Genomic DNA, 54,840 nt, shown 5'->3' with positions numbered 1-54,840 from the left:
GCGGCCTGGCGGATGAACAGGTTCTTCAGCGGCGGGGCGCGATCGACCAGGCCGAGGCCGATGTCACGCACAGTGCGCAGCAGCGTCGATTGGTTGGAGAACAGGAAGTTCAGCGAGTTGGTGGCAACGCCCATCGCCATGGTGTCGAAGCGGCGCCAGCGCTGGTAGCGCTCGAGCACGTCGGCGGCGCCGAGATCCATGCCGAGCCGCGCGGCATCCACGACGACCTCGGCCAGTGCGGCGACGTCCTTCAGCCCCATATTGAGACCCTGGCCCGCAATGGGATGGATGACGTGGGCGGAATCGCCGACCAGAGCGAGGCGCTGGGCAATGAAGGAGCGTGCGACGAAATAGGACAGCGGAAACGCGCGCGGCTTGTCGAGCGCCTTCACCTCGCCGAGATGCAGGCCGAAGCGCTGCTCGAGCTCGCCGTGAAATTCCTCGTCGCTCAACGCGACGATACGCGCGGCTTCGCTGCGGCGCTCGGTCCATACCAGCGAGGAGCGCTTGCCCGAAAGCGGCAGGATCGCGAACGGCCCCGCCGGCAGAAAATGCTCTTCGGCACGTCCCTCGTGATCGCGCTCATGCCCGACGGTGACGACGATGCCGGATTGATCGTATTCCCAGCCATGGGTGGCGATGCCGGCGCGCTCGCGCAGTTTCGACTTCGCACCGTCGGCCGCGACCAGGAGGCTCGCTGCAATCACGCTGCCGTCGCCGAGCGTCACGTCGATACCTTCGGCCCGCGCGTCGTAAGACGACACGGTGGTCGCGCGGAGATCGATGCCCTCGGCCTCGGCGCGCACCACCAGCGCATCGATCAGGCGCCGGTTCTCGACCATATGCGCGAAGGGCTCGCCCGGCGCGACATCGCCGGCAAAGTTGAGGAACGCCGGGCGGGTGGCGTCTTCCAGCTTGGAATCGGTGACGACCATGTCGAGGATCGGCTGCGCCTCGCCCCTGACGTCGTCCCAGGCGCCGATTGCCTCGAACAAGCGGCGGCAGGCCGCCACGATCGCGGTCGCGCGCGGGTCCCGGCTGGGACGTGTCCCGAGCGCCGGGTCGGCGACGATGACGGGGATCTCGGGGCCGAGCCCCTGGCGCAGCGCCAGGGCTAGCGCCAGGCCCGCAAACGCGCCGCCACCAATGACAATGCTACCCTGTACCGACATACCCAATTCCCGGCTAAGTCTTCGCGTTTTCTTGGTCTTGCTACCAGACTTGAGGTGGGCGAAACAGTGCGGTGAAACAAGGGCGGAACGCCCCCATTGTGTCATTCCGGAGCAGCGAAGCCGGGGCGGCAAGGCGAAAGCTGAATTCCATGTCCAAGAGCCTGATCGACCTCATCTCGATCCTCGACCTCGAACAGCTCGAGGTGAACCTGTTCCGTGGCAACAGTCCGAAGACCAGCTGGCAACGGGTATTCGGCGGCCAGGTGATCGGGCAGGCGATGGTTGCGGCGTGCCGCACCGTCGAGGGCCGGCTGCCGCATTCGCTGCATTGCTATTTCATCCTGCCGGGCGATCCGCAGATCCCGATCATCTACCAGGTCGAGCGCCTGCGCGACGGCAAGAGTTACTCGACGCGCCGCGTCACCGCGATCCAGCACGGCAACGCGATCTTCTCGATCATGGTGTCGTTCCATGCCGAGGAAGAGAGCGCGTTCGATCACCAGGACAAGATGCCCGACGTGCCGCGGCCGGAGAAGCTCACGGCCGAGGAGGTCGCGAAGCAGCCGATGTTCAAGGAGATGCCGGAGTTCATCCGCCGCTACTATGAATCCGACCGTCCGATCGAGCTGCGCCCGGTCGAGCTCGGCCGCTATTTCGGTGAGAGGATCGAGGACGGCCGCATCCATGTCTGGATCAAGACCGCGGCGACGCTGCCGGATGATCCGGCGCTGCACATGTGCGCGCTGGCCTACGCGTCCGACTTCTCGCTGCTCGATGCGATCATGGCGCGCTACGGCCGCACGCTGTTCGACAAGCGCATGATGCCGGCGAGCCTCGACCACGCGATGTGGTTTCACCGCCCGTTCCGCGCCGACGAATGGCTGCTCTACGCACAGGATTCGCCGAGCGCGCGAAGCGGCCGCGGCTTGACCCGCGGCTCGATCTTCAAGCCCGACGGCACGCTGGTGGCTTCCGTCGCGCAGGAAGGCTCCGTGCGCGAGCGGAGAGCCTAGGAGGCATAAGCACGATCGATCGCGCTTATGCCTCTCGCGGTCAGGCCCGGAGCGATCCCCGCGGAGCCAGGACGGTCTCCGACGCGAACCAGTTCATGATCCAGCGATACACCCACGGGATCGGGATGATGAAGCCGCACAGGAATGCGGCCACTATGCCGCGCCAGAGAATCCCGAGACCGCTGCCGTTGAAAACGATTTCGCGCCGCGTGCCTTCGATGCTGCGGCAGAACCAGCGCATCTGAGCCGCGGCGACCCAGGCCCAGCCGATGATGGTGATGATGGAGATCGCGAACAGCAGGCTCCAGCCGACATAGGCCCACACCGTGCCGGTGAAGCTCAGGCCGAGCGGCTGCCCGTTGGAGGCGAGGTTCGCGACCATCCATTTGATCAGGAGCCAGTAGAGAGCGATCTGCGCGATGAACAGCAAATTGCTCAGCAAGGGGACGCCGATCAACCCGATCACGATCGCCAGAACGATGAAGCCGAAATACCAGGGCACCAGCGCCATCGCATTCCCGGTGAAGCTGAGATTGGGCCGCCCGGGGACCTTCACGCAGGACACGATCCATTTCGTGTACCAGACGAACACCCACGGCACCGGGATGATGAAGCACATGCCGATCAGCATCACGATGCTGCGCCACGTGAACTCGAGGATGCCGAAATCGACCGCCAGCGATCCTCCGCCGCCACCGCCGCCGTAGCCTCCGGAGCCCATCAGCGGCGGGCCGCCAGCCGGCATCATCGGGGGCGCACCGCCGCCGCCGATCAGGCCGGGGATTTCGGCGGCCTTCTGCCAGCCGGCCATGCCTTCCGACCACACCAGCGTATCCGAACGCACGACACCCTGGGCAACGAGATCGCGGAATTGCCCTTCCGGATAGGGGCCCTGCTGCTTACCCTCGGATGCGTAGAACCAACTCGCCATGAAACGTCCCCCTCGAACATAGTTTTGTACCGGCCGCGACGCTTGGGTTCATCGCATCCATTCCAAAAACGCATTGTGGAGGATGAACGGCTGCCCTGTACAGAGGCGGTCGTTCACATCGCCCAACGATTTTCCGCTTCAATCTGCAAGTTTTTTATGCCATTTGCCCGGAAAGATGCCAGATTGACGCTGCGCCGGGGACATACGGCGCGGCGCATCCCGGGGAATAGGCCTGACCATGAAACTCGTCGTCGCGATCATCAAACCCTTCAAGCTCGATGAAGTCCGCCAGGCGCTGACGGCGATCGGCGTCCATGGCATGACAGTGACCGAAGTGAAGGGCTATGGCCGCCAGAAGGGCCACACCGAGATTTATCGCGGCGCCGAATATGTCGTGAATTTCCTGCCGAAGCTGCGGATCGAGATCGCGGTTGCCTCCGATATCGCCGAGAAGGCCGTCGCCGTCATCACCGCGACCGCGCGCACCGGCCAGATCGGCGACGGCAAGATCTTCGTCACGCCAATCGACCACGCGACCCGCATTCGCACCGGCGAGACCGACAGCGACGCGCTCTAGATTTTTGCTTTGACGCGTTTTCTTTTCGCGAACCGGTATCCGCTTCGCTCGAAAACGCTCTTCTTCGATCGCACCGGGCAACGGCGCCACAGCGTGCGACGCAATCAATAGCTGGGGGAAACGACATGGCGGGATTGTTGCGCCGCGCGGCTGCTATCGCCGCGCCGATCGGACTTGTGTCGATCATGGCTTCGCCGGCGCGTGCCGCGGGCTCCGAGATCAACACTGCCGACACCGCCTGGATGATCGTCGCCACCGCGCTGGTGCTGATGATGACGATCCCGGGGCTCGCGCTGTTCTATTCCGGCATGGTGCGCAAGAAGAACGTGCTCGCGACCATGGCGCAGAGCCTCGCCGCGGTGACGATCATCTCCATTCTCTGGGTCGCGTTCGGCTATTCGCTGTGCTTCGTCGGCGACGGCCCGTGGATCGGCACGCTCGACCGCTGGTTTCTCGCCGGCATGACCATGGACAGCGTCAACCCGGCCGCGAAGACGATCCCGGAAGCGCTGTTCATGCTGTACCAGATGACGTTTGCGATCATCACGGTGGCGCTGGTCGCGGGCGCGGTGGCCGACCGGATGCGGTTCTCCGCTTATCTGCTGTTCTCCGTGGCATGGTTCATCTTCGTCTACATTCCACTGGCGCATTGGGTCTGGGGCGGCGGCTTCCTCGCCAGCATGGGCGTGCTGGATTTCGCCGGCGGCCTCGTGGTGCATCTGTCGGCCGGCACCGCCGGCCTCGTCGCGGCGAAGGTGATGGGACGCCGTCATGGCTACGGCACCGAAAATCTCTCGCCGTTCGATCTGTCGCTTGCGGTGATGGGCACCGGCCTGTTGTGGGTCGGCTGGTTCGGCTTCAACGGCGGCTCGGCGGGCGCAGCCAATTCGCGCGCGGTGCTGGCGATCATCGCGACCCATCTCGCAGCCTGCTCCGGCGCGCTGACTTGGGGTGCGATCGAATGGTCGACGCGGCGCAAGCCATCCGTGCTCGGCATGATCTCCGGCGCGGTCGCCGGCCTCGGCACCATCACGCCGGCCTCGGGTTTCGTGGCGCCCTGGCACGGTATCGTCATCGGCGTGATCGCAGGCCTCGTCTGCTATTGGGCCTGCACCTGGCTGAAGCACCGGTTCGACTATGACGATTCGCTCGACGTGTTCGGCGTCCACGGCATCGGCGGGATGACTGGGACCCTGCTGGCCGGCGTGTTCGCAACCAGCGCGATCGGCGGCACCGCCGGCCTGCTCGAGGGCCATCCGCAGCAGCTTCTGATCCAGCTGTACGGGGTCGCCATCACCTTCGCCTGGTCGGCCGGCGTGAGCTTCGTCCTGCTCAAGCTGGTCGGCCTGTTCGTGCCATTGCGCGTCTCCCGCGAGCACGAGCTCGAAGGACTGGATATTTCGCAGCACGGCGAGGCGCTGCAGTAATTGGGCTTGCGCAACACATAAGCACATGCTTATGTGTTGCCATGATCGAAGCCGATATCTTCAAGGCGCTGGCCGACCCGACCCGCCGCAAGGTCTTTGAGAAGCTTGCCGGCGGAAGCCTCAACGCCAGCGCCTTGCGCGACGGATTGGAGATCAGCCAACCGGCGATGTCGCAGCATCTCGCCGTGCTGCGCGGGGCAGGCCTGGTGCGCGAACAGCGGCAGGGCCGCTTTGTGAATTACGAAGTCGATCCCGAAGGAATCGTTGCCATCGGGGCCTGGCTTGCGCGCTACCGCGCCTATTGGCCGAAACGCATGGATGCCCTCGCCGATCTCTTGAAGGAGATGGATCAATGAGTGACGCCGTGAAGCCTGATCCCTCCGACGCGGCGCTCGTGCTCGAATATCAATTCGATGCGCCGCCGGCCAAGGTCTGGCGCGCGGTGACCATTCCGGCTTTGCGCGAGCGCTGGCTGCCGGATTGCGATCTTGCGGGCGCCGAGCCGGAGACATCGATCCCGGGTCAAGAGGTGCGCTATCGGCTTCGCGATTCCGAACCGCCGTTTCGCGAAAGCCATGTCATCTTCCGGATCGAACCGAACGAGGACGGTGGCACCCGCTTCCGCATCATCCAGCAAGCCTGCGATATCGGCATGAAGCTGCCGCAGCCGGCCAACAGCAATGGCTGCCTGATGCGCGCGGCCGCCTAACACCGACACCACTTCATCACCCCGCAGAAACGGAGGTCGCCGATGCGCGACATGCTTCAGCTCGTCCCTATGGTCGTCGAACAATCCGCCCGCGGCGAACGATCCTTTGACATCTATTCGCGCCTGCTGCGCGAGCGCATCATCTTCCTCAACGGCGAGGTCAATGATGCGATGTCCGGACTGGTCTGCGCGCAGCTCTTGTTTCTGGAGGCGGAGAATCCGAACAAGCCGATCAATCTCTACATCAATTCCTATGGCGGCTTGGTCACCGCTGGCCTTGCGATGTACGACACCATGCAGTTCATCAAGGCGCCGGTGCATACGCTGTGCATGGGCACCGCGCGCTCGATGGGCTCGTTCCTGCTGATGGCGGGCGAGCCCGGTCACCGCGCCGCCCTGCCCAATGCGAGCCTTCACGTTCATCAGCCGCTCGGCGGCTTTCAGGGCCAGGCGTCCGACATCCTGATCCATGCCACCGAAATGCAGGAAACCAAGCGGCGCATCATCCGGCTCTATGCCCAGCATTGCGGGCGCTCCGAGCCGGACGTGGAACGGACCCTGGACCGCGACCACTTCATGACCGCGCAGCAGGCGGTCGACTGGGGGTTGATCGACCGGGTGTTCGCGGAACGCAGCGCCGCCTGACGGTCTCTGCCGGCGACCGTCCGGCAAGCCTCGCCTCGCCCAAGCTGGTTGGCCGGTTGCGCGTATTCCGTGAGCACAAGTGCGAAGGGGCCGATATTTCGCAGCACGACAAGCCCTCCAATAGGCGCCCGCCTTACGGGAATACCTTTCTGCTGCCCGACGCATGAGCACCAATGTGTCGGCAGCTTGACGTGCCTTTATTTTAATCAGCCATGGTCAGGTATTGAGCGCGGCGTAATAGCGCACTGCACCGCAATACGCGTCGAACGCGAAAACACCCGTTTTCATAGTCCGTTAGGCAACACGCCCGATCTGGCACGGCATTTGATTCTATGGGTCCTGGCTGTGCCCGCGTAGTGAACTTTCTCCCTCGTGGCGAACCAGTCGAGAAACGCCCGGCCACGTCCGGACCGGGCCCAAGCGGGGATAGGACCCATGAAAATTGTTATGGCGATTATTAAGCCATTCAAGCTGGAAGAAGTCCGTGACGCCCTGACCGCCATCGGCGTTCACGGTCTCACGGTGACGGAAGTCAAGGGATATGGCCGCCAGAAGGGCCATACGGAAATCTATCGCGGCGCCGAATATGCCGTGAGCTTCCTGCCCAAGATCAAGATCGAGGTCGCTGTCGCCTCCGACCAGGTCGACAAGACCATCGACGCCATCACGACCGCCGCGAAAACCGGACAGATCGGCGACGGCAAGATCTTCGTCATCAATCTCGACCATGCGGTTCGTATCCGCACCGGCGAGGCCGATGCTGCGGCCCTTTGATTTCGCGCTCAATCAAAATTCAATCAGGAGTAAATGAAATGACGTTTAAGCGTCCCTATGGCGCGGGATTGGCGGCTCTCGCAGTCGGCCTGTTCGCTGCGACCGCAGCCTACGCCGAGCCAACGGTCAACAAGGGAGACAACGCCTGGATGCTGACATCGACAGTGCTCGTGCTGTTGATGACGATCCCCGGCCTCGCGCTGTTCTACGGCGGCCTCGTCCGCTCCAAGAACATGCTCTCGGTCCTGATGCAGGTGTTCTACACCGTCTGCGTCGTCACCGTGATCTGGGCCGTGTACGGCTACAGCCTCACCTTCACCGGCGGTTCCGACTTCATCGGCGGCTTCTCCAAGGCCTTCATGATGGGCGTCACCACCGACTCGAAGGCCGCGACCTTCTCGGTCGACGCCAATATCTCGGAGCTCATCTATATGTGCTTCCAGATGACCTTCGCGGCGATCACGCCCGCCCTCATCGTCGGCGCCTTCGCCGAGCGCATGAAATTCGCGGCGCTCGCGCTGTTCGTCCCGCTCTGGGTCACCCTGATCTACTTCCCGATCGCGCACATGGTCTGGTACTGGCCCGGCCCGGACATGATCCAGGACGCTGCCAAGGCTCTGGCTGCTGCGGCTGATGGCGCGGCGAAGACCGCGGCGCAGGCCAAGCTCGACGAGATCAACGCCGACGCAGGCTGGATCTTCAAGAAGGGCGCGATCGACTTCGCGGGCGGCACCGTGGTGCACATCAACGCCGGCATCGCAGGCCTCGTCGGCGCCCTGCTGATCGGCAAGCGCGTCGGCTACGGCAAGGAGCTGATGGCTCCGCACTCGCTGACGATGTCGATGATCGGCGCCTCGCTGCTCTGGGTCGGCTGGTTCGGCTTCAACGCCGGCTCCAACCTCGAAGCCAACGGCGGCGCGGCGCTTGCCATGACCAACTCCTTCGTCGCCACCGCAGCCGCAGCGCTGTCGTGGATGTTCGCGGAGTGGATCATCAAGGGTCACCCGTCGGTGCTCGGCGTCATCTCCGGCGCTGTCGCGGGCCTCGTGGCCGTCACGCCTGCCGCCGGCTTCTCCGGCGTGATGGGTGCGATCGTCCTCGGCCTCGTGGTCGGCGTGGTCTGCCTGTTCTTCTGCACCGTCGTGAAGAACGCGCTCGGCTACGACGACTCCCTCGATGTGTTCGGCGTGCACTGCGTCGGCGGCATTGTCGGCGCCCTCGGCACCGGCATCCTCGTCAACCCGGCGCTCGGTGGTGCTGGCATCATCGACTACACCGCGATCCCGCCGAAGGTTGCCGATTACGACTTCGCGGCGCAGATGGTCTCCCAGATCTGGGGCGTCGGCACCACGCTGGTGTGGTCGGGTATCGGTTCGGCGATCCTCTACAAGGTCGTCGATGTGATCGTTGGCCTCCGCGCCAATGTCGAGAGCGAGCGTGAAGGCCTCGACATCACCGAGCACACCGAGCGCGCCTACAACATGTAACTCTCCTCCCGGGCGCGGCCTCTTCGGGGGCCGCGCCACAACTACGGTTTGGGGCACATACCCGGCAATGTCCCGACCGTTGAGGGGCTCCAGCGCAAGTTGGAGCCCCTTTCTTTTTGATTGGCGGAGCCGAAGAAAAAGATTGCCATTCCGCAGCGCCGGCGCAGAAATATCGACCACAAGAAACAACAACCGGGAGGTCGTCATGCGTTTGGAAGGCGGATGCTATTGCGGCGAAGTGCGCTATGTCGCCGAGGGCGACCCGATGATGCAGGCGCAGTGCCATTGCCGCGAGTGCCAGTACATCTCGGGCGGCGCGCCCAACACCTTCATCGCAATGCCGGCGGCCGGCTTCAGCTACATCACCGGGCAGCCCAAGCAATTCGCGCGCAAGGACCTTGAACGCGCCGTCACGCGCGAATTCTGCGCCGAATGCGGCACCCATCTGGTGACCAAGGTTCCCGGATTGCCGGCCGCGATCCTGAAGGTCGGCACGCTGGACGATCCCAAACAGTTCCATCCGCAGATGGCGATCTACACCTGCGACAAGCAGGACTTCCACGCGATCCCCGCGGGCATGGCGACATTCGAGAAGCTGCCGGCGCACTAGGTCTCGATGATGGCGCGCTCCCTCCCCCCAGTGCGGGGGAAGGGTGGGGGAGAGGGTGTCTCAACATCGGGACAGTTCCTGGATGGAGAGAACCCTCACCCGGCGCTGCGCGCCGACCTCTCCAGCAAGCGGGAGAGGTGCAAGAACCAGCCCCGCCCCGTGGCCATGCATCCCGTTGTTATCCGGCCTCATTATTCCTGCTCTGGACGGAGCCGGCGAACCGATGGTTAATCGCGTCTTAACCTCGCCCTATCTATGGTGAACTGAACCGCTTCCCGCCGGCGCCTTGGTCGCGACCGGCTGTTCCAAGAGTGCTGGCGTCCAGAATGGCTATGACCGCTTCATCCCGTACGCCGCAGGACAGCGGAAGCTCCGATAGCGAACGCTCTCCCTTCGTCCGGCTGAACGAACTGCTGGCGCCGCATCAGCCCGGCAAGCCTTTGATTTCGCTTGCCGTCGGCGAGCCCCAGCATCCCGTGCCCGATTTCGTCGGCCCGGTGCTGGCCAAGCACATCGCCGATTTCGGCCGTTACCCCGCGAACAAGGGCACCGACCCGTTCCGCAAGGCCGCAGGCGCCTGGCTGTCGTCGCGCTTCGAGCTGCCACGCATCCTCGATCCCGAAAGCGAGATTCTCGTCCTCAATGGCAGCCGCGAAGGCCTGTTCCTCGCCGCGATCGCGGCCGCGCGCTATGTCGGCCCGCGTCCCGGTAAGCCCGCGATCCTGATGCCGAACCCGTTCTATCCGGTCTATGGCGCCGGCGCCCGCGCCGCCGCTTGCGAGCCGGTCTACCTGCCGACCACGGCCGAGAACGGCTTCCTGCCCGATCTCGACGCCATCGACGAGGCGACGCTCGCGCGCACGGTGGCGTTCTATCTGGCTTCGCCCGCCAACCCGCAGGGCTCGGTCGCCTCGCGCGATTATTTCACGCGCCTGAAGCAGCTCGCCGACCGCTACGGCTTCGTGATCCTCAGCGACGAGTGCTATTCGGAGATCTACACCCGCGAAGCTCCCGGCAGCGCGCTTGAATGCGCCGGCCCTGATTTCACCCGCGTGGTTGCGTTCCAGTCGCTGTCGAAGCGCTCCAACCTGCCGGGCTTGCGTGTCGGCTTCGCCGCCGGCGACAAAAAACTCATCGGCATGTTCCTCGAGCTGCGCAACATCGCGGCGCCGCAGGTGCCGGTGCCGCTCCAGCATGTCGCGACCGTCGCTTACGGCGACGAGGCGCATGTCGAGGAGAACCGCAGGCTCTACCGGATCAAGTTCGATCTCGCCGACCAGATCATCGGCGGTCGTTACGGCTATCGCCGGCCCGACGCCGGCTTCTGCGTCTGGCTCAACACGTCCGAAATCGGCGACGATGTGTCCGTGTGCCTGAAACTCTACAAGGAAGCAGGCGTGCGCGTGGTGCCCGGCAGCTATCTGGCGCGGCTCCAGCCCGACGGCTTCAATCCCGGCGCAGGCTACATTCGCCTTGCGCTGGTGCAGGATGGCGAGACCACGGCGCAGGCGCTGCACCGCCTGGTCGAGACTCTGGGTTAGGCGGGGCCCGTGAGCATGTCGACAATCGAACGTGTCATTCCCTTGGTCGGCCATCTGCCGCCCTCGATCCGCGAAGGGCTGGCGCGGCGCGTGCGCGAGCTCAGCGGTCTCGGCCTGATCGCATTGTCGGGCGTCGCCTCGGCGGCGCTGATGACCTGGTCGGTGCAGGATCCCAGCCTCAGCCACGCAACGTCGCGGCCGATCCGCAACATTCTCGGCTATGCCGGCGCGATCGGCGCCGACCTTGCGATGCAGATTCTCGGGCTCGGCGCGATCATGCTGGTCCTGACGGTCGCGGTCTGGGGCTGGCGCATGCTGACCCATCGCCCGTTCGACCGCGAGGCACTGCGGCTCGGCTCCTGGATTCTCTGCACGGTGATCGCGGCGGGCTTCGTCAGCTGCTGGCCACATGGCGGCGCCTGGCCGCTGCCGACCGGCCTCGGCGGCGTTGTCGGCGATGCGCTGGTTCGCGCGCCTGCGGTGATCTTCGGACCGCCAGGCATGATCTATCGCATGGTGCTCGGCACGATCCTGTTCGCCGCGATGGCGGCGACCTTCCTGATCGCCTGCGGCCTTGGCGCACGCGAGCATGACGACGAACTCGCGGAGATCGAGGACGAGGACAAGCCGCTCGACCAGGACGATGAGAGCGATCGCGGTTCGGTATCGCTGGGCTGGCTGTTCCACGCATTGATGAGCACGAAGGCGCGGCTGATCTGGTTGCTTGGCGCTGCCTACCGCTCGCTGGTCTCGAGCGGACCGAAGACCAAGGCCGTTGCATTCAGCCGCCAGGAGCCGAAGCTCGGTGGCGGCCGCGCCGCGCCGTCGATCTCGCCGCAGGCCCAGGACGAGGACTACGACGACGAGCACGAAGAGGTCGAGGAAGACGAGGAAGAGGAGGAGGAGCCCGCCGCCCGCGCGCCGCGCAAGAAGGCTGCGCCCAAGGCCGCTTCCAAGAAATCCTCCGACAAGTTCGAGCTTCCGTCCGTGTCGGTGCTGGCCGCGCCGAAGGCCGGCGATCGCCAGCCGCTCAGCAAGGCCGAGCTGGAAACCAATTCGCGCGCGCTCGAAGGCGTGCTGCAGGATTTCGGCGTCCGCGGCGAGATCGTGAAGGCCCATCCGGGTCCCGTGGTCACGCTGTACGAGCTGGAGCCGGCGCCGGGTATCAAGTCGTCGCGCGTGATCGGCCTTTCCGACGACATTGCACGTTCAATGAGCGCGCTGTCGGCGCGCGTCGCCGTCGTGCCCGGACGCAATGCCATCGGCATCGAGCTGCCGAACGCGCATCGCGAAAAGGTCTATCTGCGCGAGCTGCTGGTCGCCAAGGAGACCGTCGATTCGGTTGCGAAACTGCCGCTCTGCCTCGGCAAGACCATCGGCGGTGATCCCGTCATCATCGACCTCGCACGCACACCGCACATGCTGATCGCCGGTACCACCGGCTCCGGCAAGTCGGTCGCCATCAACACCATGATTCTCAGCCTGGTCTACCGGCTGCGTCCGGACCAGTGCCGCTTGATCATGGTCGATCCGAAGATGCTCGAACTCTCCGTCTATGACGGCATTCCCCATCTGCTGACGCCGGTCGTGACCGACCCGAAGAAGGCGGTGGTCGCGCTGAAATGGGCCGTGCGCGAGATGGAAGAGCGCTACAAGAACATGGCCAAGCTCGGTGTGCGCAACATCGACGGTTACAACACGCGCCTGCTCGAATTGAAGGCCAAGGGCGAAGAGCCGACGCGGACGGTGCACACCGGCTTCGACAAGGAAACCGGCAAGGCGATCTACGAGGAAGAGAAGCTCTCGCTCGACCCGCTGCCCTACATCGTCATCATCGTCGACGAAATGGCCGACCTGATGATGGTCGCCGGCAAGGACATCGAAGGCGCGGTGCAGCGCCTCGCGCAGATGGCGCGCGCCGCCGGCCTGCACGTGATCCTCGCGACACAGCGTCCGTCGGTCGACGTCATCACCGGCACCATCAAGGCGAACTTCCCGACCCGCATCGCCTTCCAGGTGACGTCCAAGATCGACAGCCGTACGATTCTCGGCGAGATGGGCGCCGAGCAACTCCTCGGCCAGGGCGACATGCTCTACATGGCCGGCGGCGGTCGCATCAGCCGCGTGCACGGACCTTTCGCGTCGGACGAGGAAGTCGAGAAGGTGGTGCGCCACCTCAAGACGCAGGGACAGCCGGAATATCTCGAAGCCGTCACAGCCGAAGAACCCAGCGAGGACGAGGACGGCGCGGTGTTCGACGCGTCCGCCATGGGCGCGGATGGCGGCGGCGATTTGTTCTCGCAAGCTGTTGCGATCGTCAAACGCGACCGCAAGGCCTCGACCAGCTACATCCAGCGTCGCCTGCAGATCGGCTATAACCGCGCCGCATCGCTGATGGAGCGCATGGAACTGGAGGGTATCGTCGGACCCGCCAACCACGCCGGCAAGCGCGAGATTCTGGTCGAGGAAGAAGACAGCCATATGTGAGGCGAACCGCCTCAAACCATCATTTCACGCAAAAACGTTATCTGCTTTCGGCCGAAATCACGCTAAAAGGGCGCCCAGCCACACAGGACGACGCGTTGATCAGACATCCGGACATTCGATTCGCTGCCATTGTCGCCGCGCGGAGCGCGCGCATGGCCGGCGTGATTCTCGTCACCGCCGCGATGGTGATCACGGCGTCGTTCGCGCAGACCGTTCCCGTGCCGAAGCCTGCGCCGAAGGGCCGCGATGGCGGTCCGGCCGGTGGAGGGCCCGCGGTCACCGGCGCGACCCAGACGCCGCCGAATCCGGTGATTCCGGATCCGCGCCGCAACGTGCCGAGCAGCATCTTCCAGACCTTTGATGCCAACCAGAAGGCCCAGGCCGCCAAGGTCAGCGCCTATTTGTCCTCATTGTCGACGCTGGTCGGGAATTTCGTCCAGGTCGGCCCCGACGGCAGCAAGACGCAAGGCGACTTCTACATCCAGAAGCCGGGCAAGGTGCGCTTCGAATATGACGCGCCGAGCCCGATCGACATCGTCGCCGACGGTTCGTCGCTGGTGGTGCGCGACCGCAAGCTCGCGACGCAGGACGTCTATCCGCTGTCGCAGACACCGCTGCGTTTCCTGCTGTCCGACCGCATCGACCTGATGAAGGACACCAACGTCGTCAACGTCTCGGCCGACGACGTCTTCGTCAGCGTCACCATCGAGGAGAAGCAGGCCCTGGTCGGCACCAGTCGCCTCCTGCTGATGTTCGGCGCCAAGGACGGTCAGTTGAAGCAGTGGACCGTCACCGACCCGCAGGGCTACGACACCACGATCGCGGTCTACAATCTCGACACGAGCAAGAAGCTCGATCCCGGCATGTTCAAGATCGATTTTACCAATTACGGCCCGTCGCCGGGCTGAGTGCCGTAGGGTGGGCAAAGGCGCACTTGCGCCGTGCCCACCATCTCTCATCCTCACGCCAGCTATGATGGGCACGCTTCCGCCTTCGCTCTTCGGGCTACGGCGGACAAGTCGCTTTGCCCACCTTACGAGACCTGTGGACACGCATTTGCGTGCGCCCAATCCGTGCTAAGACGCATCCCTCATGCGTTTTTCCCTGACAACCTGGAACATCAATTCGGTGCGGCTGCGCATCGATCTGGTCGCAAAATTTCTCAAGAGCGCGCGGCCGGACGTGCTGTGTCTCCAGGAGACCAAGTGCATCGACGACGCCTTTCCGCTGAAGCGCTTCAAGCGGCTCGGTTACGAGCATGTCGCGCTGAACGGGCAGAAGGGTTATCACGGCGTCGCCATCGTCTCGAAGATTCCGTTCGAGTCGAAGGATATCCGCACCTTCTGCGACAAGGTGGATTCACGCCACATCTCGGTATCGTTCGGCGAGAAGGCTGGGATCGCAAAACCGCTGGTGGTGCATAATTTCTACGTGCCGGCCGGCGGCGACATTCCCGATTCCGCGCTGAACGAGAAATTCGACCACAAGCTCCGCTTCCTCGACGAGATGAAGGCGTGCGAGCCGCTGCATCCGCGCGGCGAGGACCGCCACATCCTGGTCGGCGATCTCAACGTCGCCCCGCATGAGAACGACGTCTGGTCGCACAAGCAGCTTCTGAAGGTGGTATCGCACACGCCCATCGAAACCGAGAAGCTGCAAGCCGCGCTCGCCGCGGGCGATTGGGTCGACGTCGCGCGCGAGCGCATTCCGATGTCGGAGAAGGTCTACACGTGGTGGAGCTACCGCTCCGCCGATTGGACCGTCGGCGACCGCGGCCGCAGGCTCGACCACATCTGGGTCTCGCGCGCGCTGAAAGATGCGGTCAGTGATTTCAAGATTCTGCGCGAGGCGCGCAGCTGGGAGCGGCCGTCGGACCATGTGCCGGTTACGGTGACGCTGGATCTATGATCGTCGCCCTGGCGAAGGCCAGGGCCCATTACCACCAGTCTTCGTTGTTGCGCGAGGACGCCGGCAATCGCACCAGGCCGGAAACATTTGGATATGGGTCCTGGCTTTCGCCAGGACGACGTCAACTCGTCAGCTTCGCACCGGCCATCAATATATCGCTGGCGATCTGGCTGGAGCGCACCGCGAATTCATCGCGCAGACGAACGGCGGCGGCGGGGTCGCTTTCGAGCACGCGCTGAAACAGGCTGCGCGCGACGCGGATGACGGAGGCGTGCTCGATCGCGATCGCGCTCGACGGCCGCTTCATCGGCACGATCAGCGCGAGCTCGCCGATCAGCGCACCGGGACTCGCGATCATCTCCGCGCCGGCGCCGTCGTCGACCCGGAAGGCGCCGCGCTGGACCACGAAGCCGGCATCGGCATCGTCGCCGAGATTGAACAAGACGTCGCCGCGGACAAAGTCACGCTGCTCGGAGCCGATCGCCAGCATGCGCAAGGAAGCGTCTCCCAACAGGCGCAGTGTCGGGACACGCTCGAGAAGCGCTACATCGTCGTCGATTGACATTCAGGTCCGGGGCTCAAGGGCATGCAATCTAAAACGATTCGCACGCCCCAGAAGCGTATCACGGCACCAGCTTGTAGCCACCGGCTTCCGTGACCAGGATTTCCGGGTTGGCGGCGTCCTTCTCGATCTTCTGACGAAGCCGGTAGATGTGGGTTTCCAGCGTGTGGGTGGTGACGCCGGAATTGTAGCCCCAAACCTCCTGGAGGAGGGTCTCGCGCGAGACCGGCATCTGGCCGGCCCGGTAGAGGAAGCGGAGGATCGCGGTTTCCTTCTCCGTCAGCCGGACCTTGCGCGCGTTGGCGGCGGTCAGCATCTTGGAGCCGGGCCGGAAAGAGTAGGGGCCGACCGAGAACACCGCGTCCTCGCTGGCTTCGTGCTGCCGGAGCTGGGCGCGGATGCGCGCCAGCAGCACGGCGAAGCGGAAGGGTTTTGCGACATAATCGTTGGCGCCGGATTCCAGCCCCAAAATCGTGTCGGAATCGGTGTCATGTCCGGTGAGCATGATGATCGGAGCCTTGAACCCGCCCTTGCGCAATGAACGGACCACTTCGCGGCCATCCGTGTCGGGCAGGCCAACATCCATCAGGACGAGATCGGGGGCATTGGCCTTCGCGGCGCTCGCGCCCTTGGCGCCGGTATCGACCGCGGAGGCTTCAAATTCTTCGTGCAGCGACAATTGCTCCACCAACGTATCGCGCAGATCGGTATCGTCATCCACGATCAGGATCTTGCGGGCATTGGCCATAGGGGGTCATCCTTTTGGGGTCCGGCGCGGCGCGCATCCATGCTGCACCCAGCCGAGAGGGAAGTTTAGGGGTCGCAATTATTATTATTGTTCGTCTTGAACTAGTGGGCTGTTACCGATTCACAAGCCAGAACCACTCTAACCCAGAATAGCAGGCCGTTTTGATGAATGTCCTGTAATGAATTCGACATCGCACGTTCACATGAAAACTAAAGCTGCGTCAGCTAGTTACACCATGAACCGGAGCGCCGGGCCGCTCTCGGCGATCCGCGTTAAGGCTGCCGCCGGGAATCCGCGCCGAGGCTGGCTGACCGCGGGAGCGCTGACGATTCCGGTGGCGCTCGGACGCGGCGGCATTCTGGCGAACAAGCGCGAGGGCGATGGCGGCACCCCGAGGGGCAGCTTCCGTCCCAGGCGATTGTGGTGGCGGGGCGACCGGCACAGCCGCCCGCAGACCTTTCTGCCGGCCCGGATCATCACCGGCGAGGACGCCTGGTGCGAGGATCCCAAAGACCGTCATTACAATCAGGGGATCCGGCTCGGCGAGGGGCAGGGCGGTGACCGGCTCAAGCGGGCCGACCATCTCTATGACTTCATCATCGAAATCGACCACAACACGAGGCCGCGCGTCGCCGGCCGGGGCAGCGCGGTGTTCTTGCATCTCGCGCGCGACAATTTCGGCCCGACCGCAGGCTGCGTCTCGATGACCAAAGCGGCGATGCGACAATTGCTGCGGCGGCTGGGACCAAAAACAAAAATCATCCTCGGGTGAGGACACATGCTCGACAGGGATCAGATCGCCGCCGCATCGCGCGTCCTCATCAAACATTGGCGCGACGGCACCAAGCTTGACGCGCTGGAGCCACGGTTGCGGCCACAGAGCCGCGCCGAGGGTTATGCCGTGCAGGCAGCGCTCGGCGGGACCTTGTTCGGCTGGAAGATCGCGGCGACGAGCGAGTCCGGACAGAAGCACATCAATGTCGCGGGACCGCTGGCCGGCCGGATCATGAGCGACACCGTGATCGCCGATGGCGGCACCGCCTCGATGAAGGGCAACGCGATGCGCGTCGGCGAACCCGAGTTCGCTTTCCGCATGGGACGCGATCTGCCGCCGCGCGCGGCGCCGTATACTGTCGACGAGGTGCTCGCGGCCGTGGACAGCTTGCATCCTGCGATCGAGATTCCCGATTCGCGCTTTGCCGATTTCGCCGGCGCCGGCGAGGCGCAGCTGATCGCCGACAACGCCTGTGCGCATCTGTTCGTGCTGGGCGCAGCAACGCATGCGAACTGGCGCGCCATGGATCTCGCCGAGGAGCGGCCGCAGATCACGTTGCGTGGCCAGCGCTATCTCGGCCACGGCAAGAACGTGCTCGGCGATCCCCGCATTGCCCTGGTCTGGCTGGCCAACGAGCTGCGTGGCCTCGGCATCACCTTGCGGGCAGGGGAGGTGGTGACCACGGGCACGTGCCATCCGCCGCTACCGATCCAGGCGGGTGATCAGTTCACGGCGGATTTCGGCGTGCTGGGAACAGTGTCGGTGGGTTTCTCTTGAGCCGCCCCATACACCGCCGTCATTGCGAGCGCAGCGAAGCAATCCAGAGTCCCTCTGCGGAAAGATTCTGGATTGCTTCGCTGCGCTCGCAATGACGAATTCGAGAGTTCGTAGGGGGCCCTGCCAACAATGATGCTCTCACCGGTGCCCGAAGATCGCACTTCCCACGCGCACATGGGTGGCGCCGAGCATGATCGCGGTCGCATAATCCGCGCTCATGCCCATCGAGAGCTTCTTCAATCCATTGCGCGCGGCGATCTTGGCGGTCAGCGCGAAATGCGCCGCCGGCGGCTCGTCCACCGGGGGGATGCACATCAACCCCGAGATCGTCAGCCCGTAGGTGTCGCGGCAGCTCGCGATGAAAGCATCGGCCTCGCCGGGGGCGATGCCGGCCTTCTGCGGCTCCTCACCGATATTGATCTGGACGAACAATTCCGGGTGCTTGTTCTGGGATTCGATTTCCTTGGCTAACGCCTGGCAAATGCTCGGACGGTCGACCGAATGGATGGCATCGAACAGCGCGACCGCCTCTTTCGCCTTGTTGGATTGCAGCGGCCCGATCAGATGCAGCGCGATATCGGGGTAAACAGAAGTTAACGCCGGCCACTTGCCTTTGGCCTCCTGCACGCGGTTCTCGCCGAATACGCGCTGTCCGGCGTCGATCACCGGGGTAATTGCATCCGCGGCGAAAGTTTTCGACACCGCGATCAGCGTCACGGAGCCACGTTCGCGCCGCGCATCCTTGCAGGCGCGCGCGATTTCGGCTTCGACCGCGGCGAGCGCGTTTGGTGAATGGCCGGTTAGCGGCGCGGCGTTGGCTTCGGTCATGATGTCGCATCGGAGCTGATTGTTGCGGAGCTAGTTCTAATTTTACCGAGTTCAAGAAAGAGTTTTTGAACCCTTTGCTTTACCTTAGCCGCGGGGTGGGCAGCGAAGATGGCAAACGTCAGTTTCAACCGCAAACGAGCGAAACTCAAGCAGGTTCTCGGAATCCGGGCGCGGCTTGCGTTGCTCGCGGTAATTCTGGTGACGCCTTTGATGTTCGAGCGCATCCGCTCGCTCGAAGACACGCGCACGCGGCAGATCGCGCAGGCCACGACCGAATTCACCACCGTTGCAAGGCACAGCGCCGATGCGCAGCGCGAGGTGATCTCGTCGGTCGAGACCATCCTGAAATCGGAAGCTTTCATCCGCGCCTCCGCCGGCGGCATCAGCAAGAGCTGCGACGTCCTGCGCGCGAGCCTGCCGTCGAACCTCCCCTGGATCCGTACGCTTCTGATCGCCGGCCAGGACGGACGCATCCAGTGCGCCACCAACAACATGTATGTCGGCCTCGACCTCAGTGACCGGCCGTACTTCCAGCAGGCGCAGGAAACCGGCCGCTTCGTGCTGAGTGACTTCATCCTGTCGCGCCCCGTGCCGACACCGACCGTCATGGCGGTTTACCCGGTATCCGCCTTCAGCGGCGTAGCAGATGCCGTCGTGCTCGCCACCGTCAACCTCGACTGGATGTCGAAGGTCATGAGCAATCTGGGTGGTCGCGCCGGCATCACGGCCGTGCTGGTCGACAGCGCGGGTACCGTGCTGGCCGCACCGGCCGACCAGCACAGCGCGATCGGACGTCCGCTCGACAACATGCCGCTGATGTCCGCGATCGCCGACAAGGCGCTGAGGTCTGACCAGGACGAAGGCTCACTCACTTTCCTCGCAGCCGACGGCTCCCGCCGCGCGGTCAGCTTTATCCGCATCGCCGGGACCAATGCCCGCCTGATCGCCAGCATCGACGAGGACAAGGTGTCCGCCGCCGTGAGCCGCGACATCCGCACCGCCTATCTTCAGCTCGCTTTCGTCGTGCTGTTCGTGCTGCTCGGGGCACTGATCGCAGCCGAGAAACTGGTGATCAAGCCGATCAGGATGCTCGCCGACATGGCCAAGCGTCTGGGCGAGGGCGATCTGTCGGCGCGTGCCGCGCGCAATCGCCTGCCGTCCGAATTCGTGCCGCTGGCCCGCGCGTTCAACGCGATGGCCGCGCAGCTCAGCCAGCGCGAACGCGAGCTGATGGCGAGCAATGACCGACTCACGGTGATGGCCTCGATCGACATGTTGTCGGGGCTTGCCAACCGCCGCGGCTTCCAGAGCCGCCTCGATTTCGAATGGATGCGCGCGCAGCAATATGGCAGTGACCTCGCGCTTCTGATGATCGACGTCGACCATTTCAAGCTGTTCAACGACACCTATGGCCATCTCGAAGGCGATTCCTGCCTGACCAGGCTGGGCGAATCGCTGTCAGGCATCGCCGCCGACACGATGGGCTTCGCGGCCCGCTACGGCGGCGAGGAATTCTGCCTGTTGCTGCCGAACACCGACGTGGCGCGCGCCGTCGAAATCGGCGAACAGGCGCGCGCGGCCGTGCTGAAGCTGTGCCTGCCGCACATCACCTCCGACCACATGATCGTCACCGTCTCGATCGGCGTTGCCGCGACCAAGCCCAACGAGAGCTTGCGTCCGGGCGATTTGATCGAAGCCGCCGACGCCGCGCTCTACGCCGCCAAGCACCGCGGTCGCAACAACGTCGTCGAACACGGCATCACGGTGATCGACAACGGCGCGGCGGAAATGATGATGGCGGGTTGAGGGCTAACCCGGAGCCCCCGGTGCGATCGAGTTCGCTCTCGGTGACCACGCGATTGCGGCCGCTGTTCTTGGCGAGATAGAGCGCGCGATCGCAGCGCTCGATGAAATCGGTGATCGCTTCGCCGGGCCGGTACTGCGCAACACCGATCGATACGCTGATATGGGGCAGGACCTCGCCGGTCGACCGGCGCGTGATCCTGCATTCCGCAATCGCGTGCCTGATGCGCTCGGCGATCTCGGCGCAGGCGGCGAGATCGGCATCCGGCAACACCGCGATCAGCTCCTCGCCGCCATAGCGGGCCGATAGGTCCTGCTCGCGGACCTTTTCGCGCAGCACCTTGGCCATCAGGCGCAGCACTTGGTCGCCGACGCCGTGGCCGAAACTATCGTTGAAGGTCTTGAAGTGGTCGATGTCGAGCATCAGCATGCCGAGCGGCTCGCCCCAGTCCGCAGTCGCCTGCGCCTTGTGCAGGAATTCATCGAGCGCCCGGCGGTTGGCGAGGCCTGTGAGCGTATCGGTCCGGGCACGCTCCTCGGATTTGGAAAGAGAGGCGCGGATCACGTCGAGCTCGCGGGTCTTTTCCGTAAAGCCTGCCTCGAGCCGCGTCGCGCGGGTGGCGGCGCGTCCCAGCTCGTTCATGAGCTGGGCGACCAGCGTTTTGGGATCGACACCGGCCTTGCCCTGGTCCGCGACCTCGTTGATCGCCTGCATCTGGGAGTGATTGTCGGCAATCGCAGTTGCAAGAAAATCCTTCGCCGCGCCCATAAGGGTGTGGAGCCGCTCGGACGTGTCGACGACGATAGCACTCACCTGGGGCGCGACGTAGGTCTCGAACAGATCCTGATTGGTCCTGACGTCGAAGGGTCGATTGTGATCGATCAGGAGATCGATCGCGTTGCGCAGATCGTCATGGCTTCCCGCGAAATACTGGAACCAGACAGCGAAATTGGCCGGCGTGGCAGGGATCCGCTGTTCGGCCATGCTCCGCATCGCCCGTTCGGCAACGGACGCGGCATAGTCGTAATCGGGATCGTCGAAGCTGGCGTCCATCACAAGTCTTGAGAATTCTGGTTGGCCGCAAACTCGCATCGACCCCTTAATCACGCCCCAACGCAGCCTCAGTAGTTATGCGGTGCAGCGCCGAAGCTTCCCAAATTGCGGCAACCCATTGACCCCTTGAGGACTTCTATGGCCTAGTCCGCCGTCTTTAGACGGCCAAATCCACGAAAACCCAACGATTCCATGACCTCCGAACGCTACAACGCCCGCGACGCCGAACCGCGCTGGCAAGCCGCCTGGGACCAACAGGCGATCTTCGTCTCCAGGAACGACGATCCGCGGCCGAAATATTATGTGCTTGAGATGTTCCCCTACCCGTCGGGGCGCATCCATATCGGCCATGTCCGCAATTACACGCTTGGCGACGTACTGGCCCGCTTCATGCGCGCCAAGGGTTTCAACGTGCTGCACCCGATGGGCTGGGACGCTTTCGGCCTGCCGGCCGAGAACGCCGCGATCGAGCGCAAGGTGGCGCCGAAGGCCTGGACCTACGACAACATCGCCGCGATGAAGAAGCAGCTCCGCTCGATCGGGCTGTCGCTGGACTGGAGCCGCGAGATCGCGACCTGCGATCCCAGCTACTACAAGCACCAGCAGAAGCTGTTTCTGGACTTCCTGCGCGAAGGCCTCGCCGAGCGCGAAAAGCGCAAGGTGAACTGGGACCCCGTCGACATGACCGTGCTCGCCAACGAGCAGGTGATCGACGGCAAAGGCTGGCGTTCGGGTGCCGTTGTCGAGCAACGGGAAATGAACCAGTGGGTCTTCAAGATCACGAAGTACTCGCAGGAGCTGCTGTCGGCCCTGGATACGCTGGATCGCTGGCCCGACAAGGTGCGGCTGATGCAGCGCAACTGGATCGGCCGGTCCGAGGGGCTGTTGATCCGCTTCGCGCTCGACGCGGCGACGACGCCGTCCGGCGAGAGCGAGCTGAAGATTTTCACGACGCGCCCCGACACGCTGTTCGGCGCGAAGTTCATGGCGATCTCGGCCGATCATCCGCTGGCGCAGGCGGCCGCTGCAAAGAATCCGAAGCTTGCCGAGTTCATCGGCGAGATCAAGCGGATGGGCACGGCGCAGGAGATCATCGACACCGCCGAGAAGCAGGGATTCGATACCGGCATCCGCGCAGTCCACCCGTTCGATCCGAGCTGGAAGCTGCCGGTCTATGTCGCCAACTTCGTGCTGATGGAATACGGCACCGGTGCCATCTTCGGCTGCCCCGCTCACGACCAGCGCGACCTCGACTTCGTCAACAAGTACGCTCTCGGCAACACGCCGGTGGTGTGCCCCGAAGGCCAGGATCCCAAGAGCTTTGTCATCACCGATACCGCCTATGACGGTGACGGCCGCATGATCAATTCGCGCTTCCTCGACGGCATGACCATCGATCAGGCCAAGGACGAGGTGGCGAAGCGTCTCGAGACCGAGCTGCGCGGCAACGCGCCGGTCGGCGAGCGTCAGGTCAATTTCCGCCTGCGCGACTGGGGCATTTCACGCCAGCGTTATTGGGGCTGTCCGATCCCCGTCATCCACTGTCCGAAGTGCGACGTGGTGCCGGTGCCGGATGCCGACCTCCCCGTGGTGCTGCCGGAGGATGTGAGCTTCGACAAGCCAGGCAACGCGCTCGATCATCACCCGACCTGGAAGCACGTCACCTGTCCGCAATGCGGTGGCAAGGCGCAGCGTGAAACCGACACCATGGACACTTTCGTGGATTCGTCCTGGTACTTTGCGCGCTTCACCGATCCCTGGAACGAGAACGCGCCGACGACGCCAGAGGTCGCCAACCGGATGCTGCCGGTCGACCAGTATATCGGCGGCGTCGAGCACGCGATCCTGCATCTGCTCTACAGCCGCTTCTTCACGCGCGCGATGAAGGCGACCGGGCACATCGCACTGGACGAGCCGTTCGCTGGCATGTTCACGCAGGGCATGGTGGTGCACGAGACCTACCAGAAGGCCGACGGCACTTTCGTCCAGCCGGTCGAGGTGAAGGTCGAGACCGGCGCCAATGGCCGCCGCGCGACGCTGCTGACGTCAGGCGAAGACATCCAGATCGGCCCGATCGAGAAGATGTCGAAGTCGAAGAAGAACACGGTCGACCCCGACGACATCATCGAAACCTACGGCGCCGACGTCGCGCGCTGGTTCATGCTGTCGGATTCCCCGCCCGAGCGGGACGTGATCTGGAGCGATGAGCGCGTCCAGGGCGCCTCGCGCTTCGTGCAGCGGCTGTGGCGGCTGGTGAACGATTCCGTGGAACCCGGCAAGAGTGCGCCGGCGGCCCGGCCCGCCAGCTTCGGCCCGGACGCCATCGCCTTGCGCAAGGCCGCCCATGGCGCGCTGGACAAGGTCACCACCGGAATCGAGCGGCTGCACTTCAACGTCTGCCTCGCCCATATCCGCGAATTCAGCAATGCGTTCGCGGAGGTCTTGCAGCGTCCCGGCCAGCCGGCTCCAGATTTGGCCTGGACGATCCGGGAGGCCAGCCAGATCCTGGTCCAGCTGTTCTCCCCGATGATGCCGCATCTGGCCGAGGAGTGTTGGCAGGTTCTCGGCCACAGCGGGCTGGTTTCCGAGGCCGATTGGCCCCAAATCGAACGCGATTTGCTGGTTGAAGACAGTGTGACCCTGGTGGTTCAGGTCAACGGCAAGAAGCGGGGCGAGGTCACAGTTGCAACAGCGGCCGAGAATCCGGAAATCGAGGCTGCCGTTTTGGCCCTCGATGCGGTAAAACTGGCCTTGGACGGCAAGCCCGTCCGCAAGGTGATTATCGTCCCCAAGAGGATCGTGAATGTTGTCGGCTAGGATCCGCATCGCAGCCCGCTTGCTGGCGGTCGCCGCACTGGCGGCCATGACGGCCGGCTGCTTCCACCCGATGTATGCCGAGCACACCGACGGCACGCCCGGCCTGCGCGAGAAGCTGATGGGGGTCGATCTGCCCCCGATCGCCAAGTCCAATGCCTCGCGCGAAGCCCGCGTCGGCGTCGAGGTCCGCAACGCGCTGGCCTTCAGGCTCTATGGCACCGCCACCGGCATGCCGCCGACCCACCGCCTGGAGATCCGCTTCTCGAGCGGCAAGTCGTCGTTGATCGTCGACCCCAACACCGGCCTGCCGAGCAGTGAAAACTACGGCCTCGACGCCCAGTACAATCTGATCGAGGTCGTCAGCGGCAAATCGGTGATGACCGGCACCACCTTCTCCCGCGTGACCTACGACATGCCCGGCTCCTATCAGCGTTTCAGCCGCAACCGCGCGGTACGTGATGCCGAGGATCGTGCCGCCAACGAGATCGCCGAGAACATCACGACTCGCCTCGCCTCGTTCTTCACCGCGGGCACTTAATTCATCCCGTCATCCCGGTTCGCCCGGACTGACGAATCCCCAGGCACCATGGTCGCGCTGCGCGGAAAAGAGATCGACGCCTATCTCGCCCGCCCCGATGCGGGCCGTCCGATCATCCTGCTCTACGGTCCTGACGCCGGACTGGTCCGCGAACGCGCGGATGCGCTGATCGCCTCGGCTGTCGACGATCCCAACGATCCGTTCTCGCTGGTCAAGGTCGATGGCGACGAGCTCTCCGCCGAGCCGTCGCGCCTCGTCGACGAGGCCATGACGGTGCCGCTGTTCGGCGGCCGCCGCGCCATCCGCGTGCGCGCCGGCTCGCGCAGCTTTGCCAGCGCTATCGACACCCTGGCGGAGATGGGCGTCAGGGATTGCCGCATCGTGATCGAGGCCGGTGAGCTGCGCCCGGAATCGCCGCTGCGCAAGGCCTGCGAACGCGCCAAGACGGCCGTCGCGATCGCTTGCTATCCCGATACCGAGCGCGACCTCGCCAAGCTGATGGAAGACGAGCTCCGCATCGCCAATTTGCGCATCGCGCAGGACGCCCGCGCGGCGCTGATGTCGTTCCTCGGCGGCGACCGGCAGGCCTCGCGCAACGAGCTGCGCAAGCTCACGCTCTATGCCCACGGCAAGGGCGAGATCACGCTGGATGACGTGATGGCCGTGGTCGCCGATGCGTCGGAGCTGAAACTCGATCCGATCGTCGATGGCGCCTTCGCCGGGCGGCCCGAGATCGTCGAGAACGAGTTTGCCAAAGCCATGATCGCCGGCACCTACCCCGGCGTGATCATCTCCGCGGCGCAGCGCCAGGCGGCGTGGCTGCACAAATCGGCGCTCGCGATCGCCGACGGCACCCCCGCTTCCGCCGTGCTCGACAGCGGTTATCCGCGCCTGCATTTTTCGCGAAAGCCCGCGGTCGAAACCGCACTGCGTAATTTCAGCGTGGCGCGGCTCGCCGTCATCATCGAGCAGCTCGCGACCGCCGCGCTCGACACCCGCAAGCAATCCACCCTCGCCGCCGCCATCGCCCAGCGCACGCTGATGGCGATCGCCGCAAACGCGAAGCGGCGGGGCTGAGCTTCCCGCTCTGTCCGCTCGTCATTGCGAGGAGCCCTTGCGACGAAGCAATCCAGAATCTCTCCGCGGAAAGATACTGGATTGCTTCGCTGCGCTCGCAATGACGTGTGGATCGGCATGAGGTCCTGGCTTTCGCCAGGACGACACCAAGCGGCTACAGCGCGCCCTTCGCCAGCCGCCGCATCACCTCGTCGAGCTGATCGAGGTTGCGGTAGTTGATCTGCACGGAGCCACCGGGGTCGCGGTGGCTCACCGTGACCTTGAGCCCGAGCGCGTCGCTGACGCGCTTCTCGAGGTCGACCGTGTCGGGGTCCTTTTCCTTCGCCCCCGTGCGCGCCTTCTGCGGCTTGCGCTCCGGCACACCCTCTTCATGCGCCAGCGCCTCGGTCTGGCGGACGTTGAGGCCTTCGTCGACGATGCGCTTGGCAGCCGCGAGCGGATCAGGCACGCCGATCAGCGCGCGGGCATGACCTGCGGTCAGCTCGCCGCTCGTGATCAAGCCCTGCACCTCGGCTGGAAGCTTCGTCAGCCGCATCATGTTGGCGATGTGGCTGCGGCTCTTGCCGACGACTTTGGCAATGTCGTCCTGGCTGCGTTTGAACTCATTGGCGAGCGCGTGATAGCCGAGCGCCTCTTCCATCGGGTTGAGGTCTTCGCGCTGCACGTTCTCGACGATCGCGAACTCCAGCGCATCGCTGTCGCTGATGTCGACGGGAACGATCGGCACTTCGTGCAGGCCGGCCATTTGCGACGCGCGCCAGCGCCGCTCGCCGGCGATGATCTCGAAGCGGTCCTGCGCCCCCTTCACCGGGCGGACCACGATCGGCTGGATCACGCCGTGCTGCTTGATCGAATCGCTGAGCTCCCTGAGCTCGCCTTCCGAAAAGGTGCGGCGCGGGTTGCGCGGATTGGGCTTGATGAACTCGATCGGCACCTTGCGTTGCGCGCGCGGGCGATCGACATGCTGAGCCTCGCCGCCGACGTCACCGATCAGACTCGCAAGACCCCGGCCCAGTCGCGAACGCGCTTCGTCGGCCATCGCCAGCTCCCTTGGATTCACGGTGCAGCACTCCAGAACTGAATTGTCGTAGGGTGGGCAAAGCGAAGCGTGCCCACCAGTTAGTCATGTGCGGAAGATGGTGAGCACAGCGAAGACGCCTTTGCCCACCCTACAGCACCTCTAATGCGTCGTCCGCAGCTCGCGCTCGCGCTGGATCACTTCGGTGGCGAGCCGCAAGTAAGCTTCGCTGCCGACGCATTTGAGATCGTAGACCAGCACCGGCTTGCCGTAGGACGGCGCCTCCGAGATGCGCACGTTGCGCGGGATCATGGTCTTGTAGACCTTCTCGCCCATGAACTGCCGGACGTCGGCCACGACCTGGTTCGAGAGATTGTTGCGCGAGTCGAACATGGTCAGCACGATGCCGTGGATCGACAGGTTCGGATTGAGCGTCGAGCGCACCTGCTCCACCGTCTGGAGCAATTGCGACAGACCTTCGAGCGCGAAGAACTCGCACTGCAGCGGCACCAGGATCGCGTCGGAAGCCGCCATCGCGTTCACGGTGATCAGATTGAGCGAGGGCGGACAGTCGATCAGCACGTAGGTGTAATCGGCGTCGGGCGAGACGTTGTTGTTGAGCGCGCTGATCGCGTCACGCAGCTTGTACGCACGACCTGGCGTGGTGCCGAGCTCGAGCTCGAGGCCGGAGAGATCCATGGTCGAGGGCGCGATATGCAGCCGCGGCACTGCCGTCGACACCACCGCTTCCCGCAGGCTCGCCTCGCCTACCAGAACGTCATAGGTCGAGCAGGAGCGGTTGCGGCGATCAATGCCGAGGCCGGTCGAGGCGTTGCCCTGCGGATCGAGATCGACGATCAGGACACGTTCGCCGATCGCAGCGAGCGCCGTGCCGAGATTGATCGCGGTGGTTGTCTTTCCCACACCGCCCTTCTGATTCGCCAGCGCCAGGATGCGCGGATGGCCCTGCGGGACGGCGGCGGTCTGTTCTTGCTGCGGTTCGTCAATCACGCTCATCGCAAATTCCCCACTCGGCCCCTGACGCCTCACCCGCGCCGTTCGACGGAAGCCAGCTCGACGATCCAACCGTCGCCTGTACGGCTCTGGTGGAGCTGCAGCTGAATATTCCAATATTTAGTAGCTTCGGTCAATTCGGACTCTACATCTTGCCCTTTGAGAAACAACGCTTTTGCGCCCTGGCGCATCAGCGGCTCCGCAAAGCCGATGAGTTGATGTAGCGGAGCCAGTGCACGCGCGGTGACGCAATCGACCGGGCCGGTGATTCTATCCACATTATCCCCGATCTCAGCGAGATGTACGACTCCCGGAGATGTAGTGACGCGGATGGCTTCGCGCAGGAAGGCTGCCTTCTTGGCGATTCGCTCGACCAGATGGACGCTCGTCCCGGCCGTCCCCGCCATGGCGCAGGCCAGGACGACGCCCGGAAAGCCGCCGCCGCTGCCGAGGTCGGCCCAGCGTTTGGCCGAGGGGGCGAGAGCGACGAGCTGAAGCGAATCGGCGATGTGCCGGGTCCAGAGATGCGGCAATGTCGAGGGCGCGACGAGGTTGGTCTTGGCCTGCCACTCCCGCAGCAGCGCGATGTAGCGATCGAGCCGGAGCTCCGTTTCATGTGAAACGGGTGCGAGCTTGAGTGCCGCAACCCTGTCGGCCGCGATGACGGCGTCCAACGATCGATCGTTGGCGCTGGCCTTGTCGATCTTCGGTCTGGTCGGCGCCGGTTCGGAGCGACGACCCGCGCCCTCGCCCGCCGGAGGTTTTCCTGATGACGATCTGCCGCCGCCCGGCTCGCGCTGTTTCACGTGAAACCTATGCGATTGCTTTGGAAGTCTTCCGCGCTTCGCGGCGGAGATAGGCCGCAAGGATGCCGAGCGCGGCCGGCGTCATGCCGTCGATTCGGCCGGCCTGGCCAACGGTGAACGGCCGCGCCTTCTCCAGCTTGGCCCGCACCTCGTTGGAGAGACCGGGGATCTGCTGGTAATCGACGTCCGACAGCACCATCCCCTCGTCCCGCCTGAAGGCTTCCACATCGGCGCTCTGTCGCTCCAGATAGACATCGTACTTCGCGTCGATCTCGAGATGGGTGGCAATGACGGGATCAATGGCAGCGAGCTCCGGCCAGATCGCACGGACCTGACTCCAGCCGATGTCGGGATAGGCCATCAGCTCGAAGGCCGACCGCCGCTGACCGTCCCGGTTCAGGGTGAGACCCTGCTTGATGGCCTCGTTCGGGGTGATGGTCAGCGACTTCGAGAGCGCTCGAGCCGCATTCAGGGCGTCCATCTTGGCGCTATGATGCGCGATTCGGGCGTTGCCAACGCATCCCAGAGCGACGCCCTTCTCCGTCAAACGCTGATCGGCATTGTCCGCCCGCAATGTCAGACGATACTCAGCCCGCGAGGTGAACATCCGATAGGGTTCGCTGATGCCGCGGGTGACAAGGTCGTCGATCATGACGCCAAGATAGCCATCGGCCCGGTCGAACACCGTCAGCGCGGCGCCGCTCGCAGCCAATGCTGCGTTCAGCCCGGCAACGATGCCTTGGCCCGCAGCTTCCTCGTATCCGGTCGTGCCGTTGATCTGCCCGGCCAGGAACAAGCCGCGCAGACGCTTGGTCTGGAGGGTCGGATCGAGCTCACGGGGATCGATGTGGTCGTATTCGATGGCATAGCCCGGCCGGACCATCTGCACCCGCTCCAGGCCGGGAATGGTTGCGAGGATGGCGAGCTGGACTTCCTCCGGCAGCGAGGTCGAGATGCCGTTGGGATAGACGGTGCTGTCGTCGAGCCCTTCCGGCTCCAGGAAGATCTGGTGACCGTCGCGATCGCCGAAGCGAACGATCTTGTCCTCGATTGAGGGGCAATAGCGCGGTCCGGAGCTCTTGATCTGACCCGAGTACATCGGAGAGCGATGGACATTGGCCCGGATCACGTCGTGGGTGGCGGAATTGGTCCGGGTGATCCCGCACTGGATCTGTGGCGTCGTGATCCGCTCGGTCATCACCGAAAACGGCTCCGGAGGCTCGTCCCCCGGCTGCATCTCGACCGCCGTCCAGTCGATCGTCGTGCCATCCAGCCGCGGCGGGGTCCCTGTCTTGAGCCGCCCAAGGGTAAACCCCGCGCGCTCGAACGAGCTCGAAAGGCCCATCGCAGGCGCCTCGCCGACCCTGCCGGCCGGCCAGTTCTTCTCTCCGAGATGGATCAGACCGCGGAGGAAGGTGCCAGTGGTGACGACGACAGCCCCTGCCCGAAGTTCGCGGCCATCGGCCAGGCGCAGGCCGATCACCCGTCCCTCGACCACGATCAGCTCGTCCGCCTCGCCTTCGACCACGGAAAGACCCTCGGTCTCCCGGATCGCAGCCTGCATAGCTGCGGCATAGAGCTTCCGGTCCGCCTGCGCGCGCGGACCACGCACCGCCGGGCCCTTGCGGCGATTGAGGACGCGAAACTGGATGCCGCCCGCGTCGCCGACCCGGCCCATCAGACCATCGAGAGCGTCGACCTCGCGAACCAGATGGCCCTTGCCGAGACCGCCAATAGCGGGATTGCAGGACATCGCACCGATGGTGGAGAAACGGTGCGTCACCAGAGCGGTCTCCGCACCCATCCGGGCGGAGGCAGAAGCGGCCTCACAGCCGGCGTGGCCGCCGCCAATCACGATGACGTCGAAGCTCTCTCGCTCTGTTCGCATGGGCGGACTTCTAACTCACAGGCAGGGAAGCCGGAAGCGGAAACTGGAGAGGTAGTTGTTTCACGTGAAACGGTGCAAAGCGGACCCAAGGTCTTTTCGCGAAAACAACCCCATGCACAGTAGAGTGGCCCTTGGAAATGTCGTCGTTTTTGTGAGAGGAAAAGGGGTCACGAGGGGAAAAGGGTGGTCCGAAGGCAAAGACGGGTCGGCGATCGGACCGCGACGGCAGGACCGTACCCCAAGGCTTTCCGAGCGGACAGACGCAATCCAAGACCTTTCCGCGCACCCGCTCCCAAGGTGTTACCGCTTGCAGCGGGCCCCTGCGCGCAAACCAGCGACTTAGTCGATGAGTGTTTCACGTGAAACATCTTGAACCGAGCCGGTTCTGTTTCACATGAAACACCAAGAAGTGGAACAAAGGCTAGTTCTACAATGAAGAACTAGGGCTACTTTCCAACACAGAATTTCTGGAAAATCGCCCCCAGGACGTCCTCGACATCCACCCGACCCAGCAGCCGGCCCAAGGCATAGGCCGCAGCGCGCAGCTCTTCGGCGGCAAGCTCCTCGCCATCTTCTACTAGCTCAAGACTCCGGCGCAAGCTGTCCGCTGCCCGGCGCAGCAGATCCCGCTGCCGGGCTCGGGTCACCAACGCGCCCTCGGTCGTCCCGAAGAAGTCGGCAGCGAATTTCACCAGGGCATCGACCAGCTCGGGAATGCCGTCCCCCCGGCTCGCCGCAATTCCGAACGCACCGCCCGGGCCGACGTCCTCGACCCCGCCGAGATCGATCTTGTTGCGCACGATCCAGACCGAGCCGGAGCGGCTGCCTGCGTTGCCGGACGTCCCCAGCAAAGGGATCGCGGCCGGATCGACAGCGCGCCCCGCCTCCACCAGCCACAACACGAGGTCGGCGTCTTCGGCTCGGGCTCGCGCCCGGCGAACACCCTCCTGCTCCACCGGATCGTCGGTCTCACGAATGCCGGCGGTGTCGATCACCGTGACCGGATAGCCATCGAGATCGAGCTGCACCTCGATCACATCGCGTGTCGTGCCGGCATGCGGCGAGACGATCGCGACGTCGCGGCGCGCGAGCTGGTTGATCAGCGTCGACTTGCCGACGTTCGGCTCGCCTGCGATCGCAACCACCAGGCCGTCGCGCAAACGTTCAGCTTGTCCCTGTGCCGCAAGGACTTCTGCGATTTCGTCGTGCAGCGCACCGATCGCCTTGACCGCAGGCGCGATCAACTCGGCGGGTACATCGCCCTCGTCGGAGAAATCGATGCCGGCCTCGATCAAGGCCGAAGCCTCGATGATGCGCTCGCGCCAGTCGCGCGCGCGATTGCCGAGGAGACCCTGCAACTGCCGTAACGCCTGGCGGCGCTGGCGGTCGGTGTCGGCATGAATGAGATCGTCGAGGCCCTCCGCCTCAGTCAGGTCGAGCTTGCCGTTCTCGAAGGCGCGCCGCGTGAATTCGCCGGGCTCGGCAGCTCGCATATTCGGAATTACGGAAATTGTGGTAAACAGTGCGGCCAGCACCGCGCGGCCGCCATGGACGTGAAATTCGGCGACATCCTCGCCGGTCGCGCTGGCGGGCCCGGGAAACCACAGCACCACGGAATCGTCGATCGGCTGGCCGACACCGTCATGAATGAGTCGGCGGCTGGCCTGCCTCGGCGCCGGCAGCTTGCCCGCCAGCGTCGTCAGCACCAGGCTGGCGCCTGGCCCGGAGACGCGCACCACCGCGAGCGCGCTCGGCGGACGGCCGGACGACAGCGCAAAGATGGTCTGGTCTCGCGGATGCATGGCCTATTTGTCCGGCTGAAAGCGAAAAGGCAAACATCCGTTTCGGCAGACAAATCGCGCGATTTGCTGCACCAATTCCCGCAGCAAAGCCGATGTTGCGATGCAATAAATTCGTGAACATCTGCTGCAAGAACCGCTTCCAACGGAATAAGCAACGTCCATCGATCACTGTATTAGTGAATTATATCAATATTTTATGCGACGTCCGCTCCAAGCGACAGACGCCCCACAATGCTGCAGCTTCGTTGCAGCAAAGCCGCACAATGAAAAAGGGCGCCCGAAGGCGCCCTTTGATCATGCTGCACTGCAATCAGGTGTTCATCGAGTCGAAGAACTCGGAATTGCTCTTGGTCGAACGCAGCTTGTCGAGCAGGAAGTCGATACCATCCATCGTCCCCATCGGATTCAGGATGCGGCGGAGCACGTACATCTTCTTCAGGACCACCGGATCGGTGATCAGCTCTTCCTTGCGGGTGCCGGAGCGCGAAATGTCGATCGCCGGGAAGGTCCGTTTGTCCGAAACCTTGCGGTCGAGGATCAGCTCGGAGTTACCGGTGCCCTTGAACTCTTCGAAGATGACTTCGTCCATGCGGCTGCCGGTATCGACCAGCGCGGTCGCGATGATCGTCAGCGAGCCGCCTTCTTCGATGTTGCGGGCAGCGCCGAAGAAGCGCTTCGGCCGCTGCAGCGCGTTGGCATCGACACCGCCGGTCAGCACCTTGCCCGATGACGGCACCACGGTGTTGTAGGCACGGCCGAGACGCGTGATGGAGTCCAGCAGGATCACGACGTCGCGGCCATGCTCGACCAGACGCTTGGCCTTCTCGATCACCATCTCGGCGACCTGAACGTGGCGCACCGCCGGTTCGTCGAAGGTCGAGGAGACGACCTCGCCCTTCACCGAGCGCTGCATGTCCGTAACTTCTTCCGGACGTTCGTCGATCAGAAGCACGATCAGATAGCACTCGGGATGATTATGCGCGATCGAGTGTGCGATGTTCTGCATCAGCACGGTCTTGCCCGTGCGCGGTGGCGCGACGATCAGCGCGCGCTGGCCTTTGCCGATCGGCGCGACGATGTCGATCACCCTTGCAGACAGGTCTTTCCGCGTCGGATCGTCGATCTCCATGCGGAAGCGCTGATTCGGAAACAGCGGCGTGAGGTTGTCGAAATTGACCTTGTGCTTGGCCTTTTCCGGATCCTCGAAATTGAGCGTGTTGACCTTCAGCAGCGCGAAATAGCGCTCGCCCTCCTTCGGGCTGCGGATGTGGCCTTCGATGGTGTCGCCGGTGCGCAAGCCAAAACGACGGATCTGCGAGGGCGAAACGTAGATGTCATCCGGGCCCGGCAGATAATTCGCATCGGGCGAGCGGAGGAAGCCGAAGCCGTCGGAGAGAACCTCGACGACGCCTTCGCCGACGATGTCGGTCTCGGCGAGCGCAAGCTGCTTGAGGATGGCGAACAGCAGCTCCTGCTTGCGCATGGTGCTGGCATTCTCGACCCCATTCTCTTCCGCGAACGAGACGAGCTCGGCCGGCGTCTTCGACTTGAGGTCCTGGAGTTTGATTTCCCGCATTGGGGTGGTCCTGTGGGGTAACCTGGGAGGGGGGTGCGAGGAGGCTCTGAAATGCGGACGCGAAAAGGTAAGGTCCGCAGGTCTGGCAAGGAGAGCGCCGGTGAGGCTTCAAACCTGATGGGGTGTCCGGCCTCTGGAAAGCTCAGACACGACCACATCCGCCTGCGTTGGGTGGGATATCGCTAATATAGAAAATCGCCTCACACTCCGCAAGCAGAAGCACTGAGCGATTGTTCGCGGCCGCTGCCTAGAACGGCTTCACGATCACCATGATGACGATCAGAATCATCAAGGCAGTCGGTACCTCGTTGATAATCCGATAGAATTTCTGGCTCCGGGGGCGCCGGTCCGCCGCGAAATCCTTCAACCAGCGCGAAAAAAAGCCGTGGACCGCGGACATCGCCAGGACCAGTGCCAGTTTTACGTGCAGCCAGCCGAAAGTGAACCAGTGCCCGGCCCAGGCGAGATAAAGCCCGGCGAGCCAGGTCACGATCATGGCGGGGTTGATGATCGCCTTGAACAGCCGCCGTTCCATGATCTTGAACGTTTCCGACTGCTTCGAGCCGATTTCGGCCTCGCAATGATAAACGAACAGCCGCGGCAAATAGAGCATGCCCGCCATCCAGGAGATGACGGCGATCACATGCAGCGCCTTCATCCAGAGGTAGACGTCTTCAAACATGTCTGGGGTCCGGATTCCTGCCCAGCCGAGGGGAACGCTGGGGATAGTAAGGAGTCGTTAAGGTCTTGCCTGCACACATATCCGTCCGTAGCGCTCTTCTCCAATAAGAATCTTAGATTCTTAAGGTTTGAGTCTATGTGACGGTGAATTGGACTCACACATTTCCGTCCGCCCGTTCACACGCGCTTGTTCACATCCATCAACATATCCCTGATCGCTGTGGCGGCTTTCGATAAGTCGGTCAGCTTCAAAGGCTTGCGCGTTTCTGTCGGCAGCTTATCAAGAGGGTTATCGGCGCAATCCCGTTTCCCTTTCGGCAGGGCGTCGAAGTTGTTCTCAGGGGCAGTGGTGTGAAGAAAATTGGCACTTGTCCCGCCCCCGGTGTCGCACATCCCTTTCCAAGGGGTTAAGCTCCACAGAAATCCACAAACCACACCGGTTTCATACAAAGGGCTTTTGTGCCGACCTCGAGCAATTATTTCCATCTCCACCTCGTCTCCGACTCCACCGGTGAGACGCTGATCACGGTGGCGCGCGCCGTTGCCGCCCAGTACGCCAACGTGACCCCGGTCGAGCACGTCTATCCGTTGGTGCGCAGCCAGAAACAGCTTGATCGCGTGCTCGACGAGATCGAGGAAGCACCGGGAATCGTGCTGTTCACGCTGCTCGAGAAGGATCTGGTCGCCAGGCTCGAGGACAAGTGCAAGGGGATCAATGTTCCGAGCCTGTCGATCATCGGCCCGGTGATGCAGTTGTTCGAGGCGTATCTCGGAGCTGCCACGACCGGCCGGGTCGGCGCCCAGCACGTGCTCAATGCCGAATACTTCAAGCGCATCGACGCGTTGAACTACACGATGATCCACGATGACGGCCAGCATGTCGAAGGGCTCGATGATGCGGACGTGGTGCTCGTCGGCGTTTCCCGCACCTCCAAGACCCCGACCTCGATCTACCTCGCCAACCGCGGCATCCGCACGGCCAACGTGCCGCTGGTTCCAGGCATTCCGGTGCCCTCGCAACTGGAAACGTTGACGCGACCGCTGGTGGTAAGCTTGCATGCGACGCCCGAACGCTTGATTCAGGTGCGCACGAACCGTCTGCTCTCCATGGGCGCCGATTCCAGCAGCGACACCTATACCGACAAGCAGTCGGTCGCCGAAGAGGTCGCATTTGCCCGCAAGCTGAGCGCCAAGCACGATTGGCCGCTGCTCGACGTCACGCGGCGCTCGATCGAGGAAACCGCCGCGGCGATCATGAAACTCTATAGTGATCGCCAGCGTAACCGGCCTTCTGAATAGTCTCGTATGGTCTTGGGAGTAATTTTGGGATGGGTCTGTGGCTCGGCAAATCTTCGTTGATCCTGGCCTCGCAGAGCGGCGCACGAAAGATGCTGCTGGCCAATGCCGGGCTCGAGTTCAAGGCGATTACGGCCGATATCGACGAGCGCGGCATCCAGGCCGCCTCCGGGCTTGCTGGTCCGCGCGAGATTGCGTTGCTGCTGGCGCGCGAAAAAGCCAAGGCAGTCTCGGCCCATCACGCTGGAAGCACCGTCATCGGTGCGGATCAAACGCTGGCGCTTGGTGATCGCCTCTTCAACAAGCCTGCGGGCCGGGCCCAGGCGCTGGCGCAACTGCGCGATCTCTCCGGCCATAGCCATGAGCTGAATTCCGCGGTGGCGATAGCACGTAATGGTGAGATCATCTTCGAGGACGTCTCGGTCGCCCGCCTCACCATGCGGCAGATGACCGAGGCCGAGCTTTCGGCCTATCTCGACATCGCCGGCGATGCCGTCACCACCAGCGTCGGCGGCTATCAGCTCGAAAGCCTGGGCATCCATTTGTTCGAACGGATCGAGGGCGACCACTTCACCATTCTCGGTCTGCCGCTGCTGCCGCTGCTTGCGTTCCTGCGGCGCGAGCGGCTAGTTGCGGTGTGAATGTCAGAGATGGCTGGGCGCTGATGCGGATCCTGGGACTAACCGGCTCGATCGGGATGGGCAAATCCACCACCGCGAAGTTATTCGCGGAGGCCGGCGTCCCTGTCTACGATGCCGATGCGGCCGTCCATCAGCTCTATGAGGGCGAGGCTGCGCCCGCGATCGAGGCCGCCTTCCCCGGCACCACCGCGAACGGCAAGGTCGATCGGACAAAACTATCGGCGCGTGTGGTGCACGATGCTGCCGCCATCAAGCAGCTCGAGCAGATCGTTCATCCGATGCTCGGCGCTTCCCGGAAAAAATTCTTCGCCGACGCCGAAGCCGCCAACGCGCCGGTCGTGGTGCTGGACATTCCGCTGCTGTTCGAGACGGGTGGCGAGACGCGGGTCGATGCCGTGGTCGTGGTGACGACGTCTCCGGAACTGCAGCGCGAGCGGGTGCTGGCGCGCGGCACGATGGACGAGGCCAAGCTCGACGCCATCATCGCCAAGCAGACACCCGATGCGGAAAAGCGCAGGCGTGCCGATTTCGTGGTGGATACGTCGCATGGACTCGATCCAGTGCGCGCCCAAATCGCGCACATCCTCGCCGAGGTCGTTAAGATGCCGCAGCGGCGCGCCTGATTCGCCGCCTGACACGGCTTACTTGATCATGCGCGAAATCGTTCTCGACACCGAAACCACCGGCCTCGACCCGCTGCGGGGAGATCGCCTGGTCGAAATCGGCTGCGTCGAGATGCTCAATCGCATGCCGACGGGGCAGAGCTTCCACGTCTACATCAATCCCGAGAGGGACATGCCGGCAGAAGCCTTTGCGGTGCACGGGCTGTCGGCCGAGTTTCTGGCGACCAAGCAGCTGTTCCACGAGGTCGTCGACGATTTTCTGGAGTTCATCGGCGACGCGCCGCTGGTGATCCACAATGCCTCGTTCGACATCAGCTTCATCAATGCCGAGCTCGACCGGATCAAGCGCCCGGCCATCCCGCGCGAGCGGCTGGTCGATACGCTGCTGCTGGCACGGCGCAAGCATCCCGGCGTGTCGAACCGGCTCGACGATCTCTGCTCGCGCTATGCGATCGACAATTCACGCCGCACCAAGCACGGCGCGTTGCTCGACGCCGAGTTGCTTGCGGAAGTCTATGTGGATCTGGTCGGGGCGCGGCAATCGCAGCTGCTGCTGGCTTCAGAATCCGAGGAGACTCGCGCCAATGGGGCTGCCGATGCGCCTCGGCGGCAACGGCCGGCGCCGCTCACCCCGCGGATTTCAGATGCCGAGCGCGAGGCCCACCGGGCCTTCATCGCAACGCTCGGCGACAAGGCGATCTGGAACGAGTTTCTGCCCGCTCCAGCTGCCCCTTTGGCTGGTTAAGCCTGGCCGCTCGGCTGAGCGGCCATTTGCCGCTCCATGTTCTGGCGATAGAGGCCGACGAAATCGACCGGATCCAGCATCAAAGGCGGGAACCCGCCGTCGCGCACGGCAGTGGCGATGATCTCACGGGCGAACGGGAACAGCAGGCGCGGGCATTCGATCATGACCAGCGGATGCAAATTGTCCTTCGGCACGTTGGAGATGCGGAACACGCCGGCATAAGCGAGCTCGAACGAGAACATGATCTTGCCGGCGGTCTCGGCCTTGCCCTCGACCGACAACGTCACCTCGAACTCCTGTTCGCTGAGGTTGTTGGCGCTGACATTGATCTGGATGTTGATCTGGGGCGGCTGGCTCTGCTGCTGGAGCGAGCTGGGCGCGTTCGGATTTTCGAACGAGAGGTCCTTGGTATATTGCGCCAGGACGTTGAGCTGGGGAGCCTGGGCCGCCTCGGGAGGGGTGCCGTTACCGTTGGTCATAAGAGTGTCTCCTTACCCGATTGGGCTGAATTTCGCGGCGGTTGGCTAACATAGGGCTACCTCGTTCCACAAGGACGAACGGTCCCGGATGGGGAGTTCCGGCCACGCCCACAACTATGGCGTTCACCCCGTCGATCCTGCGTAACCGCGGCTTAAACGATTGAAGATGCGCGATTTCCGGGCAGGATCGGGTTTCCCCTTAAGCATAAAACGCGCTACACTCGGTGCTGTGCCAAAAGGCGCCATTGGCCGGGCAAGATTTCGTGCCTACATCCCACGGACCTGACGCGCGGACCCGAAATGGTGATGTAGACTTGCCGTTCCGGTATGGAACGGTCTACTGGCCGGATCGATTTTCCCGGCACGACCCTTTCGAACGGCCCCTTCTACAGACGACCAGAAAGCGAATACGACGTGGACATCTACACCATCATCTTCCTGGCGCTGGCGGTCTTCATCTTTCTGAGGCTGCGCAGCGTGCTGGGGCAGCGCACGGGCAACGAGCGGCCGCCGTTCGACCGCAACGCGCTCCAGGGTGCCCAGGACAAGAACGTCGTCACCATGCCGGGCAAGGTCATCGACCAGGCCCCCTTGGCGCCGACGGCCGAGCCGACCCCGCCCTCCGACCGCTGGAAGGGCCTGACCGAGCCGGGCACCGTGCTCGCCCAGGGTCTCGACTCCATTGTCGAAAAGGATTCCACCTTCGATCCGCGCCATTTCATCTCCGGCGCCCGCGGCGCCTATGAGATGATCGTGCTGGCCTTTGCCAATGGCGACCGCCGCGCGCTGCGCGACCTGTTGTCGTCGGAGGTCTATGAAAGCTTCGATGCCGCGATCAAGGAGCGCGAGAAGAACGAGCAGAAGACCGAAACGCGCTTTGTCTCGATCGACAAGGCCGAGCTCGTAGGCGCCGAGCTGCGCGACCGCACCGCCCAGCTCACGATCCGCTTCGTCTCGCAGATGATCTCGGCCACCCGGGACAAGGCCGGCAACATCGTCGACGGCAGCGCCGACACCGTCGCCGACATCACCGACATCTGGACTTTCGCCCGCGACATCACCTCTCGCGATCCGAACTGGAAGCTGGTTGGCACCGGAAGCGCGAATTAAGGCTTTCCTGAAGACCAGCGCGACGGCGCTTTGCGCAGGTGCCGTCGCGCTGTCGTCGTTTTCACTCGGCGCCGAGGCGGCGCGGCGCCACTATCGCAGCCATCACCATCATCTCCCGGAATTGCCTGCCGCGCCGCCGCGCGCCTTGCCGTATCCGCAGCTCCCGCTGCCGTTCGAGATTCCCGGCGCGCAATATCTGCCGCTGGCCTGGGCCGACGTGAAGGGCTGGGGCGATGACAATCATCTCGCCGCCTACAAGACCTTTCGCGCCAGCTGCCGTCCGATCAGCGCACAGACCGGCGCTCCCGAACCCAAGGCTTTGGGCGCCTCGCTGGCCGAACCCTGCCGGGTCGCCAAATCGCTCGAGGCTACCGACGACGCCAGCGCCAAAACCTTCTTCGAGGAGAATTTCGCGCCGCTGCGGATCTCGCGCCTCGGCGAGCCCGACGGTTTCGTCACCGGCTATTACGAGCCGGTGCTGGAGGGATCGCGCACGCAGACCGACGTCTACAACGTCCCGGTCTATCGCCGCCCGTCGAACCTTTTCGTGCGCGGCTACAAGCAGGATTCGGTCAGCCTGCCCAACAAGGGCCCGGTCTATCGCAAGATCGGCCGCCGCAAGCTCGTGCCCTATTACGATCGCGCCGAGATCGAGGACGGCAAGATCGCCGGCCGCGGACTCGAGATTGCCTGGCTGAAGGACCCGACCGATCTGCTGTTCGCCCAGATCCAGGGCTCGGCGCGGATCAAGTTCGACGACGGCGGCACGGTCCGGCTCAACTACGATGCCTATAACGGCTATCCCTATACGGCGGTCGGTCGCATCCTGATCGAGCGCGGCATCATTCCGAAGGAAGAGATGTCGATGCAGAAGATCAGGGAGTGGATGGCGCAGACCCCTGACGGCGCCAGGGAGCTGCGGCGCCAGAACCGCTCCTACATCTTTTTCCGCGAGGTCAATCTGTCCGACAAGGAGGAGGCGGTCGGTGCGCAAGGTATCCCTCTGACGGCCGGCCGCTCGATCGCGGTGGACAAATCGCTCCACGTCTACGGCACGCCGTTCTTCATCGAAGGCGAGCTGCCGATCGATTCCGAACGCGCGAAGACGCCGTTCCATCGGTTGATGATCGCGCAGGACACCGGCTCGGCCATCATCGGGCCCGCGCGCGCGGATCTCTATTTCGGCGCGGGTCAGGAGGCCGGCCGCGTCTCCGGGCGGCTGCGCCATGCCATGCATTTCGTGATGCTGGTGCCGAAGGCTGTAGATCCTACGGCGCGCGCCGCGCGGCTCCCCGTGCCGGACCCGCGGCCTTCGGAGAAGATCGCAAAACTGTTTCCGCAAACGGAGACCGCGAAGGACAAGCCGGCGGCAGCCGTGGCGCAAAGCACGAGCGAGACCGTCGCTGTCGCCGGTCCAGTCCCGCTACCGGTGCCGCGTCCCGTGATCGAGCCAGTTCAGGAGCCGCGGCGGCCGGTGAAAAATCGTTCCCATCGTCAGCAATGAAGCGATCGTCCCGTCCGCCCGTGCTGGAGCCTCGTCCCTCGACGCGCCGTCGCGCGCTGAGCGAGGAAGAGCGCGCGCTGTGGGACAACGTCGCCAAGCAGGTCAAGCCGCTGAGGAAGCATCGTGTCGCCAAGGTGCAGGCCGCACCGCGCACCGAGCCTTCCCCCGCAGCGCCCGCCACGCGGCCTGCGTCATCGCCACGTCCGATTGCCGCTGCTCCGGCACCGCGTGCAGCGAAGCCCGCGGTGCCGCCGCTGGCGCCGCTCGGCAAGCGCGAGCGCACAAAGCTGTCGCGCGGGCGCAGCGAGATCGAGGCGCGGCTCGATCTGCACGGCATGACCCAGATGCGCGCCCATCGCGCGCTGACCGGCTTCTTGCACCGCGCCCATCATGACGGCCTGACCTTCGTGCTCGTCATCACCGGCAAGGGCCGAAGCGGCGGCGAAAGCGGCGTGCTGCGCCGTCAGGTGCCGGAATGGCTGAGCCTGCCGGAATTCCGCGCCTTCGTCGTGGGGTTCGAGGAAGCAGGCATCGGCCACGGCGGCGAGGGCGCGCTTTACGTGCGGATCAGGCGGGCGAGATATTAGGGAGCATGATCCGGAAAAGTGGGCCCCGGTTTTCCGACCGGATCATGCTTGGCTAGAAAGGCCGCACGATTCCGACGCGCGGGATCAGTGTGACGATCAGGCCGAAGATATTTGTCTTCCGATCTTCCGCCGGAATCAGCGGCGTCTCGCGAGCGGCGGGCAGCATCTTCACCGCGTGCAGGATCAGGAACATGCAGACCGCCCAATTCGAGATCCAGCGCGAATAGTCGAACACCATCGCGAACATCACGAGACAGGCGAGGCTGACGCCGGCGAGCGCCGCGACCACGAGACGGCGATGCGTGTCGTTTGCGAGTGCGCCGATCAAATTCGCAAAATAGCGCCACAGCGGTGTGTGCAGCCAGATCAGCAACACGAACACGGGCACGCCGAGGATGTTGTGCGGCAAGCGGCCCCAGGTGTCGGAAATCTCCCTCGCCAGCGGCTGATACCAGATGTAGGCGAACTGCAGCAGGTCGGCCTGCGACGGATCGGCCATCCGGCTCTTCAGGTAGGCAACGAAATCCGCCTCCGGTATCGGCATCGTTCCCCAAAATTGCGCGGCGAAGAACAGCGCGGAGACGGCAAGCAAGGCGATGATGCCGAACGCGACATTGGTGCGACCGCAGCCGTGCGTCAGATAGTGCCTGATCACGACGATGGTGATGATGGTCGGCACATACATCAGGAGATGGATGTGGTGGATCAGGACGAGAATGATCGAGAACAGCGCAGCGAGCGCCACGAACAGCAGCGAGCCGGCCGGCACCAGCAGCAGGATGATCGCCAGCGCGCAGCCATAGATGTCGAAATGGCCGAGCGTGTGCATGAAATTCTTGAGGAAGAACGGCGAGCCCGTGATGAAGACGAACAGCGGCAACGTCTTCGCGGTGAAGCCGAACGTTGTCTGGAATAGTCTTGCATACAGGGCGAGCGTCGCCAGCCATGTCGCGCCGCCGAGCGCGAACACCAGCCATAGCGGCACCTTGTCGGTGAACAGGGCGACGATGGCCCCGATCAGCGCGCGCTTGATGAAGCCGAAATGATAGTCGACGAGGAGGTGGATGTAGGGGACGTAAGGCGGCAGCTGGATCTTGTGAACGAAGACGCCGACGATGGCCGCCGCGTTGATCGCGAGCAGGAGACGCCAGGGGTTTTGCAGGATGCGTGCGGTCACGCCGCATCCATAGCGCGGCCGCCCGGATTTACAAAATGAACCGGCTCAAATCCGCGTTCTTGGCGAGGTCGCCGACGTGCTTCTGCACGAAATCGGCGTCGACCCTGACGGTCTCGCCGCTGCGGTCGGGGGCGGTGAAGGAGATCTCGTCCAGCACCCGCTCCATCACGGTCTGCAGCCGCCGCGCGCCGATGTTCTCGACGGTGGAATTGACCGCCACCGCGACGTCCGCAAGCGCGTCGATGGCGTTGTCGGTGATGTCGAGCGTGACGCCCTCGGTCTGCATCAGCGCGACATATTGCTTGATCAGCGAGGCCTCGGGCTCGGTCAGGATGCGGCGCATGTCGTCGCGGGTCAGCGCCTGCAGCTCGACGCGGATCGGCAGGCGGCCCTGCAGTTCCGGCAACAAATCGGACGGCTTGGCGACGTGGAAGGCGCCCGAGGCAATGAACAGGATGTGGTCGGTCTTCACCGCGCCGTGCTTGGTCGAGACCGTGGTGCCCTCGATCAGCGGCAGCAGATCGCGCTGCACGCCCTCGCGCGAGACGTCGCCGCCGGCGCGGCCTTCACGGGCGCAGATCTTGTCGATCTCGTCCAGGAACACGATGCCGTTGTTCTCGACCGCGCTGATCGCCTCCAGCGTCAACTGATCGCTGTCGAGCAGCTTGTCGGATTCCTCGTTGATGAGGATCTCGTGCGAGCTCTCCACCGTCAGCCGCCGCGTCTTGCTGCGTCCGCCGAGCTTGCCGAAGATGTCGCCGATCGAAACCGCGCCCATCTGCGCGCCGGGCATGCCGGGGATCTCGAACATCGGAAAGCCGCTGCCGCCGCCTTGGGTTTCGATCTCGATTTCCTTGTCGTTGAGCTCGCCCGCGCGCAGCTTCTTGCGGAAGGAGTCCCTCGTTGCGGCGCTGGAATTGGCACCGACCAGCGCGTCGAGCACGCGCTCCTCGGCGGCGAGCTGCGCGCGTGCCTGCACGTCCTTGCGCTTGCGCTCGCGGACCTGGGCAATCGCGACCTCGACGAGATCGCGCACGATCTGCTCGACGTCGCGGCCGACATAGCCGACCTCGGTGAATTTCGTCGCCTCGACCTTCAGGAACGGCGCGTTGGCAAGCTTGGCGAGCCGCCGCGCGATCTCGGTCTTGCCGACGCCGGTGGGGCCGATCATCAGGATGTTCTTCGGCAGCACCTCTTCGCGCAAGGAGCCTTCGAGCTGCTGCCGCCGCCAGCGGTTGCGCAGCGCGATCGAGACGGCGCGCTTGGCATCGGCCTGGCCGACGATGAAACGGTCGAGTTCGGAAACGATTTCGCGGGGAGAAAAGTCTGTCATGGGACCTTAGCTAGGGACAGATGCGGGGCGGGACAAGCCGCTTTTTTTTGCCGTCAGATGATCGGCGGACCCGATTGCCATTGTTTCACGGCCTCGATCGGATGGATCAGCATCAGGATATTGAGCGTCAGATTGTCGCGAATATGGAGCGCCAGCATGATTTCGAAGGCGAGCCCGAGCAGGACGGTCACCGACACGGGCAGCAGGCGCGCGGCGAGGAAGCCCAGCATCATGGACAAATTGTCAGAAACCGAATTGACGATGCTGTCGCCGAAATAATCCAGCGAGATCGTTCCGGCGCGGTAGCGTTCGATGATGAAAGGCGAGTTCTCGACGATCTCCCAGGCACCCTCGATCAGCATCGCGACGATCAGGCGCGCGGGCCAGGACAGAGACACGAATGGCAGCCGCGCGAACAGCAGCCAGGTCAGTCCATAGAACAGGAAGCCGTGCAGGATGTGCGAGAAGGTGTACCAGTCGGCGATGTGCTGCGAATTTTCGGAGCTGTTCACCACGCCATGCCACAGCTTGACATAGCCGCAGGTGCAGATCGGCACCCGGCCCATCGCAAGCAGGATCGAGGCCTGCATCGCCAGCAGCAGCAGCGCGATGCCGACCCAGGCGAGCGGTGGAAACGCGGCCTTGCTTTCGTATGTGCTTGTCAGCGTCATGCCTCGCGCACCATCAGCAGCGCTGCTCCGTCGGGCGTCTCGACCATGCGGTCGCGGATAAAGCCGGCCTTCTCATAGGCACGCACGGCGCGCGCGTTGAGCGGATCAGGATCAGTGACGATGCGCGGCAGACCGTCTCGTAACTGCGCGTCGGCGAATTGGCGGATGAATGCCGAACCGTGCCCGCGCGCGATCATGTCGCTTTCGCCGATGAACTGATCGATGCCACGGGTGGCCTCCGGTTGCGGCCCAAGACCCGTATTCCAGGCGGTCAGGCGGTAGCATTGAAGATAGCCGAACGGCTTGCCGTCGGCCAACACGATGAACTGGTCCATGTCCGGCTCATCCAGATCGCCGCTCACGAGCGCGAACTGCTCGTCCGGATCGCCCCACCAGTCCCGCACATGCGCTTCGCCGAGCCATCGCCGGATTAGCGGCAGATCGGCCGCGGTCATCGGGCGGAAGGTGTAGGCGGGGGCCATGGCCTACCCGGCCGACAGCGCTTCGACAGTGACATTACGGTTGGTGTAGACGCAGATGTCGGCAGCGATGTCGAGGGAGCGGCGGACGATGGTCTCGGCGTCCTTGTCGGTGTCGAGCAAGGCGCGTGCGGCCGCCAGCGCGTAATTCCCGCCCGAACCGATCGCCATGACGCCGGCTTCGGGCTCCAGCACGTCGCCGGTACCTGTCAGCACCAGGGAAACGTCCTTGTCGGCGACGATCATCATGGCCTCCAGCCGTCGCAAATAACGGTCGGTGCGCCAATCCTTGGCGAGCTCGACGGCGGCCCGGGTCAATTGCCCCGGATATTGCTCGAGTTTGGCTTCCAAACGCTCGAACAGCGTGAAGGCGTCGGCCGTGGCGCCGGCAAAGCCGCCGATGACGTCGCCCTTGCCGAGTTTCCGGACCTTCCTGGCGTTGTGCTTGATCACGGTCTGGCCGATCGAGACCTGGCCGTCGCCGCCGACCACCACCGTGCCGCCCTTGCGGACCGTCAAAATCGTGGTGCCGTGCCAGACCGGCGAGCTGTTTGGGGAGTCCTGCATGAATGATCCTCGTTGTCCGGCCTGATTTAGGCGGTCGGGGCCAAGGGGACAACTGGCCCACAACGGGCCGCTCCGGGCCCAATTTCGCTCACCATAGGCAGAAGTAGAGGCCCGGCCAGCCGTTCCCGCAGTAGCGAAGGCGTCATTTGGCTGTTAAAAGACCGGCGTTTTCGGCCCCGAACGAGGATGAAAGCTAGTTTTGATGCGCACCGCGACGATCAAGCGCAAGACCAAGGAAACCGACATCGAGGTCACCGTGAACCTCGATGGCACCGGCGTGTCCACTATCGCGACCGGCATCGGCTTTTTCGACCATATGCTCGATCTCCTCGCCCGCCATTCCCGCATCGACCTCACGGTCAAGGCGGTCGGCGATCTGCACATTGATCATCACCATACCACCGAAGACACCGGCATCGCGCTCGGCCAGGCCGTCAAGCAGGCGCTCGGCAACATGGCGGGCATCACCCGCTATGCCGGCGTGCACATGCCCATGGACGAGACGCTGTCGCGCGTGGTCATCGACATCTCGGGCCGCCCGGTCCTGGTGTTCAAGGTCGACTTCCCACGCGACAAGATCGGCGAGTTCGACACCGAGCTGGTGCGCGAGTGGTTCCAGGCCTTCGCCATGAACGCGGGCGTGACTCTTCACGTCGAGACCCTATATGGCGATAACAGCCACCATATCGCCGAGTCCTGCTTCAAGGGTCTGGCACGGGCGCTGCGCGCCGCCGTCGCGATCGATCCGAAGGCTGTGGGCGAAATCCCGTCCACCAAGGGCTCGCTCGGCGGCTGACATCTTTCGGCCCGCGGCCCGCGCCGTTTGCGGTATCACTGAATTCCTAGGGAACGGGGCATCGCCATGTCCGTCTACACAGTTCATGCTCCCTCACCTGCCGGAGCCGATCTGCGCGCGACCGACAAGTTCGTCTTCGTGCGCGACGGCTTCCATTTCTGGGCGATGATCTTCGGACCGTTCTGGCTGCTGTGGAATCGGCTGTGGCTGGCGCTGATCGGCTGGGTGATCTTCGTTGCCGCCTTCAATGTCGGGCTGTCCAGCCTCGGCGTCGGCCGGTCGTCGATCTTCTTCGCCGACATCATCGTCGCGCTCCTGATGGGATTCGAGGCCTCCAGCCTGCGCCGCTGGACGCTGTCGCGCGGAAAATGGCGGCAGCTCGACGTGGTGATTTCCGACGACGAGGACACCGCCGAGCGCCGCTTCTTCGAGCGCTGGAGCCAGAAGCAGCGCGGCATCGTCAACGATCAATGGGCCGTCGATCGCGGCGGCCCGCCGCCGACCCGCAACGTGCCGGGTCAGCAATTCTCCAACCCGCCGCCAATGCCGGCGGGTGGCATCATTGGTTTGTTTCCGGAACCGGGAGGGTCAAGGTGAGCGTCGCCATCATCGATTACGGTTCCGGCAATCTGCATTCGGCCGCCAAGGCGTTCGAGCGCGCCGCGCGCAGCATGGAGAACCCGCAAAAGGTCTTCGTCACCAGCGATCCGGACCAGGCCTACAGCGCCGATCGTCTGGTGCTGCCGGGCGTCGGCGCCTTCGCCGATTGCCGGCGTGGGCTCGATGCGGTCAACGGCATGGTCGAGGCGATCACCGAAGCGGTGCGGGTCAAGGCGCGGCCGATGTTCGGCATCTGCGTCGGCATGCAGCTGTTCGCCACCCGCGGCAAGGAGCATGTCATTACGCAAGGCCTGAACTGGATCGGCGGCGACGTCGAGAAGATCACGCCGCGCGACGAGAGCCTGAAGATCCCGCACATGGGTTGGAATACGCTCGATGTGCTGCGCGAGCACCCGGTGCTGGACAAGCTGCCGCTCGGCCCCAAGGGCCAGCACGCTTACTTCGTGCACTCCTACCACCTCAACGCCGCCAACGAGGCGGACGTGCTCGCGCGCGCCGATTACGGCGGGCCCGTTACCGCGATCGTCGGCAAGGACACGGCGATCGGGACGCAGTTTCACCCCGAGAAGAGCCAGCGCTTTGGTTTGGCCCTGATCTCGAACTTTTTGCGATGGAAACCGTGATTCTCTTTCCCGCGATCGACCTCAAGAACGGCCAATGCGTGCGCCTCGAACAGGGCGACATGGCGCGCGCGACCGTGTTCAATCTCAATCCGGCCGCGCAGGCCGAGAGCTTCGTCGCGCAGGGCTTTGAGTATCTCCACGTCGTCGATCTCGACGGCGCGTTTGCCGGCAAGCCTGTGAATGCGCAGGCCGTCGACGCGATGTTGAAGACGATCACGATTCCGGTGCAGCTCGGCGGCGGCATTCGCGATCTCGCGACTGTCGAAGCCTGGCTCGACAAGGGCATCACCCGTGTCATCATCGGCACCGCCGCGGTGCGCGACCCTGAATTGGTGAAGGCGGCTGCCAGGAAATTCCCCGGCCGCGTCGCGGTCGGGCTCGATGCACGTGACGGCAAGGTCGCGGTCGAAGGCTGGGCCGAGACCTCGCAGGTGACGGCGCTGGAGATCGCACGGCGTTTCGAGGATGCCGGCGTCGCCGCCATCATCTTCACCGACATCGCGCGCGACGGCCTGCTCAAGGGCCTGAATCTCGATGCGACCATCGCGCTGGCGGATGCGATCTCGATTCCCGTGATCGCCTCCGGTGGCCTCGCCTCGATCGAGGACGTCAAGGCGATGCTGACGCCGCGCGCGAAAAAGCTCGCCGGCGCGATCGCAGGCCGCGCGCTCTATGACGGTCGGCTCGAGCCGGCCGTCGCCCTCACCTTGATCCGCAACGCGCGCGCCGCCTAGGAGCTGACACATGTTCAAGGTGCGCGTGATCCCCTGCCTCGACGTCAAGGACGGCCGCGTCGTCAAGGGTGTCAACTTCGTTGACCTGCGCGATGCCGGCGATCCCGTCGAAGCGGCGATCGCCTATGACGCAGCCGGCGCCGACGAGCTCACTTTCCTCGACATCACCGCGACCCATGAGAATCGCGGCATCATGCTGGACGTGGTCCGGCGCACCGCTGAAGCCTGCTTCATGCCTGTGACCGTCGGCGGCGGCGTGCGTGAGGTCAACGACATCAAGACCCTCCTGCGCGCCGGCGCCGACAAGGTCTCGATCAACAGCGCCGCGGTGTCGCGGCGCGAGTTCGTCAAGGAAGCCGCCGAGAAATTCGGCGGGCAGTGCGTGGTGGTCGCGATCGATGCCAAGCGGGTCAAACGCGCCGGTGGCGGAGAGCGCTGGGAGATCTTCACCCATGGCGGCCGCAACTCGACCGGCATCGACGCCATCGAATATGCCCAGGAGGTGGTCTCGCTCGGCGCCGGTGAAATCCTGCTCACCTCGATGGACCGCGACGGTACGCGGCAGGGTTTCGACATCCCGCTGACCCGGGCGATCGCCGACAGCATTCCCGTTCCCGTGATCGCTTCGGGCGGCGTCGGCAATCTCGACCACCTCGTCGACGGTATTCGCGACGGCCACGCCACCGCCGTGCTGGCCGCCTCGATCTTCCATTTCGGGGAATTCACCATCCGCGAAGCCAAGGAGCACATGTCCCGGCGCGGGCTGCCCATGCGCCTCGATGCCTGACGACTCCCGTCCCTAAAAATGCTACATCATCGGCGGGATCCGGCTTATCCCGCCAGGTAACCGGCCAATCATCGGCCAAGGCGCGTTTTCCGAGTATTTGTATGCCGCGTTTCACGATCCACGACCTGGCCGAGACCATCGACGCCCGCGCGGCAGCGGGTGGCGAGGCGTCCTATACCCGCAAGCTCCTCGACAAGGGCGCCGAACATTGCGCCAAGAAGTTCGGAGAGGAAGCAGTCGAAACCGTAATCGCCGCAGTCGAAAACGATCGCGCGCATCTGATCGCGGAAGGCGCCGACCTGCTCTATCATTTCCTTGTGCTGCTCAAGGCCCGCGGCGTAAAGCTGGAAGAGGTCGAGGCCGCATTGGACAAGCGGACCAATATGTCAGGGTTGGAAGAAAAGGCGTCGCGCAAGGGCGGCAGCTAGCCGAGGTGGAGAGTCGCGTCATGGATATCCGCGCACCCGAGCAGCAGTATAACCCGTACCGCGTCTATACGCGCGAGGAGTGGTCGCGACTGCGCGACGACACGCCGATGACGCTGGAGCCGGGTGAGTTCGACCGGCTGCGCTCGCTGCACGACCGCCTCGACTTGCAGGAGGTCGAGGACATCTACCTGCCACTGTCGCGCCTGCTGTCGATCTATGTCGATGCGATGCAGCGGCTCTATTACGCGGAGCGCCAGTTTCTCAATATCCGCGACCGCAAGATGCCCTACATCATCGGCGTCGCCGGTTCGGTCGCGGTTGGAAAATCCACCACGGCCCGCGTGCTTCAGGCGCTGCTGGCGCGCTGGTCGCCGCGTCCCAAGGTCGAGTTGATCACCACCGACGGATTTCTGTATCCCAACGCCGTGCTGGAGCGGCAGGGCATCATGCAGAAGAAGGGTTTTCCGGAGAGCTACGACCTGCCGCTGCTGCTCAGCTTCCTCTCCGACATTAAGGCCGGCCGCCGCCATGTGCGCGCGCCGGTCTATTCGCATTTGACCTACGACATCGTGCCGAACCAGTGGGCCGAGATCGACCAGCCCGACATCCTGATCGTCGAGGGCGTCAACGTACTGCAGACCGGCAAGCTGCCGCGTGACGGCAAGGCCGTGCCCGTCGTGTCCGACTTCTTCGATTTCTCGGTCTATATCGACGCCGATGAGGCCGCGCTGCGGCAGTGGTACATCAGGCGCTTCCTGTCGCTGCGCGACACTGCGTTCACCAATCCGAAATCCTACTTCAACCGCTACGCGCTGTTGTCGGACGAGGAAGCCACCGCCACCGCGATCGCGATCTGGGAACGCACCAACCTCGCCAATCTCGAAGACAACATCCTGCCGACCCGCCCCCGCGCGACCCTGATCCTGAAGAAGGGCGCCGACCACACGGTGGCAAGCGTGGCGCTCAGGCGGCTGTAACCGCTGCGGTCGACGGCTCTAGCCCGCGCGCGCAAAGTGTCTTTTGTTGCAGACCGACAAAGGGTATTCGGCTATGAGCTCCGTAAACGCGAGGGACCCATGGTTGATCGTCTCAGAAACGCCGCCGAGCATCTCGAAGCACCGACCTGCCCGGACTGCCATATCGAGATGAAGTGGTTCCGTTCCGAGCTGCTGGCGGACGAGCCAACCCCGGTCATCGCGCATCTCTTCGTGTGTCCGCATTGCAAGCGCGCGGCCCAGGCAGATACTAAATTCAAGGGCACCGCGACGCCGCCGGCCAAGCTGTCCGCGCCGCGGTTTGCTGCTCACGCCTCATAGCATTCGGGGGGAACGGATTCGGCGCTCGGCTGACCGCCGGATAGTAACTCGACATGACGATCATTTCCGGACCTCCTGTCGCGCTTTCGAAGCGATGAAGATGTGCCACGCCGTGAGAAACATCGCGGCGACGAGTGGGCCGATGACGAACCCGTTCGCTCCGAACGCCGCAAGGCCGCCTACGGTAGCGAGCAGCACGACATAGCTCGGCATTTGGATCGACTGGCCGACCAGGATCGGACGGAGAAAATTGTCCGCAAGACCGATCACGAAGATCCCGAAGGCGAGCAGGATGATCCCTTTCGTGACTGAGCCTGCCACAAGCAGGTAGAGCGCGACCGGAACCCAAACTAGCGCAGAGCCGAGCACGGGCAGAAGCGAGAGCAGCGCCATCAGGGCGCCCGCCAGCAGTGGGACAGTCAAGCCGAGCACCCAGAAAATCAGCCCGCCAAGCGCTCCCTGAATTAGCGCAACGAGAACGATCCCCTTGATCGTCCCGCGAACCGCCAGGGTGAACGCATTCAGAATCTCGCTGGTGTGGCTCGGCCGCAGCGGGAGCGCGTCGCGGATCCGTACGTTGAGCTCGTCACCATCACGGAGCAGGAAGAACAGCAGGTACAACATCACGAGCAAGCTTGCGACGAACTCCAGCGTCAACTGACCGATGTTAATGGCGTGTCCCGCCAGCTGTTGGCCGGCAGGGACGACCAGACTCGACAGACGTTCCTTCAGGGCCGAAAAATCGATGCCAGCCAGGCGATCCGACAGGGAAGTAGCCCAGGCGGGCAACGCGGATTTCAGCTGCTGCAGGGGATGAGCGAAACTGATCTCCCCACTCTGAGCGCGCTGATACAGCTCCCCACCCTGGTCGATGAGCGAGGCGATGACGACCGCCACGGGGATGAGGACCATGACGATCACGACGACGACAGTGAACGATGCGGCGAGGTTGCGCCGTCCCGGAAGCGTTTCGAGAGCGCGGCGATAGAGTGGCGCGAAGATGATCGCCAGAAGCGTGGCCCACAACAACGCGCCGGAGAACGGCCAAAGTACCCACCCGAATGCCAGCGAGATCGCGGCAAGCAAGACGAGGAATGAGCGGTCTTCCGACGTTCTCACGTGTTCCCTAGCCCTTCTGTTGCCAGAGCATGATCCGGACCCGATGTCCGGCCGTCACTTGTCTGCTTTCGCGGTCCAGTCGGCGAGCTTGATGCGTCCTGCAAGGGTTGCGGGACCCGAGCTGCCGGCCTTGTAGATGAAAGCTTCGCCCTCCTGCACGTCCCCGGCATCCTTGCCGAAGGCATCGGCGATGTTGGTCTTGTGGGTGACCAGGACGGTGTTGGTGCCGGCCTTGGGCGGCGCGTCGACGAGCTGCCGCACGGCCTGGCCCGCCTTTGCATTTGCGCCGGTCGGATTTGCCATGCCCGACGCACTCGCGTTGCTGCTGTCCGTCAAGGCGTCGACCGGCTTGACCTCGCGGCCGGAGATCAGTCTGCCCGCCTCGATCGCGCGGTTCAGCCGGCTGGTGTAGACGTCGCCGATCGGGATCGCGAGTTCCTTGATGGCCGTTCCGATCTGGCGCGCCATGTCCCGGCCCTTTTCACTGAGCTGACGCTGGGCGCTCATGTCGTCGAATTTGAAAGGGTAGACATCTTTTTGACTGTCGTCGGTGGCGGTGTGGCGAAACACCAGCACGTAGCCGCCTTGCTTGAGCGAGGCGATCAGTTGCGAGCTATCGGCCGCGGCGGCTTGAGTGGAACCCCAGAGAAGGATCACGAAGGCGAGGCGGCACAGCAAGTTCATGCGAAATCCTCTGTTAAAATGCCCCAGAGGATGGTGACGCGCGACGCGGTCGATTTCAATTGTCGATTGCCGTCCGAGATCGGGTTCCTATGGAATCCGGATCAAACCGCCAGCTGCCGCGCCGCCGCCAGTCCGGCCAGCGCCTCTTCCAGCTTTTCGCGATCGAGCGGCTTGATCAGGAACCCGTTCATCCCTGCTTCAAAGCAGGCGTAGCGATCCTCCACCAGCGTATTGGCGGTGAGCGCGAGAATCGGCGTGTGGTGGCCGCCTTTGGCTCCTTCATGCGCGCGGATTCGTTTTGTCGTTTCGATGCCGTCGAGCTGCGGCATCTGGATGTCCATCAGCACGAGATCATAGGGCGTGCCGGCCGATGACGCGCCGAGCCAGGATTCCAGCGCGGCCTCGCCATGGACAGCAATGACCACGCGGTGGCCGAGTTTCGTCAGCAGCGAGCGCATCAACAGCGCGTTGATCTCGTTGTCCTCGGCGACGAGAATCGACAGGCCTTTCGCCGGTACCGCGCCGGCGGGTTGAGCCGATGGCTCCGGCGCGAGATCGGGCGAGGCGACCTCCGGGGGCAACGAGAGGCGTGCGGCGAGTGAGGCCGCGCGCAGCGGCTTCACCAGGAAGCCGGTGAAGGCCGGCGAGAGTTTCTCGTGGCGCGAGCCGGACGTCAGCAGCACCAGGCGTTGCGTCGCATGGCTGCGTGCGGCTTCGCCGAGGCGGTCGGCGATGGCAGCGCCGAGCGCGCGATCGATCAGCACCGAATGCCATGAGCGTTCCGGAAGCAGCGCTTCCGCCACCGCGGCGTCAGTCACCATGCAGGTCTGGCCGCCCCAGCGCTCCAGCCGCCGCGCGATCAGGGAGGCCTCGATGCCGTCGGCGATCAGCAGGATCGACTTGCCGGTGAGATCGGGGCTCGGGAATGCCGTCTGTTCCGCGCCGGCGAGGGATGACGCCAGCGGTACTGCGACCTCGAAGGTCGCGCCCTTGCCCGGCTCGCTCGTAAGTGTGATGCGGCCGCCCATGCGTTTGACGATGCGCTCGCTGATGGCGAGACCGAGGCCGGTGCCGCCATGGGTGCGGGCGACGCGTTCGTCGGCCTGCTCGAATTCGCGGAAGATGCGCTGTTGCGCGTCGGCTGCGATGCCGATGCCGGTGTCGCGCACCAGAAAACTGATCTCGTTCGGCCAGATGCCGGGCTCGACGATCAGCGCGACGCCGCCGCTCGCGGTGAACTTGATGGCGTTGCCGGCGAGGTTGAGCAGCACCTGGCGCAGCCGCGCGGCGTCGCCGACCACTTCAAGCGGCAGCCGCTCGTCGACATAGGCGGCGATCTCGAGCTGCTTTGCCTGCGCGCGCGGCGCGAGCAGCTCGGTGATGTCCTCGATCAGGGCCGAGAGCGCAAACGGACGCTGCTCGAGATCGAGCTTGCCGGCTTCGATCTTGGAATAGTCGAGCAACTCCTCGATCAG

General features: G+C 64.0%; 57 protein-coding genes (2 of these 57 only partly in view). 34 read left to right on the top strand and 23 right to left on the bottom strand.

Translation table 11 applies throughout. From position 1 onward, the window contains the following. A protein-coding gene (locus IVB41_RS08875) for a ubiquinone biosynthesis hydroxylase (protein WP_027566274.1) crosses the window boundary here: on the bottom strand, positions 1-1,172 show its 5' portion. Its footprint begins 49 nt before the window's first position; only the first 1,172 of its 1,221 coding nucleotides appear in the window; the start codon lies at positions 1,170-1,172; the stop codon falls past the left edge of the window. 149 nt (positions 1,173-1,321) lie between these two features. On the opposite strand from IVB41_RS08875, the gene tesB reads away from it, so the two are divergent. After that, on the top strand, positions 1,322-2,185 hold the full coding sequence (tesB, locus tag IVB41_RS08870; RefSeq protein WP_247429697.1) for an acyl-CoA thioesterase II: 864 nt from the start codon (positions 1,322-1,324) through the stop codon (positions 2,183-2,185). 40 nt (positions 2,186-2,225) lie between these two features. Here the strand turns inward: tesB and IVB41_RS08865 are convergent, their stop codons facing one another. Next, on the bottom strand, positions 2,226-3,116 hold the full coding sequence (locus IVB41_RS08865; RefSeq protein ID WP_247429694.1) for a DUF4339 domain-containing protein: 891 nt from the start codon (positions 3,114-3,116) through the stop codon (positions 2,226-2,228). Positions 3,117-3,354: 238 nt separating this feature from the next. Here IVB41_RS08865 and IVB41_RS08860 point away from each other — a divergent pair, with 238 nt between their 5' ends. The 12 genes from IVB41_RS08860 to xth all read left to right on the top strand — a co-directional run bounded on the left by IVB41_RS08860 (position 3,355) and on the right by xth (position 15,281). Further along, on the top strand, positions 3,355-3,693 hold the full coding sequence (locus IVB41_RS08860; RefSeq protein ID WP_007598647.1) for a P-II family nitrogen regulator: 339 nt from the start codon (positions 3,355-3,357) through the stop codon (positions 3,691-3,693). A gap of 125 nt (positions 3,694-3,818) precedes the next feature. After that, positions 3,819-5,120: an ammonium transporter gene (locus IVB41_RS08855; protein WP_247429690.1), complete on the top strand. Its 1,302-nt coding sequence runs from the start codon at positions 3,819-3,821 to the stop codon at positions 5,118-5,120. A 41-nt stretch (positions 5,121-5,161) separates the two neighbouring features. Next, positions 5,162-5,476: a helix-turn-helix transcriptional regulator gene (locus tag IVB41_RS08850; RefSeq protein WP_027566270.1), complete on the top strand. Its 315-nt coding sequence runs from the start codon at positions 5,162-5,164 to the stop codon at positions 5,474-5,476. Then, a complete protein-coding gene (locus IVB41_RS08845) occupies positions 5,473-5,829 on the top strand; it encodes an SRPBCC domain-containing protein (RefSeq protein WP_247357345.1) in 357 nt (118 codons plus the stop codon). The genes IVB41_RS08850 and IVB41_RS08845 overlap by 4 nt, the downstream gene beginning before the upstream one ends. A gap of 42 nt (positions 5,830-5,871) precedes the next feature. Further along, complete coding sequence (locus IVB41_RS08840; RefSeq protein ID WP_247429670.1) at positions 5,872-6,474, top strand: ATP-dependent Clp protease proteolytic subunit; 603 nt, start codon at positions 5,872-5,874, stop codon at positions 6,472-6,474. 435 nt (positions 6,475-6,909) lie between these two features. Then, positions 6,910-7,248 (top strand): P-II family nitrogen regulator, encoded by a 339-nt coding sequence (locus tag IVB41_RS08835; protein WP_007598642.1) that lies wholly within the window; start codon positions 6,910-6,912, stop codon positions 7,246-7,248. Between the two features lie 38 nt (positions 7,249-7,286). Then, on the top strand, positions 7,287-8,735 hold the full coding sequence (locus IVB41_RS08830; RefSeq protein WP_247357347.1) for an ammonium transporter: 1,449 nt from the start codon (positions 7,287-7,289) through the stop codon (positions 8,733-8,735). Positions 8,736-8,940: 205 nt separating this feature from the next. Then, a complete protein-coding gene (locus IVB41_RS08825) occupies positions 8,941-9,345 on the top strand; it encodes a GFA family protein (RefSeq protein ID WP_247429650.1) in 405 nt (134 codons plus the stop codon). 326 nt (positions 9,346-9,671) lie between these two features. After that, positions 9,672-10,886: an aminotransferase class I/II-fold pyridoxal phosphate-dependent enzyme gene (locus tag IVB41_RS08820; RefSeq protein WP_247429647.1), complete on the top strand. Its 1,215-nt coding sequence runs from the start codon at positions 9,672-9,674 to the stop codon at positions 10,884-10,886. A 9-nt stretch (positions 10,887-10,895) separates the two neighbouring features. Continuing rightward, positions 10,896-13,373, top strand: coding sequence for a DNA translocase FtsK (locus IVB41_RS08815; RefSeq protein WP_247429626.1), 2,478 nt, complete (start codon positions 10,896-10,898; stop codon positions 13,371-13,373). Between the two features lie 152 nt (positions 13,374-13,525). After that, positions 13,526-14,281 carry an outer membrane lipoprotein carrier protein LolA gene (locus IVB41_RS08810; protein WP_027566264.1) on the top strand — a complete coding sequence of 252 codons (756 nt, stop codon included), beginning with the start codon at positions 13,526-13,528 and terminating at the stop codon, positions 14,279-14,281. A gap of 184 nt (positions 14,282-14,465) precedes the next feature. Further along, complete coding sequence (gene xth / locus IVB41_RS08805) at positions 14,466-15,281, top strand: exodeoxyribonuclease III (protein ID WP_247357350.1); 816 nt, start codon at positions 14,466-14,468, stop codon at positions 15,279-15,281. 121 nt (positions 15,282-15,402) lie between these two features. On the opposite strand, the gene IVB41_RS08800 is transcribed toward xth, so the two are convergent. Both IVB41_RS08800 and IVB41_RS08795 read right to left on the bottom strand, forming a co-directional pair. Further along, on the bottom strand, positions 15,403-15,846 hold the full coding sequence (locus tag IVB41_RS08800; protein WP_007598631.1) for a cyclic nucleotide-binding domain-containing protein: 444 nt from the start codon (positions 15,844-15,846) through the stop codon (positions 15,403-15,405). A gap of 58 nt (positions 15,847-15,904) precedes the next feature. Next, positions 15,905-16,591, bottom strand: coding sequence for a response regulator transcription factor (locus tag IVB41_RS08795; protein ID WP_007598630.1), 687 nt, complete (start codon positions 16,589-16,591; stop codon positions 15,905-15,907). A gap of 235 nt (positions 16,592-16,826) precedes the next feature. Between IVB41_RS08795 and IVB41_RS08790 the strand changes: the two genes are divergently transcribed. Both IVB41_RS08790 and IVB41_RS08785 read left to right on the top strand, forming a co-directional pair. Continuing rightward, entirely contained in the window at positions 16,827-17,363 is a 537-nt protein-coding gene (locus IVB41_RS08790) for a L,D-transpeptidase (protein WP_247429622.1), read from the top strand. 6 nt (positions 17,364-17,369) lie between these two features. Then, on the top strand, positions 17,370-18,143 hold the full coding sequence (locus tag IVB41_RS08785; protein ID WP_247429618.1) for a 2-keto-4-pentenoate hydratase: 774 nt from the start codon (positions 17,370-17,372) through the stop codon (positions 18,141-18,143). Between the two features lie 138 nt (positions 18,144-18,281). Here IVB41_RS08785 and IVB41_RS08780 read toward each other — a convergent pair whose 3' ends face one another. Beyond that, positions 18,282-18,971: a YggS family pyridoxal phosphate-dependent enzyme gene (locus IVB41_RS08780; RefSeq protein ID WP_007604086.1), complete on the bottom strand. Its 690-nt coding sequence runs from the start codon at positions 18,969-18,971 to the stop codon at positions 18,282-18,284. Positions 18,972-19,079: 108 nt separating this feature from the next. On the opposite strand from IVB41_RS08780, the gene IVB41_RS08775 reads away from it, so the two are divergent. Further along, on the top strand, positions 19,080-20,777 hold the full coding sequence (locus IVB41_RS08775; protein WP_247429615.1) for a diguanylate cyclase domain-containing protein: 1,698 nt from the start codon (positions 19,080-19,082) through the stop codon (positions 20,775-20,777). On the opposite strand, the gene IVB41_RS08770 is transcribed toward IVB41_RS08775, so the two are convergent. Beyond that, complete coding sequence (locus tag IVB41_RS08770; RefSeq protein WP_247429590.1) at positions 20,731-21,828, bottom strand: GGDEF domain-containing protein; 1,098 nt, start codon at positions 21,826-21,828, stop codon at positions 20,731-20,733. The genes IVB41_RS08775 and IVB41_RS08770 overlap by 47 nt on opposite strands. 192 nt (positions 21,829-22,020) lie before the next feature. Here IVB41_RS08770 and leuS point away from each other — a divergent pair, with 192 nt between their 5' ends. From leuS to holA, 3 genes are read left to right on the top strand one after another with little or no spacing between them, the layout of a single operon-like run. Further along, positions 22,021-24,645: a leucine--tRNA ligase gene (gene leuS / locus IVB41_RS08765; protein WP_247429587.1), complete on the top strand. Its 2,625-nt coding sequence runs from the start codon at positions 22,021-22,023 to the stop codon at positions 24,643-24,645. After that, positions 24,632-25,183, top strand: a complete 552-nt coding sequence (gene lptE / locus IVB41_RS08760; protein WP_247285029.1) for an LPS assembly lipoprotein LptE — start codon at positions 24,632-24,634, stop codon at positions 25,181-25,183. The genes leuS and lptE overlap by 14 nt, the downstream gene beginning before the upstream one ends. Before the next feature lie 48 nt (positions 25,184-25,231). Beyond that, positions 25,232-26,260: a DNA polymerase III subunit delta gene (holA, locus tag IVB41_RS08755; protein ID WP_027566255.1), complete on the top strand. Its 1,029-nt coding sequence runs from the start codon at positions 25,232-25,234 to the stop codon at positions 26,258-26,260. 154 nt (positions 26,261-26,414) lie between these two features. Here holA and IVB41_RS08750 read toward each other — a convergent pair whose 3' ends face one another. From IVB41_RS08750 to IVB41_RS08715, 8 genes are all read right to left on the bottom strand, one after another. Then, positions 26,415-27,299: a ParB/RepB/Spo0J family partition protein gene (locus tag IVB41_RS08750; protein ID WP_247357357.1), complete on the bottom strand. Its 885-nt coding sequence runs from the start codon at positions 27,297-27,299 to the stop codon at positions 26,415-26,417. A 141-nt stretch (positions 27,300-27,440) separates the two neighbouring features. Next, positions 27,441-28,295: a ParA family protein gene (locus tag IVB41_RS08745; RefSeq protein ID WP_007598621.1), complete on the bottom strand. Its 855-nt coding sequence runs from the start codon at positions 28,293-28,295 to the stop codon at positions 27,441-27,443. Positions 28,296-28,324: 29 nt separating this feature from the next. Continuing rightward, entirely contained in the window at positions 28,325-28,966 is a 642-nt protein-coding gene (rsmG, locus tag IVB41_RS08740) for a 16S rRNA (guanine(527)-N(7))-methyltransferase RsmG (protein ID WP_247429584.1), read from the bottom strand. 139 nt (positions 28,967-29,105) lie between these two features. Further along, the gene (gene mnmG / locus IVB41_RS08735) at positions 29,106-30,986 is read right to left on the bottom strand and encodes a tRNA uridine-5-carboxymethylaminomethyl(34) synthesis enzyme MnmG (protein WP_247429582.1); all 1,881 of its coding nucleotides are present in this window, start codon (positions 30,984-30,986) and stop codon (positions 29,106-29,108) included. 446 nt (positions 30,987-31,432) lie between these two features. After that, positions 31,433-32,788 (bottom strand): tRNA uridine-5-carboxymethylaminomethyl(34) synthesis GTPase MnmE, encoded by a 1,356-nt coding sequence (gene mnmE, locus IVB41_RS08730; protein ID WP_247429577.1) that lies wholly within the window; start codon positions 32,786-32,788, stop codon positions 31,433-31,435. A 310-nt stretch (positions 32,789-33,098) separates the two neighbouring features. Continuing rightward, entirely contained in the window at positions 33,099-34,364 is a 1,266-nt protein-coding gene (gene rho, locus IVB41_RS08725; RefSeq protein WP_007598612.1) for a transcription termination factor Rho, read from the bottom strand. A gap of 247 nt (positions 34,365-34,611) precedes the next feature. Continuing rightward, positions 34,612-35,046 carry a protoporphyrinogen oxidase HemJ gene (gene hemJ, locus IVB41_RS08720; protein WP_247357361.1) on the bottom strand — a complete coding sequence of 145 codons (435 nt, stop codon included), beginning with the start codon at positions 35,044-35,046 and terminating at the stop codon, positions 34,612-34,614. A 176-nt stretch (positions 35,047-35,222) separates the two neighbouring features. Beyond that, the gene (locus tag IVB41_RS08715; RefSeq protein WP_247357362.1) at positions 35,223-35,438 is read right to left on the bottom strand and encodes a hypothetical protein; all 216 of its coding nucleotides are present in this window, start codon (positions 35,436-35,438) and stop codon (positions 35,223-35,225) included. A gap of 66 nt (positions 35,439-35,504) precedes the next feature. On the opposite strand from IVB41_RS08715, the gene IVB41_RS08710 reads away from it, so the two are divergent. Genes IVB41_RS08710 through dnaQ form a run of 4 tightly spaced genes read left to right on the top strand, consistent with a single transcriptional unit; the run spans position 35,505 to position 38,350 of the window. Next, positions 35,505-36,344 carry a pyruvate, water dikinase regulatory protein gene (locus tag IVB41_RS08710; protein WP_027514822.1) on the top strand — a complete coding sequence of 280 codons (840 nt, stop codon included), beginning with the start codon at positions 35,505-35,507 and terminating at the stop codon, positions 36,342-36,344. 29 nt (positions 36,345-36,373) lie between these two features. Continuing rightward, positions 36,374-36,982 (top strand): Maf family nucleotide pyrophosphatase, encoded by a 609-nt coding sequence (locus IVB41_RS08705; protein WP_247429572.1) that lies wholly within the window; start codon positions 36,374-36,376, stop codon positions 36,980-36,982. A gap of 23 nt (positions 36,983-37,005) precedes the next feature. After that, on the top strand, positions 37,006-37,605 hold the full coding sequence (gene coaE / locus IVB41_RS08700; protein WP_247430181.1) for a dephospho-CoA kinase: 600 nt from the start codon (positions 37,006-37,008) through the stop codon (positions 37,603-37,605). A gap of 28 nt (positions 37,606-37,633) precedes the next feature. Next, the gene (gene dnaQ / locus IVB41_RS08695; RefSeq protein ID WP_018459637.1) at positions 37,634-38,350 is read left to right on the top strand and encodes a DNA polymerase III subunit epsilon; all 717 of its coding nucleotides are present in this window, start codon (positions 37,634-37,636) and stop codon (positions 38,348-38,350) included. On the opposite strand, the gene secB is transcribed toward dnaQ, so the two are convergent. Beyond that, positions 38,347-38,829, bottom strand: a complete 483-nt coding sequence (gene secB / locus IVB41_RS08690) for a protein-export chaperone SecB (protein WP_007598595.1) — start codon at positions 38,827-38,829, stop codon at positions 38,347-38,349. The genes dnaQ and secB overlap by 4 nt on opposite strands. A gap of 414 nt (positions 38,830-39,243) precedes the next feature. Here secB and IVB41_RS08685 point away from each other — a divergent pair, with 414 nt between their 5' ends. The 3 genes from IVB41_RS08685 to IVB41_RS08675 are packed head-to-tail and all read left to right on the top strand — an operon-like array spanning position 39,244 to position 42,030. Next, complete coding sequence (locus IVB41_RS08685; protein ID WP_027566245.1) at positions 39,244-39,939, top strand: Tim44/TimA family putative adaptor protein; 696 nt, start codon at positions 39,244-39,246, stop codon at positions 39,937-39,939. After that, positions 39,917-41,443, top strand: coding sequence for a murein transglycosylase A (locus IVB41_RS08680; RefSeq protein WP_247429518.1), 1,527 nt, complete (start codon positions 39,917-39,919; stop codon positions 41,441-41,443). The genes IVB41_RS08685 and IVB41_RS08680 overlap by 23 nt, the downstream gene beginning before the upstream one ends. Continuing rightward, positions 41,440-42,030 carry a Smr/MutS family protein gene (locus IVB41_RS08675; RefSeq protein ID WP_247357365.1) on the top strand — a complete coding sequence of 197 codons (591 nt, stop codon included), beginning with the start codon at positions 41,440-41,442 and terminating at the stop codon, positions 42,028-42,030. The genes IVB41_RS08680 and IVB41_RS08675 overlap by 4 nt, the downstream gene beginning before the upstream one ends. A 52-nt stretch (positions 42,031-42,082) precedes the next feature. Here IVB41_RS08675 and IVB41_RS08670 read toward each other — a convergent pair whose 3' ends face one another. The 5 genes from IVB41_RS08670 to hslV are packed head-to-tail and all read right to left on the bottom strand — an operon-like array spanning position 42,083 to position 46,257. Then, positions 42,083-43,207: a hypothetical protein gene (locus IVB41_RS08670; RefSeq protein WP_247429515.1), complete on the bottom strand. Its 1,125-nt coding sequence runs from the start codon at positions 43,205-43,207 to the stop codon at positions 42,083-42,085. 28 nt (positions 43,208-43,235) lie between these two features. Next, the gene (gene hslU / locus IVB41_RS08665) at positions 43,236-44,540 is read right to left on the bottom strand and encodes an ATP-dependent protease ATPase subunit HslU (protein WP_027566241.1); all 1,305 of its coding nucleotides are present in this window, start codon (positions 44,538-44,540) and stop codon (positions 43,236-43,238) included. 53 nt (positions 44,541-44,593) lie between these two features. Then, on the bottom strand, positions 44,594-45,211 hold the full coding sequence (locus IVB41_RS08660) for a DUF2585 domain-containing protein (protein WP_247285042.1): 618 nt from the start codon (positions 45,209-45,211) through the stop codon (positions 44,594-44,596). Next, complete coding sequence (locus IVB41_RS08655) at positions 45,208-45,693, bottom strand: GNAT family N-acetyltransferase (RefSeq protein ID WP_027566239.1); 486 nt, start codon at positions 45,691-45,693, stop codon at positions 45,208-45,210. The genes IVB41_RS08660 and IVB41_RS08655 overlap by 4 nt, the downstream gene beginning before the upstream one ends. A gap of 3 nt (positions 45,694-45,696) precedes the next feature. Continuing rightward, positions 45,697-46,257 (bottom strand): ATP-dependent protease subunit HslV, encoded by a 561-nt coding sequence (gene hslV, locus IVB41_RS08650; protein WP_027566238.1) that lies wholly within the window; start codon positions 46,255-46,257, stop codon positions 45,697-45,699. 202 nt (positions 46,258-46,459) lie between these two features. Between hslV and hisB the strand changes: the two genes are divergently transcribed. The 8 genes from hisB to IVB41_RS08610 all read left to right on the top strand — a co-directional run bounded on the left by hisB (position 46,460) and on the right by IVB41_RS08610 (position 51,562). Beyond that, positions 46,460-47,053, top strand: a complete 594-nt coding sequence (gene hisB, locus IVB41_RS08645; RefSeq protein WP_247429512.1) for an imidazoleglycerol-phosphate dehydratase HisB — start codon at positions 46,460-46,462, stop codon at positions 47,051-47,053. A 66-nt stretch (positions 47,054-47,119) separates the two neighbouring features. Beyond that, positions 47,120-47,650 carry a DUF2628 domain-containing protein gene (locus tag IVB41_RS08640; RefSeq protein WP_247285043.1) on the top strand — a complete coding sequence of 177 codons (531 nt, stop codon included), beginning with the start codon at positions 47,120-47,122 and terminating at the stop codon, positions 47,648-47,650. After that, positions 47,647-48,297 carry an imidazole glycerol phosphate synthase subunit HisH gene (gene hisH / locus IVB41_RS08635; protein WP_027566236.1) on the top strand — a complete coding sequence of 217 codons (651 nt, stop codon included), beginning with the start codon at positions 47,647-47,649 and terminating at the stop codon, positions 48,295-48,297. Before IVB41_RS08640 ends, hisH begins: the two co-directional genes overlap by 4 nt. Beyond that, entirely contained in the window at positions 48,285-49,031 is a 747-nt protein-coding gene (gene hisA / locus IVB41_RS08630; protein ID WP_247429494.1) for a 1-(5-phosphoribosyl)-5-[(5-phosphoribosylamino)methylideneamino]imidazole-4-carboxamide isomerase, read from the top strand. The genes hisH and hisA overlap by 13 nt, the downstream gene beginning before the upstream one ends. Positions 49,032-49,041: 10 nt before the next feature. Next, positions 49,042-49,818: an imidazole glycerol phosphate synthase subunit HisF gene (hisF, locus tag IVB41_RS08625; RefSeq protein ID WP_007604055.1), complete on the top strand. Its 777-nt coding sequence runs from the start codon at positions 49,042-49,044 to the stop codon at positions 49,816-49,818. A 101-nt stretch (positions 49,819-49,919) separates the two neighbouring features. Continuing rightward, a complete protein-coding gene (locus IVB41_RS08620; RefSeq protein ID WP_007598445.1) occupies positions 49,920-50,246 on the top strand; it encodes a phosphoribosyl-ATP diphosphatase in 327 nt (108 codons plus the stop codon). 20 nt (positions 50,247-50,266) lie between these two features. After that, positions 50,267-51,223 (top strand): type I pantothenate kinase, encoded by a 957-nt coding sequence (gene coaA, locus IVB41_RS08615; protein ID WP_007598451.1) that lies wholly within the window; start codon positions 50,267-50,269, stop codon positions 51,221-51,223. Between the two features lie 99 nt (positions 51,224-51,322). Then, positions 51,323-51,562 carry a hypothetical protein gene (locus tag IVB41_RS08610; protein WP_027566233.1) on the top strand — a complete coding sequence of 80 codons (240 nt, stop codon included), beginning with the start codon at positions 51,323-51,325 and terminating at the stop codon, positions 51,560-51,562. A gap of 60 nt (positions 51,563-51,622) precedes the next feature. Here the strand turns inward: IVB41_RS08610 and IVB41_RS08605 are convergent, their stop codons facing one another. The 3 genes from IVB41_RS08605 to IVB41_RS08595 all read right to left on the bottom strand — a co-directional run. Next, positions 51,623-52,681: an AI-2E family transporter gene (locus tag IVB41_RS08605; protein ID WP_247285045.1), complete on the bottom strand. Its 1,059-nt coding sequence runs from the start codon at positions 52,679-52,681 to the stop codon at positions 51,623-51,625. Between the two features lie 54 nt (positions 52,682-52,735). Next, positions 52,736-53,365: a histidine phosphatase family protein gene (locus tag IVB41_RS08600; RefSeq protein WP_247429457.1), complete on the bottom strand. Its 630-nt coding sequence runs from the start codon at positions 53,363-53,365 to the stop codon at positions 52,736-52,738. Between the two features lie 101 nt (positions 53,366-53,466). Beyond that, positions 53,467-54,840, bottom strand: partial view of a PAS domain-containing hybrid sensor histidine kinase/response regulator gene (locus IVB41_RS08595; protein WP_247430179.1) — the 3' portion only. It continues 852 nt past the right edge of the window; only the last 1,374 of its 2,226 coding nucleotides appear in the window; its start codon lies off the right edge, out of view; the stop codon is at positions 53,467-53,469.

It is taken from the genome of Bradyrhizobium sp. 44, assembly GCF_023073095.1.
In the GTDB taxonomy this organism is placed as follows: domain Bacteria; phylum Pseudomonadota; class Alphaproteobacteria; order Rhizobiales; family Xanthobacteraceae; genus Bradyrhizobium.
The sequence above is the reverse complement of the archived record's forward strand: the minus strand, read 5'-3'. Positions and strand labels throughout refer to the sequence as shown.

What these genes read in the sequence shown, in the direction of transcription:
- holA (WP_027566255.1), top strand. Translation starts at nt 25,232, where the DNA reads ATGGTCGCGCTGCGCGGAAAAGAGATCGACGCCTATCTCGCCCGCCCC.
- IVB41_RS08660 (WP_247285042.1), bottom strand. Translation starts at nt 45,211, where the DNA reads ATGACGCTGACAAGCACATACGAAAGCAAGGCCGCGTTTCCACCGCTC.
- mnmE (WP_247429577.1), bottom strand. Translation starts at nt 32,788, where the DNA reads ATGCATCCGCGAGACCAGACCATCTTTGCGCTGTCGTCCGGCCGTCCG.
- IVB41_RS08640 (WP_247285043.1), top strand. Translation starts at nt 47,120, where the DNA reads ATGTCCGTCTACACAGTTCATGCTCCCTCACCTGCCGGAGCCGATCTG.
- IVB41_RS08705 (WP_247429572.1), top strand. Translation starts at nt 36,374, where the DNA reads ATGGGTCTGTGGCTCGGCAAATCTTCGTTGATCCTGGCCTCGCAGAGC.
- hisB (WP_247429512.1), top strand. Translation starts at nt 46,460, where the DNA reads ATGCGCACCGCGACGATCAAGCGCAAGACCAAGGAAACCGACATCGAG.
- IVB41_RS08835 (WP_007598642.1), top strand. Translation starts at nt 6,910, where the DNA reads ATGAAAATTGTTATGGCGATTATTAAGCCATTCAAGCTGGAAGAAGTC.
- dnaQ (WP_018459637.1), top strand. Translation starts at nt 37,634, where the DNA reads ATGCGCGAAATCGTTCTCGACACCGAAACCACCGGCCTCGACCCGCTG.
- IVB41_RS08865 (WP_247429694.1), bottom strand. Translation starts at nt 3,116, where the DNA reads ATGGCGAGTTGGTTCTACGCATCCGAGGGTAAGCAGCAGGGCCCCTAT.
- IVB41_RS08845 (WP_247357345.1), top strand. Translation starts at nt 5,473, where the DNA reads ATGAGTGACGCCGTGAAGCCTGATCCCTCCGACGCGGCGCTCGTGCTC.
- IVB41_RS08775 (WP_247429615.1), top strand. Translation starts at nt 19,080, where the DNA reads ATGGCAAACGTCAGTTTCAACCGCAAACGAGCGAAACTCAAGCAGGTT.
- mnmG (WP_247429582.1), bottom strand. Translation starts at nt 30,986, where the DNA reads ATGCGAACAGAGCGAGAGAGCTTCGACGTCATCGTGATTGGCGGCGGC.
- IVB41_RS08800 (WP_007598631.1), bottom strand. Translation starts at nt 15,846, where the DNA reads ATGTCAATCGACGACGATGTAGCGCTTCTCGAGCGTGTCCCGACACTG.
- IVB41_RS08785 (WP_247429618.1), top strand. Translation starts at nt 17,370, where the DNA reads ATGCTCGACAGGGATCAGATCGCCGCCGCATCGCGCGTCCTCATCAAA.
- IVB41_RS08820 (WP_247429647.1), top strand. Translation starts at nt 9,672, where the DNA reads ATGGCTATGACCGCTTCATCCCGTACGCCGCAGGACAGCGGAAGCTCC.
- IVB41_RS08780 (WP_007604086.1), bottom strand. Translation starts at nt 18,971, where the DNA reads ATGACCGAAGCCAACGCCGCGCCGCTAACCGGCCATTCACCAAACGCG.
- IVB41_RS08825 (WP_247429650.1), top strand. Translation starts at nt 8,941, where the DNA reads ATGCGTTTGGAAGGCGGATGCTATTGCGGCGAAGTGCGCTATGTCGCC.
- hisA (WP_247429494.1), top strand. Translation starts at nt 48,285, where the DNA reads ATGGAAACCGTGATTCTCTTTCCCGCGATCGACCTCAAGAACGGCCAA.
- secB (WP_007598595.1), bottom strand. Translation starts at nt 38,829, where the DNA reads ATGACCAACGGTAACGGCACCCCTCCCGAGGCGGCCCAGGCTCCCCAG.
- IVB41_RS08860 (WP_007598647.1), top strand. Translation starts at nt 3,355, where the DNA reads ATGAAACTCGTCGTCGCGATCATCAAACCCTTCAAGCTCGATGAAGTC.
- IVB41_RS08675 (WP_247357365.1), top strand. Translation starts at nt 41,440, where the DNA reads ATGAAGCGATCGTCCCGTCCGCCCGTGCTGGAGCCTCGTCCCTCGACG.
- IVB41_RS08600 (WP_247429457.1), bottom strand. Translation starts at nt 53,365, where the DNA reads ATGAACTTGCTGTGCCGCCTCGCCTTCGTGATCCTTCTCTGGGGTTCC.
- IVB41_RS08620 (WP_007598445.1), top strand. Translation starts at nt 49,920, where the DNA reads ATGCCGCGTTTCACGATCCACGACCTGGCCGAGACCATCGACGCCCGC.
- IVB41_RS08745 (WP_007598621.1), bottom strand. Translation starts at nt 28,295, where the DNA reads ATGAGCGTGATTGACGAACCGCAGCAAGAACAGACCGCCGCCGTCCCG.
- IVB41_RS08830 (WP_247357347.1), top strand. Translation starts at nt 7,287, where the DNA reads ATGACGTTTAAGCGTCCCTATGGCGCGGGATTGGCGGCTCTCGCAGTC.
- IVB41_RS08610 (WP_027566233.1), top strand. Translation starts at nt 51,323, where the DNA reads ATGGTTGATCGTCTCAGAAACGCCGCCGAGCATCTCGAAGCACCGACC.
- hslU (WP_027566241.1), bottom strand. Translation starts at nt 44,540, where the DNA reads ATGACAGACTTTTCTCCCCGCGAAATCGTTTCCGAACTCGACCGTTTC.
- IVB41_RS08850 (WP_027566270.1), top strand. Translation starts at nt 5,162, where the DNA reads ATGATCGAAGCCGATATCTTCAAGGCGCTGGCCGACCCGACCCGCCGC.
- rho (WP_007598612.1), bottom strand. Translation starts at nt 34,364, where the DNA reads ATGCGGGAAATCAAACTCCAGGACCTCAAGTCGAAGACGCCGGCCGAG.
- IVB41_RS08790 (WP_247429622.1), top strand. Translation starts at nt 16,827, where the DNA reads ATGAACCGGAGCGCCGGGCCGCTCTCGGCGATCCGCGTTAAGGCTGCC.
- coaA (WP_007598451.1), top strand. Translation starts at nt 50,267, where the DNA reads ATGGATATCCGCGCACCCGAGCAGCAGTATAACCCGTACCGCGTCTAT.
- IVB41_RS08840 (WP_247429670.1), top strand. Translation starts at nt 5,872, where the DNA reads ATGCGCGACATGCTTCAGCTCGTCCCTATGGTCGTCGAACAATCCGCC.
- IVB41_RS08750 (WP_247357357.1), bottom strand. Translation starts at nt 27,299, where the DNA reads ATGGCCGACGAAGCGCGTTCGCGACTGGGCCGGGGTCTTGCGAGTCTG.
- coaE (WP_247430181.1), top strand. Translation starts at nt 37,006, where the DNA reads ATGCGGATCCTGGGACTAACCGGCTCGATCGGGATGGGCAAATCCACC.
- xth (WP_247357350.1), top strand. Translation starts at nt 14,466, where the DNA reads ATGCGTTTTTCCCTGACAACCTGGAACATCAATTCGGTGCGGCTGCGC.
- tesB (WP_247429697.1), top strand. Translation starts at nt 1,322, where the DNA reads ATGTCCAAGAGCCTGATCGACCTCATCTCGATCCTCGACCTCGAACAG.
- hslV (WP_027566238.1), bottom strand. Translation starts at nt 46,257, where the DNA reads ATGCAGGACTCCCCAAACAGCTCGCCGGTCTGGCACGGCACCACGATT.
- IVB41_RS08715 (WP_247357362.1), bottom strand. Translation starts at nt 35,438, where the DNA reads ATGTGCGACACCGGGGGCGGGACAAGTGCCAATTTTCTTCACACCACT.
- IVB41_RS08855 (WP_247429690.1), top strand. Translation starts at nt 3,819, where the DNA reads ATGGCGGGATTGTTGCGCCGCGCGGCTGCTATCGCCGCGCCGATCGGA.
- lptE (WP_247285029.1), top strand. Translation starts at nt 24,632, where the DNA reads ATGTTGTCGGCTAGGATCCGCATCGCAGCCCGCTTGCTGGCGGTCGCC.
- IVB41_RS08810 (WP_027566264.1), top strand. Translation starts at nt 13,526, where the DNA reads ATGGCCGGCGTGATTCTCGTCACCGCCGCGATGGTGATCACGGCGTCG.
- hemJ (WP_247357361.1), bottom strand. Translation starts at nt 35,046, where the DNA reads ATGTTTGAAGACGTCTACCTCTGGATGAAGGCGCTGCATGTGATCGCC.
- leuS (WP_247429587.1), top strand. Translation starts at nt 22,021, where the DNA reads ATGACCTCCGAACGCTACAACGCCCGCGACGCCGAACCGCGCTGGCAA.
- IVB41_RS08795 (WP_007598630.1), bottom strand. Translation starts at nt 16,591, where the DNA reads ATGGCCAATGCCCGCAAGATCCTGATCGTGGATGACGATACCGATCTG.
- hisF (WP_007604055.1), top strand. Translation starts at nt 49,042, where the DNA reads ATGTTCAAGGTGCGCGTGATCCCCTGCCTCGACGTCAAGGACGGCCGC.
- IVB41_RS08655 (WP_027566239.1), bottom strand. Translation starts at nt 45,693, where the DNA reads ATGGCCCCCGCCTACACCTTCCGCCCGATGACCGCGGCCGATCTGCCG.
- IVB41_RS08770 (WP_247429590.1), bottom strand. Translation starts at nt 21,828, where the DNA reads ATGGACGCCAGCTTCGACGATCCCGATTACGACTATGCCGCGTCCGTT.